Source organism: Pseudomonas sp., from assembly GCF_050739775.1.
Lineage (GTDB): Bacteria > Pseudomonadota > Gammaproteobacteria > Pseudomonadales > Pseudomonadaceae > Aquipseudomonas.
On record NZ_JBOICA010000008.1, the window covers coordinates 56,725 to 112,466 of the forward strand.

A 55,742-nucleotide genomic window follows, 5' to 3' on the forward strand; every position below is an offset into this window, starting at 1 on the left:
CTGGAAGTGCTGGCCGACCAGAAAACCCTGTTCCCCAACGTGATCGAAACCCTCAAGGCCGCCGAAGTGCTGGTCAAGGACGGTTTCGACGTGATGGTCTACACCAGTGATGACCCGATCATTGCCCGTCAGCTGGCCGAAGCCGGTTGTATCGCGGTGATGCCGCTGGCTGGCCTGATTGGTACGGGCTTGGGCATCTGCAACCCGTACAACCTGCAGATCATCCTTGAAGAATCGAAAGTGCCGGTGCTGGTCGATGCCGGTGTTGGCACCGCTTCGGACGCCACCATCGCCATGGAAATGGGCTGTGAGGCGGTGCTGATGAACTCGGCCATTGCCAATGCCCAGCAGCCGATCATGATGGCCGAAGCCATGAAACACGCCATCGTCGCCGGTCGTCTGGCCTACCTCGCCGGGCGTATGCCGAAAAAACTCTATGCCAGCGCCTCGTCGCCGCTGGATGGTCTGATCAAGTAAGAGCCCCTGATGACTGAATCGCAAGAAACGCCGATCTCCACCGAAGGCGAAGAGCGCCAACACCGCCGCATCAAGAGTTTCGTGATGCGTGCCGGGCGCATGACCGAAGGCCAGCAACGTGGTCTGGAGCAGGGTGGGCCACTGTTCATTCTGCCGCTGGCCGATAGCCCGGTGGACTACGACCAGGTCTTCGGCCGTTCGGCGCCGCGTACCCTGGAGATCGGTTTCGGCATGGGTCATTCCCTGCTGGAAATGGCCGCTGCTGCGCCGGAGCAGGACTTTATCGGTGTCGAAGTGCACCGTCCGGGTGTCGGTGCGCTGCTCAACGGCGTGCTGACCCAGGGCCTGAAGAACCTGCGGGTGTACGACTGTGATGCGATCGAAGTGCTGAACAAGTGCGTGGCTGATAACAGCCTCGATCGGCTGATGCTGTTCTTCCCTGATCCGTGGCACAAGAGCCGTCACCACAAGCGTCGTATCGTCCAGCCTGAGTTTGCTGAGCTGGTGCGCAGCAAGCTCAAGGTCGGCGGTGTATTCCATATGGCTACCGACTGGGAGCCCTATGCCGAATATATGCTGGAAGTGATGAATGTCGCCCCGGGTTACCGCAACTTGGCAACTGACGGCAAGTGCGTAGAGCGTCCGGCCGAACGCCCGATCACCAAGTTCGAACGCCGTGGCGAGCGACTTGGGCATGGGGTGTGGGATCTGAAGTTCGAAAAACTGGCGTAAATCTGCGACCGCTTTGCGGTCGATCGCCGGCAGGGCCGGCTCCTACAGTGTTGTGCTGAACCTTGTAGGAGCCGGCGATGCGATTTAGCGTCGGTCCGCGACTACGCCAATCAACACCAGCACAATCAGCAACACCGGCGCCAACGCATAGTTGTTGAACTGCGCCAGGCCTTTCACGACCCACGGCGTGGCATAGATCAACGCCGCACCACTGCCGATCATCACCAGCAAGGCCATGAAGGGCACGCGCAAGGCGCCTGCCAGGCCGCCCAGGCGTTGCTCTACCCAGCCTTTGATGTCGGTGCCGAACAGCACCAGCAAGCAGCCCACGAGCGCCAGTGCGATCTCCGACAGGTTGCTGCGACTCCAGCGGGAAACGGTCGAAAGCAGGTCGAGTACCAAGTCCATTCGCAATCCTTAGGTCAAGAAATACTGCAGCAGGTCGTTGAGGAACAACTGGCCTCGCGGGGTGGCGACCAGTCGCGTCGTTTCGACCTGCAAAAGGCCTTTTTGTTCGGATTCACGCCGCGCGGCAGTCAGTAGCTCCAGCGCCAACCCCGTGCGCTGGCTGAACAGCTCGGCGTCCACGCCCTGGGTCAGGCGCAGGGCGTTCATCAGGAACTCGAACGGCAGTTCATCCACTGGCAACAGCTTTTCGCCGGCCTTGAAGGCCTTGGCCGGGTTCAGGTAGTCCTTGGGCAGACGCGTCTTCCAGGTGCGCAGGATGCGGCCATCGGGGTGGCTGAGTTTGCCGTGGGCGCCAGCCCCGATGCCGATGAAGTCGCCAAAACTCCAGTAGTTGAGGTTGTGCCGTGCAACACGACCGGGCTGGGCGTAGGCTGAGACTTCGTACTGGGTATAGCCGTGGCTGGCCATCAGGGCTTGGCCGGCCTCCTGGATGTCCCAGAGGATGTCGTCTTCGGGCAGCAGCGGTGGCTGGTTCCAGAACACCGTGTTCGGTTCCAGGGTCAGTTGGTACCAGGACAGGTGCGTGGGATTCAGCGCGATGGCTTGGCGCAGGTCGCCCAGGGCATCATCCAGCGACTGATCGGGCAAGCCGTGCATCAGGTCCAGATTGAAATTATCGAACCCGGCGTTGCGCGCCATGTCGGCGGCGCGAATGGCTTCGTCACCGTTATGGATGCGGCCCAGCGCTTCGAGCTTGGCCTGTTGGAAGCTCTGAATGCCGATTGACAGGCGATTGATGCCCAGCTGTCGGTAAGCCTTGAACTTCTCTTGTTCGAAAGTCCCGGGGTTGGCTTCCAGGGTGATTTCGATATCGCTGGCAAACGGGATGCGTTGCTCCACACCCACCAACAGGCGGCCCAAAGCGCGGGCGCTGAACAGGCTGGGGGTTCCGCCGCCGAAGAAGATCGAGCTGATCGGCCGACCGTAGACCGCGCCCAATTCCTGGTCGAGGTCCGCGAGCAGGGCATCGACGTAGGCTTCTTCCGGCAACTCAGGCGTGGCGGCGTGGGAGTTGAAGTCGCAGTACGGGCATTTGCGCACGCACCAGGGGATATGGATGTACAGCGCCAGGGGCGGCAGCTGCGCCAAGGCCGCCCGTGGTGCTTGGGAAGTAAAGCCAGCCTCGCCCAGATGCAGTGGCTGTGCCGGCGAATGATCGGTCATGCCAGGCCCAGACGTTGACGCAGCAGGCTCATGGCACGGGCACGGTGGCTGATCTGGTTCTTGTCGCCAGGACTCAGTTCGGCGCTCGAGCAATTACGCTCCGGCACCCAGAACAGCGGGTCGTAGCCAAAGCCATGCGCACCGCTGGCCTCGGTCAGGATGCGGCCATGCCAGAGCCCTTCGCAGAGGATCGGCAGCGGATCGTCGGCATGCCGGACCAGCGCCAGGACGCAGACGAACTGAGCGCCACGTTGCTCCTGCGGGACGTCTTTGAGCACATCAAGCAGCTTGGCGTTGTTGGCCGCATCGCCCTTGCCGTCGGCGTAGCGTGCCGAGTAGATGCCTGGTGCGCCACCCAGGAAGTCCACGGCCAGGCCGGAGTCGTCGGCCAGCGCCGGCATGCCGGATATGCGTGCGGCATTGCGTGCCTTGAGGATGGCGTTCTCGACGAACGACAGGCCGGTTTCTTCCGGCTCGACGCTGCTGAATTCGCCAATGGAGCGCAGTTGCACGGTATCACCGAGCATAGCCTGCAGTTCCTTGAGTTTGCCGGCGTTGTGGCTGGCCAATACGATTTGCTGAAAAGTCATCATTCGCCTGGAAAAAGTTCTTGGTTGAAACGGATGGTTTCGGTTTTGCCGCCAGTATCAACGTTGATCGTGAAGGTACGCATTTCCTGTTGTTCCACAGGGAACTGGGCGATGTAGTAGACCGCGCCTTGTTCGTTGATCTGCTTGAACTTCAGCGGGATCGAATTGCTGGTGAGGTCTTTGATGCTGCCGCTGACCTGGGTGACCACCGGCTTGCCGGCCTTGATCACCGACACGTTGATCACGCCCTGGTTCTTGCTGCGAACCAGCTCGGCAGCTTTGGCGATATCCGGCTGCAGGAAGGTCGAGATGAAGGTGCTGTAGTGCACCGTGGTATCCCCGAAGACTTCCTGGCGCTCGCCCTTGATGGCATCGGCGGCAACTGCTGTCAGGCTCAGGCAGGCAGTCAGTAAAAAGCTCAACAAGCGACCCATGATCGTTCTCCTCCAGTGTGCGGGTTAAACCGCGACCTTGTGTTCGGTCAGGCCGGGGCTGTTGACACGGTAAATGCCGATCTCCCCTAGAAGATTAGGCCATAGCTTGCTCGCCCACCCGTGGCGGTGCAAATGGTCGACCGCCAGACGGTCGAGGACCTGGGCGCGACGTTCGCTGCACAGCGCCTCGAAGTCTTCAAAGGTGCAGAAGTGAATGTTCGGCGTGTTGTACCAGGTATACGGCATGAAGTCCGAGACCGGCATGCGGCCTTTGGTCGCCAGGTACCAGCGGCAACGCCAGTGGCCGAAGTTGGGGAAGGTGATGATGCACTGGCGACCGACGCGCAGCATTTCGTCGAGGATCCGGTCCGGGTATTCCACGGCTTGCAGGGCCTGGGTCATGACCACCACGTCGAAACTGTTGCTGGCGAAATTTCCCAGGCCCTTGTCCAGATCCTGCTCGATGACGTTGACGCCCTTGGCCACGCATTCGGCGATGTTGTCCGGGTCGATTTCCAGGCCATAGCCGCTGACCTGCTTGTGGTCGCGCAGCGACGCCAGCAGTTCGCCGGTACCGCAACCGAGGTCGAGTACCCGGCTGCCGGCGGGGATCCAGTCTTGGATGATTTCCAGGTCGGCTCTCATAGGTTCCTCAACAGACGATGCGGTTCATGTAGTTCGTGAAACCCGTTATGTAGCGCGGGGTCGGGATCAGGAAGGCATCGTGGCCATAGGGCGAGTCGATATCCAGGTAGCAGACGTTCTTGCGCGCGGCGATCAGGGCGTCGACGATCTCCCGCGAGCGCGCTGGCGAGAAGCGCCAGTCGGTGGTGAAGGACATCACACAGTAGTCCGCCGTGACATTGGCCAGGGTCGCCGCCAGATCGCCGCGGTGGGCAGCGGCTGGGTCGAAGTAGTCCAGCGCCTTGGTCATCAGCAGGTAGGTGTTGGCGTCGAAGCGGCCGGAGAACTCCTCGCCCTGATAGCGCAGGTAGCTTTCGACCTGGAACTCGACGCTGTGGAAGTCGTAGTTGAGCTTGTCGCTTTTCAGCTCGCGGCCGAATTTCTCGCCCATGGAGTCATCGGACAGGTAGGTAATGTGCCCGACCATGCGCGCCAGCATCAGGCCGCGCTTGGGGATCACGCCCTGGTTCTGGAATGAACCGCCGTGGAACTCCGGGTCGGTGAGGATGGCCTGACGGGCCACCTCGTTGAAGGCGATGTTCTGTGCCGAGAGCTTGGGTGCCGAAGCGATGTCCAGGCAGTGACGTACGCGATCAGGGTAGGTGATGGTCCACTGCAGCGCCTGCATACCGCCGAGGCTGCCACCGATGACGGCGGCCCACTGCGCGATACCCAGGTGGTCGGCCAGGCGGGCTTGGCTGTGCACCCAGTCTTCCACGGTCAACACCGGAAAGTCGGCGCCGTAGGGCTTGCCAGTCACCGGATTGACGCTGCTGGGGCCGGTGCTGCCGTTGCAACCGCCGAGGTTGTTCAAGCTGACCACGAAGAAGCGGTTGGTGTCGATTGGCTTGCCCGGGCCGATGCAACTGTCCCACCAGCCCGGCTTGCGGTCGTCGGGGCTGTGATAGCCCGCCGCATGGTGGTGGCCGGACAACGCATGGCAGATCAGCACGGCGTTGCTGGCCGCGCTGTTGAGGGTGCCGTAGGTTTCGTAGATCAGTTCATAGGTGGCCAGCGAGCGACCGCAGGCCAGGGCCAATGGTTCGTTGAACTGTGCCAGTTGCGGTGTTACCAGACCGACCGAATCTTCGGGAAAGACAGTGGACATCGACCCTGCTCACGCTTAAATGAGGCGTAAGTCTAAAGACCACGGGGGTGGGGGGCAAGGAGCGCATCGCGGTGCGACGACTCGGCTTGCCCCGCGATAGATCAAACCAGCAAACGCAGCATTTCCGGCATCCCGGTCATCGCCGCCAGGTTATTGATCACCAGCATGTCGATCAGCTTCAAGGCTATGAACGCCAGGATTGGCGAGATATCCAGGCCACCCAGATTTGGCAGGATACGGCGGAACGGCGCGAGGAACGGATCGCAGATCTGGTTGATCAGCTCGGCGCCGGGGTTGTGGCTGCCCGGGGCGACCCAGGAGAGGATCACACTGATGATCAGGGCGAAGAAGAAGATCTTCAGGAACAGCGCGGTAACGCCAATCATCGACCAGACCAGCAATTGCAGCGGATTACCGGTGGTGCCGTAGGCCAGCAGCAGGGTCAGAGCCATGATCAGCAACTGGACGAGGATCGCCAGCAGCAGCGAAGACATATCCAGGCCGAACAGGCTCGGAACGATCCGGCGCATTGGCTTGAGCAGCGGCTGGGTGGCACGCACGGCAAACTGGCTGAGCGGGTTGTAGAAGTCGGCCCGAACCAGCTGCAGGATGAAACGCAGCATGATGACCAGCAGGTAAAGGCTGCCCAGGGTTTGCAGGATGTAGATGGCAGCGGTGTTCAATCCGATCATGTTCGGCTCCTTAGTTGCCCAGTTGTTCGGCCATCTCGGCCGAGCGGTGCGCGGCAGCGCTCAGCGCTTTTTCCACCAGCGCTTCGAATCCATCGGCCTGGAACGACTTGATCGCCGCTTCAGTGGTGCCGGCAGGGGAAGTGACGCGGCGACGCAGTTCGGCGGCGTCGACGTCGCTGCTGACGGCCATGTGCGCAGCGCCCAGGGCGGTTTGCAGGGTCAGTTTGGCCGCGGTTTCCCGTGGCAGCCCAAGCTTTTCGCCTGCGGCGGTCATGGCTTCGATCAACAGGAAGAAGTACGCAGGCCCGCTGCCGGAGACGGCGGTGACCGCGTCGAGCTGTTGTTCGGTGTCCAGCCACAAGGCAATACCCACGGCCGACAGCAGTTGTTCGGCCTGCTGACGCTGTGCCGCGGTGACTCCGCTGGTGGCGTACAGGCCGCTCACACCTTGGCGCAGCAGCGCCGGGGTGTTGGGCATGCAGCGTACGATCGGTTGCGCACCGAGCCAGTTATTCATGCTGGCGCAGGTGATCCCGGCTGCAATAGAAACCACCAGTTGCCCGGGCTTGAGGCTGGGCTTGAGCGCTTCGCACACGGCTTTCATCGCCTGGGGCTTGACCGCCAGCACCACAACGTCGGCACCTTCGACGGCCTGGGCGTTGTCGGCGAACAGTTCAATACCGTGCTCGGCGTGGATTTTTGCCCGCTGCTCGGCACCTGGGTCACTGGCGCGGATCTGCGAGGCGTCCAGGCCCTGGGCGCGCAGGCCGCCGATCAGGCTGGCAGCCATGTTGCCGGCGCCGATAAAGGCAATACGAGTCTTGCTCATGTCAGGTCCTTTAGGGGGAAGTTGAAAAAGGCATGGGTCAGGGCTGGCCGTAGTCGCGGGCGCCGAACAGCGCGGTGCCGATACGGACCCAGGTCGCGCCCTGGGCAATCGCCGCTTCCAGGTCGTGGCTCATGCCCATGGAAAGGGTATCCAAGTCCAGGCCGAGGCTGGCTTGCAGTTCGCGAACCCGGGCAAAGGCGGCTTCCTGAGCGGCGCGATCGTCGCTCGGCTCGGGAATCGCCATCAGCCCGCGCAGCCGAAGGCGTGGTAGCGCGGCGATGGCAGTGGCCAGCGCCGGTAGCGCTTCGGGCGTGCAGCCGGACTTGCTGGCCTCGCCGCTGACATTCACCTGCAGGCAAATGTTCAGCGCTTCGAGGCCCTCGGGGCGTTGTTCGGACAGACGTTGGGCGATTTTCAGGCGGTCCACGGAATGTACCCAGTCGAAATGCTCGGCGATGGCGCGAGTCTTGTTCGACTGAATGGGGCCTATGAAGTGCCAGGTCAAGGGCAGGTCGGTCAATTCGCCTTGTTTGTTCAAGGCTTCCTGCAGGTAGTTTTCGCCGACATCGCGAACCCCGGCGGCAAAGGCTTCACGCACGGCAGCGGCGGGTTTGGTCTTGCTCACCGCCAGCAGGCGGATGTCGGACGGCGAGCGTCCAGCGGCCTCAGCGGCAGCACCGATGCGTGCGGCGAGCGTGGAAAGGTTGTCTGCTATGGTGGACATTGATCGATGCCAGCGGCTCTTTGGGTCTGCGGCATTCTACCTGCTTGGCAGCCTTTGGGGAGTCTCATGGATGTGACTGAACTGCTGGCCCTGGCGACAAGGGCCGGGGCCTCGGACCTGCACCTGGCGGCGGCAGAGGTGCCGGCCCTACGCGTGGATGGACGAATGTGCCGTCTGGATCTGCCGGCGCTGAGCACTGAACAGGTGCTTGAGTTGTTAGGGGCGCTGATGTCTGAGGCGCAGAAGAAGGATTTCGAAACACTTCTGGAAATCGATTTCTCCGTCGCCGTGCCTGAGATGGCACGTTTTCGGGTAAATGCATTCACCCAGCGCAGAGGGCCGGCGGCAGTGCTGCGGGTGATTCCGAGCCAGGTGAGCAGCCTTGCCGAGCTGGGCTTGGGCAGTGTGTTCCGGCAGATTGCCGAGTTGCCTGCGGGGTTGGTGCTGGTTGCCGGGCCCACCGGCTCCGGCAAGTCCACCACTCTGGCTGCCTTGCTTGATCATCTGAACCGTGAGCGGCAGCTGCACATCATCACCCTTGAGGACCCCATCGAATTTATCCACAGCCCTCAACGCAGCCTGATCAGCCAGCGTGAAATCGGCAGGCATAGCCGTGGCTTTGCCCAGGCTTTGCGCGGCGCCCTGCGGCAGGACCCGGATGTGATCATGCTCGGTGAGCTGCGCGATGCGCAGACCATCCGCCTGGCCCTGACCGCAGCTGAAACCGGGCACTTGGTGCTGGCAACGGTGCACGCAGGGTCGGCGGCAAAAACCATCGACCGTCTGGTGGATGTTTTTGCCGCTGAAGAAAAGCAGCTGGTGCGTGCCATGCTGGCCGAAGCCCTGCAAGCGGTGGTGTCGCAGGTGCTGGTCGAAAAGGTGGGCGGTGGCCGGGTGGCGGCGCATGAGATTCTGCTGGCCACGCCAGCGGTAAGAAACCTGGTGCGTGAGGGCAAGGTGGCGCAGCTGTATTCAACCATGCAAATGGGCGCTGCACTGGGCATGCAGACCCTGGACAGTTGCCTGCAGGGCCTGGCGATGCGCGGATTGATCAGCCCTGATGGCGCCCGTGTGCGGGCGCATGAGTGGCTTTAGCGCTGGGCCAGGGCCAGTTGCTGGCTTTTCGGCAGGACGCGCTTGGCAACCACATAGCGGCTGCGCCAGTAGGGTTTGTTCAGCGTGTCGATACTGACCCGCTTGCCCGTGCGTGGGGCATGGATGAAGCGATCGTTACCCAGGTAGATGGCAACATGGTTGACCCGACGGCTCTTGATGTTGAAGAAGATCAGGTCGCCTGGCTTGAGGTCGTTGCGATCGACTTTCACGCCGTGACCTTGGGCCATGGCATTGGAGGTGCGCGGCAGGTCAATTTCGTCGATGTCGTTGAAGGCGTACTTGACCAGGCCGCTGCAGTCGAAGCCTTTGCTCGGGCTGCTGCCACCCCAGCGATATGGCGTGCCCAGTACATTAACGGCACGGCTGAGCACATCGCTGCTCTGCTGGGGCGACATCGACGCGACCGGCAGGCTTGGCTTGCTGGAGCGGGTGCGGTGCTGGATCTTGGTGCTGACGTTCTTGCTGGAGCGAACGGCGGCTGTATTTGTGGTGTACCCGGAAAAACCGTTGGGTAGACGTTGCTCACGGTTGGTGGCGTGGGCGGCCAGTGGCAATAATAGGCAAAGGGTCAGCCATGTCTTGAAAAAAGGACGCATAGGCAAGGCTCTAGTTGGTTAGCGCGCAACTTTATAACAGCTTTTTGATCATTTTTTGATCCGTTGGTCGATTGGCACACTGCCATACGTCGACCGAACACAAAAAAGTCACATTTTTTCTTAGAAAATTTATCGATAACCCTCAGAGGCTATGAATGAACAGTTATCAACAGGATGGGCAGCTGCAGGACACTCACAGCAAGGTGATCGGCTATCTGCTGTGGATTTTCGGCTTCACCGGGGCGCACCGTTTCTATTACGGCAAGCCGGTCACCGGCACGATCTGGTTCTTTACCCTGGGCCTGCTGGGCATCGGCTGGCTGATCGACCTGTTCCTGATTCCGGCCATGGACCGCGAGGCTGACCTGCGTTTCCACGCCGGCCCCCTGGACTACAGCCTGAGCTGGATTCTGCTGACCTTCCTCGGCATATTCGGTGTGCACCGCATGTACCAGGGCAAATGGATCACCGGGATCCTCTATCTGTTCACGGGCGGGCTGTTTCTGGTGGGGGTCTTGTATGACTTCTGGACGTTGAACACCCAGGTGTCGCTGGCCAACGCCCAGCGGCGTTGAAAGCGGCGGCCTTGTCGTTGACGATAAGGCCGCCGGCAGGATCACTGGCGGGTCTGGCGCTGCTGCAGCAACAGGTTGCTGAAGCCGCTGCCGGCCAGCTGTTTCTGGGCCACGGTCAGTTGCTCGCGATTGCTGAACGGGCCGACCAGTACCCGGTACCAGGTTTCTTCTTTGACCGTGCCGGACTCCACCTTGACCGCCTGGCCGAGCAGGATGATCTGCGCCCGGACCTTGTCGGCATCAGCCTGTTTGCGGAACGACCCGGCCTGCAGGAAGAACTGGGTGGTCGCCGCCGGCTTGATCACCGGTGGTGCCGGTGGTGGTGTCTGCCCCAGCAGCGCGGCCTGTGCCCGTGCGGTATCGATCTTCGCCGCTTCCGCCGGGGTGACCGGTGGTTGCGCCGGTACCGGCGGGGTTTTCTCTGGTACCGCTTCAGGCGGCACGATCACTTCCGACTCGGGCAGCAAGGTATAGAAGTCGTACTTGGGCTTGACCGGTTGTTGCGGACTTGGCGCGGTCTTGTTGGCTTCGGCGGCCTTCTCGGCTTTCTGCTGTTCAGGCTTGCTGCGTTTGACCTCTTCGTTGCCCGGCTCAAGCTTCATCAGAAAAACGATGAAGGCGCCGACGGTCAGGCCGATCGCCAGCCACAGCCAGCCCGGAATCGGTTGTTTGGCTGGTGCCTGGTTGCGGCTGGCGCCGCGCTTGGGGGCAGGTTTTTTCTTGGCAGCCAACTTACATACGCTCCAGGGTTTCCAGGCCGAGCAGCTCCAGACCTTGCTTGAGGGTGCGGCCAGTCAGGGCAGCCAGGCGCAAGCGGCTCTGCTGTTGTTCAGGCGTATCCGCACCCAGGATCGGGCAGTTTTCGTAGAAGCTGGAGAACAGGCCGGCCACGTCGTACAGGTAAGCGCAAAGTACGTGCGGAGTACCTTTTTCGGCGACGTTGTTCAGGATTTCACCGAACTGGGCCAGGCGCGCGGCCAGGTCTTGCTCCTGGGCGGCTTGCAGGACGATTTGCCCGTCCACTTCATCAAAGCTTTTGCCCAGCTTGCGGAACACGCCGGCGACGCGGGTGTAGGCGTACAGCAGGTACGGCGCGGTGTTGCCTTCGAAGTTGAGCATCAGGTCGAAGTTGAAGCTGTAGTCGCTGGTGCGGTGCTTGGACAGATCGGCGTATTTAACCGCGTCAATGCCGACCACCTGAGCGATAGCGCGCAGTTCTTCCTCTGCCAGCTCAGGGTTCTTCTCCTTGACCAGGGCGTAGGCACGTTCCTTGGCTTCGGTGAGCAGGTCGATCAACTTCACCGTGCCGCCGTCGCGGGTCTTGAACGGGCGGCCATCGGCGCCGTTCATGGTGCCGAAGCCCATGTGTTCCATTTGCATCGGGTGGCCGACGAAGCCGGCAAGGCGGGCCACTTCGAACACCTGGTTGAAGTGCAGGGCCTGGCGTTGATCGACGAAGTACAGGGCGCGGTCGGCCTTGAGTTTGTTACTGCGGTAGCGCACGGCAGCCAGGTCGGTGGTGGCATACAGGTAGCCGCCGTCGGCCTTCCGCACGATCACAGGCAGTGGTTCACCTTCGGCATTCTTGAATTCGTCGAGGAACACGCACTGGGCGCCGTTGCTCTCGACCAGCAGGCCCTTGGCCTTGAGCTCGGAAACCACGTTGGCCAGATCGTCGTTATAGGCACTTTCACCCATTACGTCGGCCATGGTCAGTTTGACGTTGAGCAGTTCGTAGGTCTTCTGGCAATGCGACAGCGAAATGTCCTTGAAGCGGGTCCACAGCTTCAGGCAATCCTCGTCACCCGCTTGCAGCTTGACCACTAGGCCGCGGGCTCGGTCGGCGAACTCTTCCGACTCGTCAAAACGCTTTTTCGCGGCGCGGTAGAAGTTTTCCAGATCCGACAGCTCGTCGCTGGTGATCGGGTTTTCCTGCAGGTAGGCCATCAGCATGCCGAACTGGGTACCCCAGTCGCCGACGTGGTTCTGACGCACCACGGTGTCGCCGAGGAACTCCAGGACGCGCGACACGGCGTCGCCGATGATGGTCGAACGCAGGTGGCCGACGTGCATTTCTTTGGCAAGGTTAGGTGCCGACAGGTCGACCACCACCTTCTGCTGCGGGCCGGCCTTGCTGACGCCGAGCTTGGCGTCGGCCAGCGCGGCATCCAGGCGAGCGGCTAGGGCCTGGGTATTCTGGAAGAAGTTGAGGAAGCCGGGGCCGGCGATCTCGACCTTGCTGACCTGCTCATCGGCAGGCAGCGCGGCAATGATTTTTTCCGCCAGGTCGCGCGGCTTCATGCCGGCAGGCTTGGCCAGCATCATCGCGATGTTGCTGGCGAAGTCGCCGTGGGTTTTGTCCCGGGCGTTTTCCACCTGGATCGCCGGCGTCAGCCCTTCAGGCAACACACCGTCGGTGACGAGTTGGGTGAGGGCTTGCTGGATAAGCTGGCGAATGGTGTCTTTCATGGGCTTCTCTTTCGACCGCAAGCGCGGCGGCGCTTCGATGCGCAGGTGGAAAAACTGGACATTATCCGTTGCTGGGGCGAGGTTGCCAACCTTTGAAGGGCTATCGCGGGGCGATAGTCAATACAGATCCACCGGATCCACATCCAAAGACCAGCGCACCTGCCGCCCGGACGGCATCTGCTCCAACAGTAGCAACCAGGCACTGATCAGTCGATGCAAAGGCGCCCGCGCATTGGCCTGGAGCAATAGTTGTGCTCGAAAACGGCCAGCGCGTCGCTCCATGGGCGCCGGAACCGGGCCGAGCAGCTCGATGCCCTGCAGGTTTTGATCGGCCAGCAGCTGTTCTGCCGCGCTGCAGGCTTCGTCGAGGAAACTCTCGGCCTGCCCCGGCTTGTGCGCTTCGGCCCGCAGCAGGGCCAGGTGGGCAAACGGCGGCAGTCCCGCTGCGCGTCGCTCGCTCAGGGCCTGCTCGGCAAAGGCGAAGTAACCCTGTTCGGTCAATTGCACCAGCAGCGGGTGGTCGGCCAGATGGGTCTGGATGATCACCTTGCCAGGCTCCTCGGCGCGTCCAGCGCGACCGGCAACCTGAACGATAAGCTGGGCCATGCGCTCGCTGGCGCGGAAGTCGCCGGAGAACAAGCCACCGTCGGCATCGAGAATCGCCACCAGGGTCACCCGCGGGAAGTGATGCCCTTTGGCAAGCATCTGGGTGCCGACCAGGATGCACGGCTGACCGCGCTGGATGGTGGCGAACAGTTGATTCATGGCGTCTTTGCGCGAGGTGCTGTCGCGGTCTACGCGCAGTACCGGAAAGTCCGGGAACAGAATGCTCAGGCGCTCTTCTGCCCGCTCAGTGCCAGCGCCAACCGGGCGCAGGTCGACCTTGTTGCACTGCGGGCACTGGCGCGGCACGCGTTCGTCGTAGCCGCAGTGGTGGCAGCGCAGTTCGTTGGAGCGCTGGTGTACGGTCATGCGCGCATCGCAGCGCGGGCACTCGGACATCCAGCCGCAATCGTGGCACAGCAGGGTCGGGGCAAAGCCGCGGCGATTGAGGAATACCAGCACTTGCTGACCGGCTGCCAGGGTCTGGCCGATGGCCTGTTGCATCGGCCCGCTGATGCCGCTGTCCAGGGGCCGGCTCTTGACGTCCAGGCGCAAGAAGCGTGGCTGCTGGGCGCCGCCTGCGCGCTGGTTGAGGCGCAGCAGGCCATAGCGGCCACTGTGGGCGTTGTGCAGGCTTTCCAGTGACGGCGTCGCCGAACCGAGCAGGATCGGGATGTTTTCCTGGCGCGCGCGCACCAGGGCCAGGTCGCGGGCGTGATAGCGCAGGCCTTCCTGCTGTTTGTAGGAGCCGTCGTGCTCCTCGTCGATGATGATCAGGCCGGGGTGCTTCATCGGGGTGAACAGTGCCGAACGAGTACCGATGATGATGTCGGCCTCGCCGTCGCGGGCCGCCAGCCAGGCGTCCAGGCGTTCACGGTCATTGACTGCCGAGTGCAGCAGGGCGATACGGGCGTTGAAGCGCTGTTCAAAGCGCGTCAGGGTCTGCGGCCCGAGGTTGATTTCCGGAATCAGGATCAGCGCCTGCTTACCGGATTCAAGGGTTTCGCGGATCAGCTGCAGATAGACCTCGGTCTTGCCGCTGCCGGTAACGCCGGCCAGCAGGAAGGCATGAAAACTGTCGAAACCCGAGCGCACGGCAGTGAAGGCGGCGCGTTGCTCGTCGTTCAGCGGCAGCTCGGGCTGTGCCAGCCAGTGTTCATGACGCTCCTGGGGCAGGTGGCGGCGCACTTCGACCCGGACCAGCTCCTTGGCCAGTAGCAGGTCAAGGCTGTCCTTGCTCAACATCAGTTTGCTCAGCAGTGTATGCGCGACCCCATGGGGGTGTTGCGCCAGGGTCGCCAAGGCTTCGCGCTGTCGAGGCGCGCGGGCAATACGTGGGTCATCCAGGCGTGCGCCCGGCGCGACTTGCCAGAAGCGCTCCTGGCGCGCCTCTGCCGGTTCGCCTTGGCGCAACAGCACTGGCAGGGCCCAGCTCAGGGTGTCGCCAAGGCTGTGCTGGTAGTATTGGGCGGTCCACAGGCACAGCTTGAATAGCGCCGGGGGCAGTGGCGAGACCGGGTCGAGCAGGGCGATTGCCGGCTTGAGCTTGTCCGACGGGACCTCGCTCTTGTCGGTTATTTCGATCAGGATGCCGATCATTTCCCGCCGCCCGAAGGGCACGCGAATACGCATGCCCGGGGTCAGCGCCTGGCGCGCCATGCTCGCCGGGGCCCTGTAGTCGAACAATCGCCGCAGGGGCGAGGGCAGGGCGAGGCGCAGAATGACGTCGGACACGCGATGAGTTCTCTGAAGGGGGTTTCCAAGACCCGGCGAGCCTAGCAGACGACAGTCGGTGCAAGCGACAACTTGCGTTGACAGCATGCTCTGGTATTATTCGCCGCCTAATTACGTGCGGTATTCAACAATGGTGTTGGGTGGCGGCACGCAGTCGAGGAAGTGACCATGAAGCCAGAAATTCACCCGAATTATGAAGTAGTCGCAGTCACCTGCAGCTGCGGTAACAAGTTCGAAACTCGTTCGACCCTGTGCGCCCCACTGGGTACCGACGTATGCAACGAGTGCCACCCGTTCTACACCGGTAAGCAGAAGACTCTGGATACCGGCGGCCGCGTCAAGCGCTTCGAAGATCGCTTCGCTGCGTTCGGCAAGAAGTAAGATTGCGCGTAGCTGGCCCGATGGGCTTGGCAATGCTGCTGAAGAAGGCGTCCCTCGTGGGCGCCTTTTTTGTGGGTGCAACTTGGCAACTGCCGGCGCTGGCTTTCTGCCCTGCACCCGTCGATCCACAGGTCGTCAGCGTACGTCAGGTGGTCGACGGCGATACCTTGCGTCTGAATGATGGCCGCAGTGTTCGCCTGATCGGTATCAATGCCCCGGAAATCGGCCGCAAGGGCCGCCGCAGCGAAGCCTTCGCCGAGGTTGCGCGCCAGCGTCTACAGGCCCTGGTCAAGAGCAGCGGCGGTCAGGTGAGCCTGGTGCCGGGCGCCGAATCGCGCGACAAATACGGGCGTACGCTGGCGCACGTCTACGGCCGCTCTGGCGACAATTTCGAAGCACAACTGCTCAGCGAAGGCCTGGGCTACCGGGTGGCAGTGGCGCCGAACGTCTCGCTGAGCAGCTGTCAGCAGCAGGCTGAGAACGCTGCTCGTCAGGCTGGCAAAGGCCTGTGGCGGCAATCGCCACTGACGCCGGCGAACCAGCTCCGGCAGTCGGGCTTTGCGCTGATCAGCGGCAAGGTGCGGAGTATCGAACGCAATCGCGGTGGTATCTGGATCGAAATCGATGATTCGCTGGTGCTTCAGGTGCCCGCTCGATTGCAACGTAACTTCCCCGCCGCCTTCCTCACGGATTTGAAAGGTCGATCCATCGAGGCTCGCGGTTGGGTGCTGGATCGTTCCCGCAAAGGTGGGCTGAAACCTGGACAGCAGCGTTGGATGCTGCCGTTGACCGATCCTTCGATGCTGGAGCGGGTCGAAAAATAAGAATTGTCTACATTTTTTATTTTGATTGTACACATAGAAACCCTTGCGGGCTGCGGCTCTTGGCGGAAAGTCGTAGGTTAAAGGCCTTGACACAAGTGACCGGCCAGTCTTGTCGACCCTTTGCTCTTTGCGTATCCTCGGCGGTCCGTCAGAATAGTAAATAGCGGAATGCCCACCATGTCAGATTTGAAAACCGCCGCTCTCGAATACCATGCTCAGCCTCGCCCGGGGAAACTGAGCGTCGAGCTCACCAAACCTACTGCGACTGCTCGCGACCTGGCGCTGGCCTACAGCCCTGGCGTGGCCGAGCCGGTGCGTGAAATTGCTCGCGACGCAGAGCTGGCGTACAAGTACACCGGCAAGGGCAATCTGGTAGCAGTCATTTCCGACGGCACCGCCATTCTTGGCCTGGGTAACCTCGGCCCGCTGGCGTCCAAGCCTGTCATGGAAGGCAAGGGTGTTCTGTTCAAGCGTTTCGCTGGTATCGACGTCTTCGACATCGAAGTCGACTCCGAAAGCCCGCAAGCCTTCATCGACACCGTCAAGCGTATCTCCATCACCTTCGGTGGCATCAACCTGGAAGATATCAAGGCACCTGAGTGCTTCGAGATCGAGCGCGCGCTGATTGAACAGTGCGACATCCCGGTATTCCACGATGACCAGCACGGCACCGCGATCGTGACCGCCGCCGGCATGATCAACGCCCTGGAAATCGCAGGCAAAACCCTGGCCGACGCCAAGATCGTCTGCCTGGGCGCCGGCGCTGCCGCCATCTCCTGCATGAAGCTGCTGGTGAGCATGGGTGCACAGATCGAGAACATCTTCATGGTTGACCGTACTGGCGTGATCCACGCTGGCCGTGACGACCTGAACCAGTACAAGGCGGTCTTCGCCCACGCGACCGACAAGCGCACCCTGGCTGACGCCCTGGAAGGCGCTGACGTGTTCGTCGGCCTGTCCGGTCCGAACCTGCTGAGCCCTGAAGGCCTGAAGTCGATGGCAGCAAACCCAATCGTCTTCGCCTGCTCCAACCCTGATCCGGAAATCTCGCCGGAACTGGCGCACGCTACCCGCAGCGATGTGATCATGGCCACCGGTCGTTCCGACTACCCGAACCAGGTCAACAACGTGCTGGGCTTCCCGTTCATCTTCCGCGGTGCCCTGGACGTTCGCGCCAGGCGCATCAACGAAGAAATGAAGATCGCCGCCGCCAACGCCCTGAAAGACCTGGCCAAGCTGCCGGTGCCGAAGGAAGTTTGTGCAGCCTACGGCGTCGACGCGCTGGAGTTCGGCCGTGAGTACATCATTCCGAAGCCAATGGATGCCCGCCTGATCACCGTCGTATCTGATGCTGTGGCCAAGGCCGCAATCGAAACCGGCGTGGCGACCCTGCCGTATCCGAAGAACTACCCGCTGAAAAGCGTGGATGACGTGTTCAACGGCTAAGCCGTTGTAGCGTTGTAACAAAAAGCCCCGGCTCGTGAGAGTCGGGGCTTTTTTGTGGGTGCTTGGCCATGGATCTGTTTTATCTTCATCGCTGGCAACGCCAGCTCCCACAGGGGGGAGAGTTGGCGTTGCCAGCGATGGGCCGTAAAGCGGTCCGGGATAATCAGAACAGATCGATTGGCGCTGCTTCATCCGCAGGCAGCGGGCTGCCCGGTGCATTGCCGTCGCCCAGCTCGTTGACCGATGGCGGTGTGTCCTCTGCCTTGAACAGCTCGAAGTAGGCATTCGGCGTGCTCGGCGTTGCTGCCCGGCCACTGACCGGGTCAACCCGCAGGCTGAGGATACCTTCCGGTTCGGCCGGGGCGTGGTTGGGCGTGTCCTTGAGGGCCGGGCCCATGAAGTTCATCCAGATCGGCAGCGCCACGGTGCCGCCGTATTCACGGCGCCCCAGGGTTTCAGGCTGGTCGAAGCCACTCCAGACGGTAGTCACCAGGTCGGCGTTGTAGCCGGAAAACCAGGCATCCTTGGACTCGTTGGTGGTGCCGGTCTTGCCCGCAAGGTCAGTGCGGCCCAGGGATAGGGCGCGCCGCCCGGTGCCACGCTTGATCACGTCCTGGAGCATGCTGGTGAGGATGTAGGTGGTACGGCTGTCGACGATGCGTTCGGCCACCGCGGGAGGCTGGGCGACGGCGGGCGCGTTGCTGGTCGGCGCGGCAGCCGCTTCGCCAGGCAGTTGGCTGCTGATCGGGGCTTCTGGCGCGGCAATTCCAGCTTCGACCTGTTCGGCTTGCGGCACCCGTGGCGGGTTGGCAGTAAACAGGGTTTCACCGTTGCGGCTCTCGACGCGTTCGATCAAGTATGGGGTGATCTTGAAGCCGCCGTTGGCAAAGGTGCTCCAGCCCGTGGCAATTTCAATTGGCGTCAGGGTGGCGGTACCCAGGGCCAGGGACAGGTTGGGCGGCAGGTCCTGCTTGTTGAAGCCGAACTTGCTGATGTACTCGATGGTCCGACCGACACCCATGGCTTGCAGCAAACGGATCGACACCAGGTTGCGCGACTTGTACAGCGCTTCACGCATGCGGATCGGGCCAAGGAAGGTGTTGGTGTCGTTCTTCGGGCGCCAGACCTTGTCCAGGTACTCGTCGACGAACACGATCGGGGCGTCGTTGACCAGGCTGGCGGCGGTGTAGCCGCTGTCCAGCGCCGCACTGTAGACGAACGGCTTGAAGCTCGAGCCCGGCTGACGCTTGGCCTGCATGGCACGGTTGTAATTGCTCTGCTCGAAGGAGAAGCCGCCAACCAGGGCGCGGATGGCGCCGTTATTGGGGTCCAGCGAAACCAGTGCACTCTGCGCGCCCGGGACTTGGCTGAACTTCAGGCTGCCGTCGTCCAGGCGCTGGACGCGGATCAGGTCTCCCACCTGAGCGACATCAGAAGGCTGCTGCGGTGCACGCCCCTGGCTGTTGGTGTTGAGGAAAGGGCGGGCCCATTTCATGGTGTTCCAGGTCACGGTTTCCAGTGTGTCGGCGCGGGTAAGCACCTGCAGGCCGGTCTTGTCGACTTGGGTGACAATCACCGGCTCCAGGCCGCCCAGCGGGCGCTGTTTACTGAGTTCCTGCAGCCAGGCGGCGTGGGGCTTGCCCGGGAAGCGCGCCTCAGGGCCGCGATAGCCGTGGCGCTCATCGTAGGCGCTGAGGCCGTCGAGTACGGCTTTGTTGGCGATTTCCTGCAGGTCGCTCGGCACCGTGGTGGTGACCCGGAACCCTTCGGTGTAGGCATCGCTGCCATAACGGCCAACCATCTCGGCACGGGCCATCTCGGCAATGTACGGGGCGCGGACTTCAGGCGTCGGCACGTGGTAGCTGGCGTTGATCGGCTCGGCCAGTGCGGCCTGGTAACTGGCTTCGTCGATTTTGCCCAGTTTGTACATGCGCCCCAGGATCCAGTCACGGCGCTCCTTGGCGCGCACCGGGTTGGCCAGCGGGTTGAAGCGCGACGGCGCCTTGGGCAGGCCGGCGATCATGGCCATCTGGGCCAGGCTGATGTCACGGATCGACTTGCCGTAGTACACCTGGGCCGCGGCTTCGATGCCGTAGGCGCGGTTGCCCAGGTAGATCTTGTTGACGTACAGCTCGAGGATCTCGTCCTTGGTCAGCTCGCGTTCGATCTGCAAGGCCAGGAGGATTTCATTGGTTTTGCGCGAAAAACTGCGCTCACTGCTGAGGAAGAAGTTTTTCGCCACCTGCATGGTGATGGTGCTGCCGCCGGTTTGAATGTGCCCGGACTTGAGCAATTGTGTTGCAGCGCGCATCAGGCTACTAGGGTCAACCCCGTAGTGATTGGCGAAATTGTCGTCTTCGGCCGAGAGCAAAGCCTGAATGAAATGGGGCGGAATGTCGGCGAAACGGATGGGAGAACGGCGCATTTCGCCAAACTCGGCAATGAGTTTTCCGTCACTGCTGTAGACCCGCAAAGGGATCTGCAACTGGATGCTTCTGAGGGCCTCTACCGAGGGCAAGCTGGGGCTAAGATACAGAAACGCGCCGCTCAGACCGAGCACGATTGCGCAAATGACTGCGACGAAAGACCACCAGAAGAACTTCAGCAGGCGTATCAAGGCTTTTGGGCGTCCAGGTAAAAGAGTGGGTTGCGCGCAGGGCCAGCGGACAAGGGAAAACGCTGGGCATTATAAGCATTTTTCGCACGGTCGCGTTATTGGCGCAGCCGTCAGGGAATCAGCCAGGTTTGATGGGGCCAAGCCCCCTGTTGACCTGCGGCGATCAAGGAAAAACCGATGCTTGGACGCTTGGGCAAGGATGCCGGTTCACTTCTGGGGGTGGAAATTACCCCTCCGTTCATCAGGCTGGTGCAGTTGCAACGGTATCGTGGTCGTTGCAGCGTGAAGGCCTGGGCACTTGAACCTTTGCCTGCGACAGCCATGCACAATGGCTGGATCGGTGATCCTGAGCAGGTCGGCGCGGCCTTGCTCCGGGCTGTTCGGCGTAGTGTCGGCCAGGTGCGCAAAGCAGCCATTGCGCTGCCAGGCGGGCTGGTGATCGAGAAGCTGGTGTCGATGCCGGTTGACTTGGACGACGAAGCCATTGCCGAGCACCTACCAGCCGATGCCGGCCAGTTTATTCCTTTTGCCCTTGAGGATGCTGCAATCGACTTTCAGGTCATGGGTCTTGATCCTGACGATTGTCAGCGCCAACGGGTTGTCGTTGCCGCTTGTCATCTGGCTTTGCTGGAAGTGCTCCAAGCCAGTCTTGAATCCGCTGGCATGCGGGCCTGTGTGGTTGAGCCCGACAGCCACGCCTTGCAGCGTGCGGTACAAGCAGACGGCGCGCACGAGGGCTTGTTGCTGCAAATCGAAGCCGATGCCTTGGTCTTTCACGAGCGGGGTGACGGGCGTGTGTCGCTGCGTCGCGAAGTCCGCATGCCTATCCAGGGGGATTTCGTGCAATCGTTGGCGATGGCTGTGGATAACTATTTGTTATCCAGCCCAGGGAGGGCGCTGCCAGAACAGTTGCTGCTCTCGGGGGCTGGTGCGGTGGATCTGCACTTGCCCGGGCAACTGCAGCAGCGTCTGGGCATGGATGTGCGCCATGCCGACCCTTTCAAGCATCTGGCTCTGGCGCCAGGTCTGGAGTCCCGCTCCTTGATGGCACAGGCCCCGTGCCTTGCGGTTGCCTGTGGCTTGGCAATGCGGGAGGGCGATCGATGCCTGGGTTGAATCTGCTGCCTTGGCGTGAGCAACAGCGTCAGGCCGGTATCCGACGCTTGCAGGGGCTGTTGTTGGGCGTAGGACTGATGGCTGCGCTGATTACCTGGCTGACGGATTATCTGGGGCGGCAGGTGCAACACCGCCAGATGCTCGAAAGCGCCTCGACCCGGCAGGCTATCGAGCGCTTCGATGCTCAGCTGACGCAGCTATCGCAGCATACGGTTGAGCAGGAGCAGATCCAGCACAGGCTGCAAGCGCTGGAGTATCTGCAGGGCAAGCGATTATTCCTGGTTGATCTGCTCGTACAGCTCGAACGCGCCGTGCCACAAGGGGTGTACCTCACGGCGGTCACTCGAGAAGGCACGCGCCTGCATATCCATGGGCTGGCGCGCTCGGGGTCGTTGGTCGCACAACTGTTGCGCAACCTGTCCTCTGCGCTCGGGGAGGCTGATATGCAACAGATGAAGGCAGTGGATGAGGGGGAGGCGTTCGAATTGAGCGTGGCCTTGAGGGGTGAGCCTTGAATTTGTTGTCCATGGTTCGATGGCAGCAGATGGCGGCTGGCTCCCGAATCAGGCAGGCGATACTCCTGGGTAGCGGTCTGACGCTGATGCTGGGGCTTGCGTACTTCGTGCATCTGCGCGCGCTTTTCATCGAGATCGAGAAAGGTGCCGAACAGTCGCAGCACTTGCGGTTCGAGCAGGCAGACAAGGCAGTACGTGCACAGGCGCTTGCGACCCACGAGGCGCAATTGGCCGCGGCATATCAGCGCCTTGATGAGTCCCGCTGGAGGTTGGCCGCGGGTGGTGAGCTGGCCGATTTACTGGAAGACATTGCGCATCAGGGGCAGTCGGAGGGGGTGTTTGTCGAGCAGGTGGAACTGTTACCGGAGATCCTTCATGACCACCACGTTGAAATGCCAATGCAATTTCAGTTGCGCGGCACTTACGTGGCATTGGCCACTTTTGCCCAGGGTCTGGCCCAGTTACCTCGACTTATCACCTTGCAGGATTTCTCTTTGTTACCGGTACAGGTGCAGAACCCGGCGGGGTTGCGTATGCAGGTCCGCGTCAGTGCCTACCGTAGCCGGGTGAAAAGTACGGCTTCTGCTCTGACTCGTCTTGAACCTGAGCCGGTACGGCCTTTGCCGAGCGTTTCGCGCAGCCCGTTCGAGCCTTCGCCGCTGATGCAGCACCGTCAGTACCTGGAAACGGTGCCACTCGACCAGTTCGAGATGATTGGCAGCCTGGCCCGGCGTCAGGTCCGTTTTGCATTGCTGCGTGTCGCAGGCGTCGTCCACCGCCTGCAGGTGGGAGACCGCCTGGGGCGTGACAAGGGACAGGTTGTGGGCATCGAGGAGCGGCAGGTCGAAATAGCCGAGGAAGTGTTCGTGGTGGGCAAGGGGTGGGTCGAGCGACGTCGAACGCTGAGCCTGAAGCTGCCTGCTGGCACGGAATAAAGGTGCGAACCAGGGAGGTCGCAGATGAGGGCAGGATGGAACATGGCGGTATTCGCTGCGTTGTTTACGCTGCAGGCTGCTGGCGTGGTGTCGGCCAGTCGCGCGCCACAGGGCGAGCCTTTGTCGTTGAACTTCCAGGACATCGAGGTACGTTCGGTGTTGCAGGTACTGGCCGATTTCTCCGGGGTCAACCTGGTCGCCAGCGATGCGGTGCAGGGCAGGGTCACCCTGCGCCTGCAGGATGTGCCCTGGGAGCAGGCGCTGGACCTGGTACTGCGCAGCAAGGGCTTGGAGAAGCGTAGCGAAGGCAATGTCCTGTTGGTGGCGCCTATCGGCGAGTTGGCCGGGCAGGAAAGGCAGCTGCTGGAGGATCGTCAACAGGTGGCCGGCTTAGTGCCGACGCGACGTGAGCTGCTACCGATTCACTATGCCCAGGCTGCAGATATAGCGGCAGTGTTTCAGACGCTGATGGACAATGACCCATTCGAGCCCACTCCGGGGGCGCTGAGTGTCGATCAGAGAACCAACACCCTGATCGCTCGCCAGACCCCGGAGCGTCTGGAGGCGCTGCGTCAGTTGATCGCCCGCCTGGATGTACCGGTGCGTCAGGTCATGATCGAGGCGAGGATCGTCGAGGCGAATGTCGATTACGAAAGGAGCCTGGGCGTGCGCTGGGGCGGGGAGCTGAACCTGGGCAGTGGTCTGGTGCTGGGCGGCGCTGACACCTTTGTCGACCTGGGCGCAGAACGGGCCACCTCGGCCCTCGGCCTGGGGCTGGTGCGTGATAACGTCCTGCTGGACCTTGAGCTCAGTGCCATGGAGAAGTCCGGTAATGGTGAAATCATCTCCCAGCCCAAGGTGGTCACTGCTGACAAGGAGACTGCGCGGATACTCAAGGGCACCGAGGTGCCTTATCAGGAAACCAGCGGCAGCGGTGCTACCTCCGTGACCTTCCGCGAAGCTTCGCTGTCTCTGGAGGTGACGCCGCAGATCACCCCGGACAACCGGGTGATCATGGCCGTGAAGGTGACCAAGGACGAACCGGATTACCTCAACGCCCTGGCCCAGGTGCCGCCAATCCGCAAGAACGAGGTCAACGCCAAGGTTCGTGTCAGGGACGGCGAGACCATCGTGATTGGCGGCGTGTACTCCACGGTGCAAAGTAAAGTTGTCGACAAGGTGCCATTTTTCGGCGATGTGCCGTATGTTGGGCGGCTGTTTCGTCGCGATGTTCTACAAGAGAAAAAATCCGAGCTGTTGGTCTTCCTGACTCCGCGTATCATGAGTGACCAGGCGATTGCTGTGAGTCGTTGATTCTGTGCGAAATTTGATACTTGTGGGGCCCATGGGTGCGGGTAAAAGCACCATCGGCCGCCTGCTGGCCAAAGAGCTGCGCCTGCCGTTCAAGGATTCCGACAAGGAAATTGAACTGCGTACGGGCGCCAATATCCCGTGGATTTTCGACAAGGAAGGCGAACCGGGCTTTCGTGACCGTGAGCAGGCGATGATCGCCGAGCTGTGCGCTTGCGACGGCGTGGTCCTGGCCACCGGCGGAGGTGCGGTGATGCGCGATGCCAATCGCCAGGCTCTGCACGCCGGAGGACGCGTGGTGTATCTGCACGCCTCGGTCGAGCAGCAGGTCGGGCGTACCTCGCGTGACCGCAACCGTCCGTTGCTGCGCACGGCCAATCCGGAGGCGACGTTGCGTGCCCTGCTGGAGATCCGTGATCCGCTATACCGCGAGATCGCTGACCTGGTAGTGGAAACCGACGAACGGCCGCCGCGAATGGTCGTGCAGGATATTCTCGAGCGCTTGCAGAAGTTGCCGCCCCGTTAAGCCAGGACTATCCTCGGCGACCAGTCATGCCGTGACAGGGCACACCGTTATTGCGTGGGTCGAGCCATCGATGCCGCGCCTTGTTCATTGTGGGGACACATGCAGACACTAAAGGTCGAATTGGGCGAACGTAGCTATCCGATCTACATTGGCGAAGGCCTGTTGGATCAACCTGAACTGCTGGCGCCGCATATTGCCGGTCGGCAGGTCGCCATCATCTCCAATGAGACTGTCGCACCCCTCTATCTCGAGCGTCTGAGCAAGACCCTGGGTGCCTATTCGGTACTGCCGGTGGTGTTGCCTGATGGCGAGGCGTTCAAGAACTGGGAAACCCTGCAGCTGATTTTCGATGCCTTGCTCACTGCCCGCCATGATCGCCGCACCACGGTGGTCGCCTTGGGCGGTGGGGTGATCGGCGACATGGCCGGGTTTGCTGCCGCCTGCTACCAGCGTGGTGTGGACTTCATCCAGGTGCCGACTACCTTGCTGTCCCAGGTCGACTCTTCGGTGGGTGGCAAGACCGGCATCAACCATCCGCTCGGCAAGAACATGGTCGGCGCCTTCTATCAGCCCAATGCGGTGCTGATCGATACCCGTAGCCTCAACACCTTGCCACCACGCGAGCTGTCGGCCGGCCTTGCCGAAGTGATCAAGTACGGCCTGATTTGTGACGAACCGTTCCTGGGCTGGCTCGAAGCGAATATGGATGCGTTGCGCAACCTGGATCAGGTTGCGCTGACCGAGGCGATTCGTCGCTCCTGCGCAGCCAAGGCTGCTGTTGTCGGCGCCGATGAGCGCGAGTCTGGCGTGCGTGCCACCCTTAACCTCGGGCATACCTTCGGCCACGCCATCGAAACCCATATGGGTTATGGTGTCTGGTTGCATGGCGAGGCCGTGGCAGCGGGCACGGTGATGGCCTTGGAGATGTCCATGCGTCTGGGCTGGATCAGCCAGCAGGGGCGTGATCGCGGTATCCGTCTGTTCCAGAACGCGGGCTTGCCGGTGGTGCCTCCTGAGGAAATGACCCCGGAGCAGTTCATGGAACACATGGCAGTAGATAAAAAGGTACTCGACGGTCGTCTGCGTCTGGTCCTGCTGCGCCGAATGGGCGAAGCGGTGGTCACCGACGACTATCCGAAAGAGATTCTTCAGGCCACGCTGGCCGCGGATTACCGCGCAATCGTGGCCCAGCTTTGAGGTTGATGAGCGTCCGATGACTAGTTTGCATGCCGACGAGGCCTTTCTCGGCCATTACCAGTTGAACCATGACCCCTTCGCAGCAAGGGTGCCTGGTTTCAAATTCTTCCCAGCCCAACGCAAGCCGGTGCTTGGCCAACTGCATCATCTGGCCCGCTATAGCCAGCTGCTGCTGGTGGTGACCGGTCCCCAGGGTAGTGGCAAGACCCTCCTGCGTCAGGCCCTGGTTGCCAGCACCAACAAGCAATCGGTGCAGAGTGTGGTGGTTTCCGCCCGCGGCGCCAGCGATGCCGCCAGCGTGCTCGGTCAGGTCGCCCAGGCCCTGGGGGTTGCCCAGCCCGAAGTCCCCGAGCTGCTGGCCCAGGTGGTGCAGCTGGCGTTGACCGGACAAGAAGTCTACCTGTTGGTGGACGATGCGGAACAACTCGACGAGTCGGCACTCCAAGCCTTGCTGGAACTGGCGGCGGGCACTCCGGAGGGGCGTCCGCATGTGTTCCTGTTCGGCGAACCGTCACTGATCGCCGGGCTGGAAGAGTTCAATGCTGACCTGGAGCGTTTCCATGTCATCGAGCTTGCGCCCTACAGCGAAGAAGAAACCCGGGAATACCTCGAGCAGCGCCTGGAGGGTGCCGGACGAGGGATCGAGGTGTTCACCAGTGAGCAGATTGTCGATATTCACCAAAACTCGGATGGCTGGCCTGGGGCTATCAACCAGGTTGCCCGCGATACCTTGATCGAAGCCATGATCGCCAGCCGGACCACGGCCAAGCGACCATCAATGGGGTTCAATATGCCTAAAAAACACGTGCTGGCGCTGTCTGCTGTCGTAGTAGTCGCCGTTGCCGCGGCCGTGCTGATGCCGAAGAAAGGCGATCAGACGCCCACTGCCCCGGCCGAACAGGCGCAACTGCCGCTGGGCCAAGGCCAGCCGGGCAATGCCCAGTCGAACAACGGCGCCCCTGCGATCGAATTCGCCGGAAATTCACAGCCAATGCCACTGCCGTTGGTAGGTCAGTCGCAACCGGTCATGCGTGGTCCGTTGGCCGAGTCCACTGGTATGGGTGACGGCGAAGAAGGCGGTCCGGCCGGTGATACCGCGCTGCAGCCGCCTACTGTCACCACCATTGCCCCGCCTGCTGGCGTTGCCGCCGGCCCTGCGCCTGCTCCGGCACAACCGGTCGCCCAGGCGCAACCGGTTGCTCCGGTAGCGCAGCCGGTTGCACCTGCTGCCAGCAAGTCGGTTGTACCTGTGGCCAAGCCTGCACCTACCCAGGTGGCGACGGTCAAGCCTGTGCCAAAACCTGCCGAGAAGCCTGCCGCCAAGCCCGCCGCAGGCGGCAGTTGGTATGCCGGGCAAAAACCGGGCAACTATGTCGTGCAAATCCTTGGGACCAGCACCGAGGCTTCTGCCCAGGCCTACGTGAAAGCCCAAGGTGGCGACTATCGCTACTTCAAGAAAACCTTGCAGGGCAAGCCGCTGTACGTGATCACTTACGGTAACTTCGCCAGCCGTGATGCCGCCCTGGCTGCAATCAAAGCCTTGCCAGCCAAGGTCCAGGCTGGTAAACCTTGGCCACGTACCGTCGCCAGCGTCCAACAAGAACTGGCCGCGACCCGCTGATCTAGCCTGGTGGCACTACCCCCGCCACCTGCTGAGCGACTCCTGATTTACGGTCAAGCCTGCTGCGTACTACGCGGCAGGCTTTTCTGTCCCAGACTGCCGGCCACAAGCCCATCTTGCAGTCCAGGCTGAAACGCTTCAGACTCAAGCAATGCCGTACCACGGCGCACGCTTAAAAACATTCAAAAATGCGACATGGATTTACGATCATTCGTCGTAAATTTGTGGGCTTCCCTGTCGCTGTGCAACAATGGCTCCCCTATTGCCCCCGCAAAGCTGGCATTCGTTCGGCGTGGATGGTAAGTGGTTGTACTAAAAAGAGATTTGCCTTGGTGAGAGGCGAACCTGGTGAGAAAGTGTCTATGAAAACAGGTCTGTACCATCCCGAAGAATTCAAGGATAACTGTGGTTTCGGCCTGATCGCCCATATGACGGGCGAACCCAGCCACCACCTTCTGCAAACAGCCATGCAGGCGCTGACTTGCATGACCCACCGCGGTGGTATCAACGCTGACGGCAAGACCGGTGACGGTTGCGGTCTGTTGATGCAAAAGCCTGATCAGTTCCTGCGGGCCGTGGCCCTGGAGCAGTTCGGCAGTGAGCTGCCCAAGCAATACGCGGTCGGCATGGTGTTCTTCAATCAGGACAACAGCAAAGCTGAAGCCGCACGGGAAAACATGAATCGCGAGATTCTCGCGGCCGGCCTGCAACTGGTGGGCTGGCGCAAGGTGCCGATCGACACCAGCGTCCTCGGCCGCCTGGCCCTGGAGCGTTTGCCGCAGATCGAGCAGGTGTTCGTCGGCGGTGCAGGCCTGAGCGATCAGGAATTCGCCATCAAGCTGTTCAGCGCCCGTCGTCGTTCGTCCGTGGCCAACGCCGCCGACACCGACCACTACATCTGCAGCTTCTCGCACAAGACCATTATCTATAAAGGCCTGATGATGCCGGCGGACCTCGCCGCCTTCTATCCGGACCTCGGTGACGAGCGCCTGCAGACTGCTATTTGCGTGTTCCACCAGCGCTTCTCCACCAACACCCTGCCGAAATGGCCGCTGGCGCAGCCGTTCCGCTTCCTCGCCCACAACGGCGAGATCAACACCATTACCGGTAACCGCAACTGGGCCCAGGCGCGGCGGACCAAGTTCGCCAACGACCTGATCCCGGACCTGGAAGAGCTCGGCCCGCTGGTCAACCGCGTCGGTTCCGACTCCTCGAGCATGGACAACATGCTCGAGCTGATGGTCACCGGCGGCATCGACCTGTTCCGTGGCGTGCGGATGATCATTCCGCCAGCGTGGCAGAACGTCGAGACCATGGACGCCGATCTGCGTGCCTTCTACGAATACAACTCCATGCACATGGAGGCGTGGGACGGCCCGGCCGGCGTGGTACTGACCGAAGGTCGCCACGCGGTCTGCCTGCTCGACCGCAATGGCCTGCGCCCGGCGCGCTGGGTCACCACCAAGAACGGCTACATCACCCTGGCGTCGGAAATCGGCGTCTGGGACTACAAGCCCGAAGACGTTATCGCCAAGGGTCGCGTGGGCCCGGGCCAGATCTTCGCCGTGGATACCGAGACCGGCCAGATCCTCGACACCGACGCCATCGACAACCGCCTGAAGTCGCGCCACCCGTACAAGCGCTGGCTGCGCCAGAATGCCCTGCGCATCCAGGCCGACCTCAGCGACGACCAGGGCGTGGCCAGCTATGACGCTGACCAGCTCAAGCAGTACATGAAGATGTTCCAGGTCACCTTCGAGGAGCGTGACCAGGTGCTGCGTCCGCTTGGCGAACAAGGCCAGGAAGCGGTCGGTTCGATGGGCGACGATACGCCGATGGCGATCCTGTCCCAGCGCGTGCGCTCGACCTACGACTACTTCCGCCAGCAGTTCGCCCAGGTCACCAACCCGCCAATTGACCCGCTGCGTGAAGCGATCGTCATGTCGCTGGAGATCTGCCTGGGTGCCGAGCGCAACATCTTCCAGGAATCCCCCGAGCACGCCTCGCGGGTGATCCTCAGCTCGCCGGTGATTTCGCCGGCCAAGTGGCGCTCGCTGATGAACCTCGACCGCCCAGGCTTCGAGCGTCAGCTGATCGATCTCAACTACGCAGAAGGCCTTGGCCTGGAAGCTGCGGTGCGCAACATCGCCGACCAGGCGGAAGAAGCCGTGCGTAGCGGCAAGACCCAGCTGGTGCTCAGTGACCGCCATATCGCTCCAGGCAAACTGCCGGTGCATGCGTCGCTGGCCGTGGGTGCCGTGCACCACCGCTTGACCGAACTGGGCCTGCGTTGCGACAGCAACATCCTGGTCGAGACCGCCACCGCTCGCGACCCGCATCACTTCGCGGTGCTGATCGGCTTCGGCGCCTCGGCGGTCTATCCGTACCTGGCCTATGAAGTGCTGGCCGACCTGATCCGTACCGGTGAAGTGCTCGGTGACCTGGACGAAGTGTTCAAGTACTACCGCAAGGGCATTTCCAAGGGCCTGCTGAAAATCCTTTCGAAGATGGGTATTTCGACCATTGGTTCCTACCGTGGTGCGCAGCTGTTCGAGGCCGTCGGTCTGTCCGAGGAAGTCGTCGAGCTGAGCTTCCGTGGCGTTGCCAGCCGCCTGAAAGGCGCACGCTTTGTTGATATCGAGAACGAGCAGAAGCTGCTCGCCGCCGAAGCCTGGAGCGCGCGCAAGCCGATCCAGCAGGGCGGTTTGCTGAAGTTCGTCCACGGTGGCGAGTACCACGCGTACAACCCGGATGTGGTCAACACCCTGCAGGCCGCTGTGCAGCAGGGCGACTACGCCAAGTTCAAGGAATACACCACGCTGGTCGACCAGCGTCCGGTATCGATGATCCGCGACCTGCTCAAGGTCAAGGTCGCCGAGCAGCCGCTGGTGCTGGAAGAAGTCGAACCGCTGGACGCCATCCTCAAGCGCTTTGACTCCGCCGGTATCTCCCTCGGTGCGCTGTCGCCGGAGGCGCATGAAGCCCTGGCCGAGGCGATGAACCGCCTGGGTGCACGCTCCAACTCCGGTGAGGGCGGTGAAGATCCGGCCCGCTACGGCACCATCCGTAGCTCCAAAATCAAACAAGTGGCCACCGGCCGTTTCGGCGTGACGCCTGAGTACCTGGTCAACGCCGAAGTGCTGCAGATCAAGGTTGCCCAGGGCGCCAAGCCCGGTGAAGGCGGGCAACTGCCTGGCGGCAAGGTCAACGGCCTGATCGCCAAGCTGCGCTATGCAGTGCCTGGCGTGACCCTGATCTCGCCACCGCCGCACCATGACATCTACTCGATCGAAGACCTGTCGCAGCTGATTTTCGACCTCAAGCAGGTCAACCCGCAGGCGCTGGTCTCGGTCAAGCTGGTGGCGGAAGCGGGCGTCGGCACCATCGCTGCCGGTGTGGCCAAGGCTTACGCTGACCTGATCACCATCTCCGGTTACGACGGTGGCACCGGCGCCTCGCCGCTGACCTCGATCAAGTACGCCGGTGCGCCATGGGAACTGGGCCTGGCCGAAACCCACCAGACCCTGCGCGGCAACGACCTGCGCGGCAAGGTCCGGGTTCAGACCGACGGCGGCCTGAAAACTGGCCTCGACGTGATCAAGGCAGCGATCCTCGGTGCCGAAAGCTTCGGCTTTGGCACTGCGCCAATGATCGCCCTGGGCTGCAAATACCTGCGCATCTGTCACCTGAACAACTGCGCCACCGGCGTTGCCACCCAGAACGACAAGCTGCGCAAGGACCACTACATCGGTACCGTCGACATGGTGGTGAACTTCTTCACCTACGTGGCCGAAGAGACCCGTGAGTGGCTGGCCAAGCTGGGCGTGCGCAGCCTCGGCGAGCTGATCGGGCGTACCGACCTGCTGGAAATGCTCCCCGGCGAAACCGAGAAACAGAAGCACCTCGACCTCAGCCCGCTGCTGGGCAGCCCGCACGTGCCGGCCGACAAGCCGCAGTTCTGTGAAGTCGATCGCAACCCGCCGTTCGACAAGGGCGTACTGGCCGAGAAGATGGTCGACATGGCCCTGCCGGCCATACGCGACCTGTCCGGCGCCGAGTTCAACCTGGATATCTGCAACTGCGACCGTTCCATCGGCGCGCGGATTTCCGGCGAGATCGCGCGTCTGCATGGCAACCAGGGCATGGCCAAGGCACCGATCACTTTCCGCTTCAAGGGCACTGCCGGGCAGAGCTTCGGGGTGTGGAACGCCGGTGGCCTGAACCTGTACCTCGAAGGTGATGCCAACGACTACGTCGGTAAAGGCATGACCGGCGGCAAGCTGGTGATCGTGCCGCCTGCGGGCAGCCCGTTCGCCACCCAGCACAGCGCCATTGTTGGCAACACCTGCCTGTACGGCGCCACCGGCGGCAAGCTGTTCGCCGCCGGCACCGCGGGCGAGCGCTTTGCCGTGCGTAACTCCGGTGCCCACGCGATTGTCGAGGGCACAGGCGATCACTGCTGTGAGTACATGACCGGTGGTTTTGTCTGCGTACTGGGCAAGACCGGCTACAACTTCGGCTCTGGCATGACCGGCGGTTTCGCCTACGTGCTCGACATGGACAACAGCTTCGTCGACAAGCTCAACCATGAACTGGTGGAAATCCAGCGCATCAGCGGCGAGGCGATGGAGGCTTACCGTAGCCACCTGTCGCGCGTCCTCGGTGAATACGTCGAAGAAACCGGCAGCGAATGGGGGCGTGAGCTCTGGGAGAACCTGGACGACTACGTGCGGCGCTTCTGGCTGGTCAAGCCAAAGGCGGCAAACCTGAAGAACCTGCTGTCCAGCACCCGTGCCAACCCGCAGTGATATGCGCCTGAAGAGTTTGATGAGGTTTTGAACATGGCTGAACGTCTGAGTAATGACTTCCAGTTCATCGAGGTCGGGCGCAAGGATCCGAAGAAGAAACTGTTGCGTCAACGCAAGAAAGAGTTCGTGGAAATCTACGAGCCCTTCAAACCCCAGCAGTCGGCCGAGCAGGCCCACCGCTGCCTGGGCTGTGGCAACCCGTACTGCGAGTGGAAGTGCCCGGTACACAACTTCATCCCCAACTGGTTGAAGCTGGTTTCCGAAGGCAACATCCTCGCCGCTGCGGAGCTGTCGCACCAGACCAATACCTTGCCGGAAGTCTGCGGCCGGGTGTGCCCGCAGGATCGTCTGTGCGAGGGTGCCTGCACCCTCAACGACGGCTTCGGCGCGGTGACCATCGGTTCGGTGGAGAAGTACATCACCGACACCGCCTTCGCCATGGGCTGGCGCCCGGACATGTCCAAGGTCAAGCCGACCGGCAAACGTGTCGCCATCATCGGCGCCGGCCCGGCCGGCCTGGGCTGCGCCGACGTGCTGGTGCGCGGTGGGGTGGCCCCGGTGGTGTTTGATCGCAACCCGGAAATTGGTGGCCTGCTGACCTTCGGTATTCCTGAGTTCAAGCTGGAAAAGACCGTGTTGAGCAACCGCCGCGAAGTCTTCACCGGCATGGGCATCGAGTTCCGTCTCAACACCGAGGTGGGCAAGGACATCAGCATGGAACAACTGCTCGAAGAGTTCGATGCAGTGTTCATGGGCATGGGCACTTACACCTACATGAAGGGCGGCTTCCCCGGTGAAGACCTGCCCGGCGTGCACGATGCCCTGGATTTCCTGGTGGCCAACGTCAACCGCAACCTGGGCTTTGAAAAGTCGCCGGAAGATTTCGTCGACATGAAGGGCAAGAAGGTCGTGGTGCTCGGGGGTGGCGACACGGCGATGGACTGCAACCGCACCTCGATCCGCCAGGGCGCCAAGGCGGTGACCTGTGCCTACCGTCGTGACGAGGCAAACATGCCTGGCTCGCGCAAAGAGGTGAAGAACGCCAAGGAAGAAGGCGTGAAGTTCCTCTACAACCGCCAGCCGATCGCGATTGTCGGTGAAGACAAGGTTGAAGGGGTGAAGGTGGTCGAGACCCGTCTCGGCGAGCCGGATGCCCGTGGCCGTCGCAGCCCCGAGCCGATCCCGGGCTCCGAAGAGATCATCCCGGCCGACGCCGTGGTTATCGCCTTCGGTTTCCGTCCGAGCCCGGCGCCGTGGTTCGAGCAGTTCAGCATCCAGACCGACAGCCAGGGCCGCGTCGTGGCACCGGAGAAGAACACCTTCAAGCACCAGACCAGCAACCCGAAGATCTTCGCCGGTGGCGATATGGTTCGCGGTTCTGACCTGGTGGTGACGGCGATTTTTGAAGGGCGCAATGCGGCTGAGGGGATTCTGGATTACCTCGAGGTCTGATAGGCCTTATCGCGGGGCAAGCCCGCTCCCACAGGAATTGTAAAAACCGGTGGGAGCGGGCTTGCCCCGCGATGATTTCAACAAAATCTATTGACCTGTCACAAGTCGATAGACAAAAGGCACGGTACTTACCGTGCCTTTTCCGTTGGTGTCTGAGAAAATGCCCGCACTTTTTTTCCGGATGCCGACATGACTGCCTTGAAGAACGATCGTTTTCTGCGCGCCCTGCTCAAGCAACCCGTAGACGTCACCCCGGTGTGGATGATGCGCCAGGCCGGCCGCTACCTGCCGGAATACCGCGCTAGCCGCGCCAAGGCCGGTGACTTCATGAGCCTGTGCATGAACCCGCAGTTCGCCTGCGAGGTCACCCTGCAGCCGCTGGACCGCTACCCGCTGGACGCCGCGATCCTGTTCTCCGATATCCTCACCATCCCCGACGCCATGGGCCAGGGCCTGTACTTCGAAACCGGCGAAGGCCCGCGTTTCAAGAAGGTCATCAGCACCCTGGCCGATATCGAAGCGCTGCCGATCCCTGATCCGCAGAAGGACCTGGGCTATGTGATGGACGCGGTCAGCACCATCCGCCGCGAGCTCAATGGTCGCGTGCCGCTGATCGGCTTCTCCGGCAGCCCCTGGACCCTGGCCACCTACATGGTCGAAGGCGGCTCGTCGAAAGACTTTCGCAAGACCAAGGCTATGCTCTACGACAATCCGCAGGCCATGCACCTGCTGCTCGACAAGCTGGCGCAGTCGGTCATCAGCTACCTCAACGGCCAGATCCTCGCTGGTGCGCAAGCCGTGCAGATCTTCGACACCTGGGGCGGTAACCTGTCGGCGGCGGCCTATCAGGAGTTCTCCCTGGCCTACATGCGCAAGATCGTCAGCGGTCTGATTCGCGAGCACGAAGGCCGCAAGGTACCGGTCATTCTGTTCACCAAGAATGGTGGCCTGTGGCTGGAAAGCATTGCCGACGCAGGTGCCGACGCCCTGGGCCTGGACTGGACCTGCGACATCGGCGAAGCCCGCCAGCGTGTCGGCAACAAGGTCGCCCTGCAGGGCAACATGGACCCGACCGTGCTTTATGCCAAGCCAGAAGCCATCCGTGCTGAAGTCGGACGCATTCTGGCCAGCTACGGTCATGGCACAGGTCATGTGTTCAACCTCGGCCACGGCATTACCCCGGAAGTCGATCCGGAGCATGCGGGTGCGTTCATCAACGCCGTGCACGAGCTGTCGGCGCAGTACCACCAGTAAGCGCTGCTGTACCCTAAAACGCCCGGCCGATGCCGGGCGTTTTGCTATTAAGCTTCAGTTCAGCCTGCCCGGGTAATCTGGCGCCATCGAAACCCAGACAGGATCTTCATCATGAAAACTCGCTACCTCGCTCTGCTGCTTGCTCCGCTGTTCAGTACCGCTGCCCTGGCGGCCGGTTATACCGGTCCGGGCGCTCAGCCGGTGACCACCGTCGCTGCGGCCAACGATGCTGCCGATGACACCCCTGTGGTGCTGCAAGGCTTAGTGGTGAAGAAGTTGAACAACGACGACAAGTTCGAGTTCAAGGACAGCACTGGCACCATCACTGTCGAAATCGACAAAGAAGACATGCCGCCGGTGGCCTTCAACGACAAGACCAAGGTCAAGCTGACCGGTGAAGTCGAGAAGCACTTGATGAGCCGTGAAGTCGATGTTGATCTGGTTGAAGTGATCAACTGAGTGGGGGGCCGCACAGCGGCCCCGTTGTTCAGGCTTTAGCCGGCAACCTGCTCAGGTGCAACGCCACCAGCAACGCCACCACCAACAGGCTGCCAATGAACAGGCCGATTCCATCCCACCCCGCCTGATGCCAGAACACCCCACCGGCCGTCCCGGCCACACTCGACCCCGCGTAATAACTGAACAGGTACAACGACGACGCCTGGCCCTTGGCCTTGGTCGCCCGTCGTCCGATCCAGCTACTGGCCACCGAGTGCGCGCCGAAGAAGCCGAAGGTGAACACCAGCATGCCGACGATCACCAGCAGCAAGGGGCTGAGCAGCGTCATCAGCAAACCACTGAACATCAGCAGGATTGTTGCCCAGAACACCTTGCGCCGGCCCAGCTTATCGGCCAGGGCTCCAATCTGCGCCGAGCTGTAGATCCCCGACAGATACACCACCGAAAGCAGACCGACCAATGCCTGGCTCATGTGGTACGGCTCGGCCAGCAGGCGATAGCCGATGTAGTTGAACAAGGTGACGAAGGCGCCCATCAGCAGGAAGGCCTCGAGGAACAACCACGGCAATCCGGCGTCGCGAAAATGTACGCTGAAACCCTCGAGCAAGCTGCGCGGGTGCAGCGAGCGCGGACGAAAGTTGCGTGATTCGGGAAGAATCCGCCAGAACACTGCCGCCGCGATCAGGGCCAGGCTGCCAATCACCAGCAGCGCCGTGTGCCAACTGACGAAATCGATCAGTACCCCAGTGATCAGGCGACCGCTCATGCCGCCAATGGCGTTGCCACCGATGTACAGGCCCATGGCCAGGCCAATGTGCTGCGGGTGGATCTCTTCGCTCAGATAGGTCATCGCCACTGCCGCCAAGCCGCTCAGCGACAGCCCCAGCAGCGCGCGGGTCAGCAGTACGCCCTGCCAACTGGGCATCAGGGCACTGACGATGGTGCACAGGGCCGCGCAGAACAACGCAAACACCATTACCGGCTTGCGCCCGACGCGGTCAGAGATGGGCCCGGTGATCAGCAGACCGAACGCCAGCATGCCCGTCGACACCGAGAGGATCAGGCTGCTTTGCGCCGCGCTGATGGAGAACTCCTGGGACAGCAGCGGCATCATCGGCTGCACGCAGTAGAGCAGGGCGAAGGTGGCAAAACCGCCGCAGAACAGTGCCAGTACGGTGCGCAAAAAGGCCGGGGTGCCTTTTTCGATCCAGCTTTCGTTCAGGGTTGCGACGATCTCGTCGAGTGGAGCAGGGGAGAGTTCGTGGGCGTGTGGGGCAACAGCAGTTTTCACGGGTGACCTCGGGGCGCCATGGCCTGTCAGGCAGTGAAAAAAGCATATAGCTGGCTAATGATCATTTCCAATATATTGTTCGACCTGTTTAAGAGGTTTTTCGACCTATTGGAGGCTCCATGGAATTGCGTCACCTGCGCTACTTCATTGCCGTCGCCCAAGAGCTGCATTTCGGCCGGGCGGCGCAGCACCTGGGGATCTCCCAGCCGCCCTTGAGCCAGCAGATTCAGGCCCTGGAGCAGGAACTCGGGGCACGTCTGTTCGAACGTACCAACCGTCGGGTCGAGCTCAGTGAAGCGGGGCGCCTGTTTCTTGAAGAGGCACGGCTGGTGCTGGCCCAGGTCGACAAGGCCGCCGATGTCGCGCGCCGTGCGCAACTGGGGGAGCTGGGCGAAATGAAGATCGGTTTCACCTCATCGGCGCCGTTCAATTCCACTATCCCCAAGGCCATCTACGCGTTTCGCCAGCGGTTTCCGGCCGTGCACCTGAATCTCAACGAGATGAGCAGCCAGGCGGTAGCCGATGCGTTGCTCGACGAGAGCATTGAAGTCGGCCTGATGCGGCCCTTGGCGTTGCCCGATAGCCTGGTCGCCACCGAGTTGTTCCGCGAGCCGCTGGTCGCGGTGATAAACGCCACGCATACACTGGCCGAGGGCAGCGAAGGCGGGCTGCACATGGCAGCGCTGGCCGACGAGCCGTTCGTGTTCTTTCCCCGCAGTTTTGGCAGTGGCCTGTATGCGCAGTTGCTGAGCCTGGCCCGGCAGGCGGGCTTCAGCCCGCACTTTGCCCAGGAGGCAAGCGAGGCGATGACCATCATCGGCCTGGTGTCGGCGGGGTTGGGGGTGTCGGTGTTGCCGGCCTCGTTCCAGCGTATGCGCATCGACGGGGTGGTCTACCGGACTTTGCTTGATGATGACGCGGTCACCGCGGTCTGGCTGGTGCAGCGCCGCGATGCGTCGTCGGCGATGGCCAGGGCCTTTGCCGAGTTGTTGACCCGGCAGGCTCTGCAGCGCAGCTGAGTTATTGGACAGTACTGCGGGTTTCCAGGTGGTTCAGCTCGCGCATGATGTTCTTGTCGAGGTTGTTCACCCAACGGTTGTAGTTGCGGTGAATCTTGCCGTCCTTGTAGCCCAGCTCGCGGCTGTCGCGGTAGTTGATGCGGAAGTTACTGACGCTGTAGCGGATGTCCACGGCGGCGTAGAAGGTATTGCGCACCAGGATGTCGGCCTGGATCAGGTCCGGGGTGACCTTGCGTGCTGTCCAGCCGCGGTCGGCTACGGCCTTGAGGATCGCCTGCTGCACTTGCGCGTGGCTGTAGTCATGGCCGACCACCAGTTGTTCCTGCGGGGTCAGGACCGGTTTCGAGGTACAGCCGGCCAGGCCGGCCAGTGCCAGGCCGAGGACGGCTGCGCGAATCAATGAAGACATTCCTTTCTCTCCAGGAAGTTGTGGTTCAGGTCCAGCGCCGGAAAACCAGCGAGGTGTTGACTCCGCCAAAGGCGAAGTTGTTGTTCATCACGTACTCGTGGCTCATGTTGCGGAACTCGCCGCACAGGTAGTCCAGCTCGCCGCAACGCGGGTCGATGTGCGCCAGGTTGAGGGTGTGCACATAGCGGTCACTGTTCATCATCTCGATGCTGAACCAGGACTCCAGCGCCCCGCAAGCACCCAGTGTGTGGCCGAGAAAACTTTTTTGCGAGCTGATCGGCATGCGCGGGCCGAACAGGCTGCTGGTGGCCAGGGTTTCGGCGATATCGCCCTGCTCGGTGGCCGTCCCGTGACCGTTCACATAACCGATGGCGCCGGGGGCCAGGTGGGCGTCCTCCAGCGCAAGCTCCATGGCCCGGCGCATGGTGAGCTGTTCCGGACGGGTGGTGTGCTGGCCATCGGCGTTGCTGCCGAAGCCGACAATCTCGGCATGGATGTGTGCACCGCGCGCCAGGGCGTGCTCAAGCTCCTCCAGCACCAGCATGCCGCCGCCTTCGCCGATCACCAGGCCATCACGGCCGCTGTCGTAGGGGCTCGGGCTGCTGTGCGGGGCGTCATTCTTCAGGCTGGTGGCATAGAGCGCATCGAAGACCATGGCCTCGGTCGGGCACAGCTCTTCGGCACCGCCGGCGAGCATCAGTGGCAGGCGGCCGAACTTGATTGCCTCATAGGCATAGCCGATGCCCTGGCTGCCACTGGTGCAGGCGCTGGACGTCGGAATCAGGCGCCCGGTCAAGCCGAAGAAGATGCTGATATTGGCCGCGGTGGTATGCGGCATCATGCGCACATAAGAATTGGCATTGAGGCCCTCAGCCACCGAGTTGAGCAGCATGTTGCCAAAGGCCTTGATCTCGTCGGTGCTGCCGGTGGACGAGCCGCAGGCCACGCCCATGCGTCCGTCACGGATCGACGGATCGTCGAGCAGGCCGGCATCGCGCAGGGCATTCTGCGCTGCGGCAACGGCCAGGCGCGACACTCGGCCCATGCTGCGCAGCTGTTTGCGGGTCCAGCCGGCCGGGACCTTGAAGTCATCGATGGGACCGGCCAGGCGCGTGTTCAGTTCTTCGAAACGGTCCCATTCGGCCATGCGCCGGATACCGCTACGGTTGCTGGCGAAGCTGCCGGCGATGGTCTGCCAGTCGCTGCCCAGCGAGGTGATGCCGGCCATGCCGGTGACAACCACACGTTTCATCAGCACAAGCCTCCGTTGACCGCCAGGACCTGGCGGGTGATGTAGGCGGCTTCGGCCGACATCAGGAAGTTCACCGCGCCAGCGACTTCTTCCGGGGTGCCCATGCGCTGGGCCGGGATCATCTTCAGCAGTTCTTCGACCGGCACGTGCTCATTGAGCATGGCCGTGTCAATCAGCCCGGGGGCGACGCAGTTGACGGTGATCTTGCGCTTGCCCAGTTCGATGGCCAAGGCCTTGGCGGCGCCGATCACGCCGGCCTTGGAGGCGCTGTAGTTGACCTGGCCGCGGTTGCCGATCATTCCCGAAACCGACGTGATGCAGACGATCCGGCCCGGTGCGCGACGGCGGATCATCGGCATCATCAGCGGGTGCAGGACGTTGTAGAAGCCATCGAGGTTGGTGCGCAGCACCTGGTCCCAGTCGTCCTCGCTCAGCGCCGGGAAGGCGCCGTCGCGGGTCAGGCCGGCATTGCAGACCACACCGTAGTAGGCGCCATGGCTCTCGACATCGTCGGTGAGGACGGCCGCGCAAGCTGCGCGATCGGCAACGTCGAATTGCAGCACACGGGCTTGCTGGCCGAGGCTCCGGACTTCGTTTGCAACAGCGTCGGCCTCGGTGCGGCCGCTACGGCAGTGCAGGACCAGGTCGAAACCGGCCTGCGCCAGGCGCAGGGCGATGGCCCGGCCAATGCCTCGGCTGGAACCGGTGACCAGGATGGTATCAGTCATGGAGGGACTCCTCTGGGCCCGCTTCGGCCAGGTAACTGGCAGCCTGCGGCGGGCGAAAAACATTCAAACGGGCCATGGCATGAATGCCCGGGCCATGCAGGTGACACTCGAACACACCCATGCCGTTGTCGTCTTCCAGCGAGCGTTGGGCATGGATGCGCAGGTGGGCGCCGGCGGGAAAGTGCTCGACATTGCATTCGAACTTGCGTGTGCCGAGCAGAAAGCCCAGCGCCACCGGCTGGCCCTGCTCGCGGGCGCGGCAACCGGCATAGGCGGCGACGCTCTGGGCCATCAGCTCGATGCCGACCCAGGCCGGCAGGCTGCCATCGGCGCGATTGAACAGGCCGCCGGGGCGCACGGTCAAGTGGGTGTGGATCTGCTCCTGGTCAAACGATTCGACCTGATCGATGAGGATCATGTCGCCGGCATGCGGCAGCAGCTCGGCCAGTGGCCAGGTGATCATGGGCTGTCTCCGAGAATCAGGCTGACGTTGTTGCCACCGAAGGCGAACGAATTGCTCATCAGGCGCCGCGGGCCTGAAGCCGGCAGGCGCTGGCGGTCATCGATCAGGTTCAGGGTCGGCAGCTCAGGGTCGGCTGCGCCGTCCCAGACGTGAGGTGGCAGGCGCCCTTGCGGGTTATCTGCGGCCAGGCTCAGCCAGCAGAAAGCTGCCTCCAGGGCACCCGCTGCGCCCAGAGTGTGGCCGGTCATGGGCTTGCTCGACGAGCAGGCCAGCTGGCTGCCGAACAACTGGTGCACGGCCAGGCTTTCCATGGCGTCGTTGTGGCGGGTGGCAGTGCCGTGCAGGTTCAGATAGTCGATTTGTCCAGGTTGCAGGCGTGCATTGTCCAGTGCCTTGCGCATGGCTTGCAAGGCACCTTTGCCAGCGGGTTCGGGGGCCGAGATGTGGTGCGCGTCGGAACTGGCGCCGGCGCCGAGCAGGGCAATGCTCGCGCCCTCGATGTTGGCCTCGCGGGTCATCAGGAACAGCACTGCGGCTTCGCCAATGTTGATGCCGTTGCGGTTGGCCGAGAATGGATTGCAGCGCTGTGCGCTGACCGCTTCAAGGGCGCTGAAGCCGTTGATGGTCAGCTTGCACAGGCTGTCGACGCCACCGCAGACCACCGCATCGCACAGGCCCAGGTCGAGCAGTCGGCGGGCGCTCATCAGGGCGCGGGCACTGGAGGTGCAGGCGGTGGAAATGACATAGGCCGGGCCGCTCAGTTGCAGCCAGCCGGCGAGGAAATTGGCCGGGGCGCTGAGCTCCTGTTGGGCATAGTCGTAGCTCGGCGGGAACTGTTGCGTGCGCAGGTAATGGGCGATGCCCTCGCTGGCCTCCCTGATACCCGAGGTGCTGGTGCCCAGGACGATGCCGATGCGGCTGCGGCCATGCTCGGCAATGGCCTGTTCAATCTGTGGCGCGATTTGCAGGCAGGCTTCGTACAGCAGTTGGTTGTTGCGGCTGTGCTGCGCGTGCAATGCGCCTGGCAGGTCGATCAGCTTGCCCGGTACCGCGGCCACCGGCAGGCGTCGATCCGCTACCCAGCCGTCTTCCTCGCGGATGCCGGAGCAATCCCCGGCAAACAGGTGGCGGGTGACTTCGGCCTGATCGCGTCCCAGGGCGCAAACCAGGCCCAGGGCATTGAGAAAAGCGGTCATGGCGTGCTCTCGCTGGGCAGTGGGCTGACTAGATAACGCAGGCCCTGCCCCAGGTTCAAGGTGAAGTCGTCGGTTTGTCGGTAGTCGACCCGCCAGCGCTTGGCCAGCCAGCGCTGCTGACCCTGCTGGCGGGCGCCGGGATAGAGCTGTTGCAGCTGCTCGCCGGGGGTCAGGGCGAACAACAGGGCCGCGAATAGTTCCCGTGCTGCCGGATTGGGTGGCAACAGGCCATCAGCCTGCCACTGACCTTGGTCGAGCAGTTGCCGGGCCTGGGGAATACCCAGCAGGTCGAGCAGCGACCAGCGCAGGCGGGCGTCCTCACGCTGGATCACCAGCAACCAGTCCTGGCGCTGATCCGCCTGAACACGCTGGATGTGCAGCTGCATCGGCAGGGGCAGCGGCGGCAGCTGTTCGGGCAGCGGCGCACGGCTGGCGCAGGCGCTCAGCAGGGCGAAGGCAAGGATCAGCAACAGGCGTTTCATGCACTCGGCTCAACTGGGTTCAGGGGTTTGCGGGCAACCACGTTGACCAGGGTTTCTTCGCGCTGACCGACCGGCGGCGGCTTACGCAGGCCGAAACGTTCGAGCAGGCCGAAGTCGCTGGAACGGCTCCACCACAGGTAGGGGTAGGAGACATTCTGCGTGCCGAACTCGAAACCCTGGTCGTGGAGCATCTGCAGGTACTCTGCGGCACTCTTCTGCACATGCATGGGGTGACGGAACAACCAGCGGATCACCCAGGTGTCGATGTAGGCTTCGGTGGACTCGGCGAACAGCAGGTAACCCCCGGGCCTGAGCACCCGAAAGAACTCGGCCAGGGCCTTTTCCTGCTCGACCAGATGATGAAACGTCTGGTGGCAGAAAAGGATGTCGACGCTGTTGTCGGCAAACTGCAACGCCGCGCAGTCACTGCCGCGCAGCTCCACGCTGAGGCCTTGCTGGCGAGCTTCGGCCTGGCTCAGTTCGAGGCTGTGCGGGTCGGCATCGGTGCCCAGCAATTGGCTGGGGCCGAACACCTGCTGCAGATACTGGAACGACTTGCCCTGGCCACAGCCGGCATCGAGCAGCACCGGCGCGCGTGGCGGCTCGTTGTCGAACAGGCGGCGCAGGTCGTTGATCGCCACCCGCAACACATGGTGCTGCCAGGTGTGGCTGCGCAGGAACCAGAAGCCGAATCGGGTTTCCTCGACGTAGCTGTCGCTCAGGAAGGGTTGCTGGCTCATGCTGCCGTCCTTGCGCAGACTTCAGCGAGCATGCGCAGGCGCCGCTGGGGTTCGCTGACGAAGGGGTTGCGCTGGTCCCAGGCATAGCCGGCGAGGATCGAGCTGATCATGGCGCGGATTTCCGGTGAGCTACCGGGGTGGTAGATCACGTCCTGGAAACTGCCGTTGTACCAACCCTCGACATAGGCGCGGAAGGTGTCCACGCCGCGCTTGAGCGGTTCGGCGAATTCGCTTTGCCAGTCCACCGTTTCGCCCTGAAGCTGACGGTGCAGCACGCCGGCGGCCATGCTCGCCGAGCGCATGGCAATGGTCACCCCGGAAGAGAACACCGGGTCGAGGAATTCGGCGGCGTTGCCCAGCAGGGCAAAACCAGGGCCGTGCAGGGTCTTGACGTTGGCCGAGTAGCCGCCAATGGCCCGCGCCGGGGTGTCCCACACGGCGTTGGCTAGCACCTTGGACAGGCTCGGGGTCTGCTCGACGAAGTGCTTCAGACAGACATCCAGATCCTGTGGCGCGCGGGCAAAGTGCTCGGCGCCAGCCACTACGCCCAGGGAGCAACGCCCGTCACTGAACGGGATGGTCCAGAACCAGATGTCGCGGTGTTCGGGGTGGGTGGTGATGAGGATCTTGTCACGGTCGAAGCCCGGGTGGTCGATGCGGTCTTCGATATGGGTGAATACCGCCTGGCGCACCGGGAAGTTCGATGGTGCCTCCAGGTCCAGCAGGCATGGCAGCACACGGCCGTAACCACTGGCATCGAGGAGGAACTCGACTTCCACGCTGTACTCGCTGCCGTCCAGGCAGCGTACCCGCACCTGCGGGCGCGGGCGTTCAACGTCAACGGCGATGATTTCTTCTTCGTAGCGAACCTCGACGCCCTGGGCGGCAGCCTGGTCGGCCAGCAACTGGTCGAACCGGGCGCGCTGCACCTGGAATGTCGTCGGTTTGCCTTTGCTGAAGGTGTCACCGAAGTCGAAGGCGCTGTATTCCTCGCCCCAGGCGAAGGCCGCACCGTTCTTGCACTGGAAGCCCGCGGCTTCGAGCGCCGGGAGCATGCCGGCCTCTTCGACGAAGTCGATGCAGTGCGACAGCAGGCTTTCACCAATGGAGAAACGCGGGAAGCGCTGGCGCTCGATGATCAGCACATCGTGGCCCTGGCGCTTGAGCAGCGCGCCGGCGATGGCGCCGGACGGGCCGGCGCCGATAATCAATACCTGCCGTTGTTGCAGTTCAGTGTTCGGCATAAGGCCTCCTTGCCGTCTGGGTAGTCTTCAATGGAATCCGGTGCAGGCCGGCCAACGCTGGCATCAGCGTGGCGACCAGGCTCATCAGCATCAGGGCGAAGTACAGCGCCGGGCTGATCAGCTGTTGTTGCAAAAGCAGGTTGAGGAAGACGATTTCACTCAAGCCGCGAATGTTCAGCAGCAGGCTTTCTCGCCATTTGCTTGCGCCGACGAACGACGGCGTGGCCCAGTTCAGGCCCAGCCAGTTGCCCAGCAACTTGCTGAGGATTGGCAACAGCAGCAAGGCGGCGAGCTGCAGGGCGTCGAAGCCGCGCAGGACGTTGTGGATATCGATCTGGATGATGCCGAAGGTCAGAATCAGCGGAATCGCCACGCCGTTCTGCAGGCGTTTTATCCACAGCGCTGATAACGGCAGTTGCAGCGGTAACTTGAGCCAGGCCAGGCAGCACAGGTAACCGATGCCGAAGATCAGCGCATTGAGCCGGTAGTGCTCGGCGACGAACAACAGACCGAAGAAACCCAGGCAGTACACCCAGGGCCGGCGGATCCCCAGGGCATAGAGTGGCAGCGGCAGGCAGGCGCCGAGCAGCGGCAGTACCAGGCTCAGCGGCTGCAGGCTGCCCTGGCCAAGGCCGAACAGCAGCCAGCAGGCCAGGTCGATGAGGATCGCCGACTGCATCAATCGGCGGGTTGCGGCGGGTGGGTAGTCGATGTTGCGCAGGTACAGGTAGAGCACCGGGATCGCGGTGATGGCAAATACCAGGCCCAGTGCCAGCGAGGTCAGCCAGGGCTGCTCGGGCAGCAACAGCACGCCGCAGGCCAGGCCACAGGCGAAGGGCACGAGAAAGCTCGGCAAGGCAATTTTCAGGCTTTGCCGGTCGAACTTCAGCGCCACCACATCGGACAGGATGTGCCCTAGCAGCAGAGCGAAACTGAGGCCATAGAGGGTTTTTAGCCAGGACGGAGCGACCAGCGCCGCGCCACTGAGCTGCCAGTGCGGTTCGACCCAGAACAGCATCAACAACGGCAGGCCGAGGGTGGCCAGCAATAATTGGCTGACGATCGGGATTAGCCCCAGGCGCCGGCCCAGTTCACTGGCGATCAGGAACAGCAGCAGAGCCAGGGCCCAGAACAAAACGATACTCATGCCGACTGTTCCTTGTGGCGAGTGGCGGCCCAGGGCGCCAGGACAAAACTGAACGCCAGGCCGAGGCTGACGGCCAGACCGAAATTGCTCACAGCCGGCGTGCTGGACACCGCCAGCAAGCCGAACGACAGCCAGGTGGTGGTGGCCGCCAGCAGGGTGCCGAGCAGGCTGACGGCGGCGCCGCCGATCTGCTCGTGCATGAGGATCGCGTAGTCGACGCTGATGGCGGTGACCAGCAGCAGGCCGAACAGGCTGAACAGGGTCAGCGGCTGGCCCAGCCAACCGAGGCAGGCCAGGCTGCACAAGGCCGCCAGCAGAGGCAGGGCGACGATGCGCAGGGCCCCGCCGAGACCGAACGGCAGCACCAGCAGTACCACGATCAGCACACAGGACAGCAGCTTCAGTTCGGCGGCACTGATCTGCGTGGCGGCGAACACCCGGTTCAGGTCGCCGAGGCGATCCACCAGTTGCACGCCTTCCAGGTCATCGGCCTGCAAGCGCAGCAAGGCCGGATCATTCAAGCCTTGCAGGCTGACGATAGCAGCCACGCCTTGAGCGTCGGCGCCCAGCCACAACGTGCGCCAGGGCTCGCTCAGCGGGCCGCGGAGGGCGTGATCGATGTCCAGGGCCGGTAGCGCCTGCAGTTGCGTCAATTCCGCCTGCAGTGCGCTGTGCGGCACGCCCAGGGCCAACAGCGGTTGCCAGTGCTCAGGCAGTTTGCCCAGCGCCTCGCGCAGCTGTTGCTGCTCGCCCGGGCTGGCGACGAGCTGGTTGAGTGCCATGTAACCCTTGAGCTTGTCGGTTTCGACCAGTTCGTCCAGGCGTGAGCTTAGCGCTTGCAGGCGCTCCAGCAGTTGCGGCTGGTCGGCCCCGCGCACCAGGTAGAACTGGCTGGTGGGTTGGTAACCGGTAATGCGTGCTACGGCCCGGGCCTCTTCGAGCAGCTGCGGCGGGCTGCCAACCCACTGGCGGATATCGTTGCGGCTGTCCAGCTGCCACAAGCCAACGGCGCAGAACAGGATCAGCAGGCCGAGCAACACCGGGCTGGAAACCTTGCTCAGCAGTTTCTGGCGCAGGTCGATCAACCATTGGGCAACCTGCAGCGGCCATTGCGCCGGTTGCAGGTCAATGTCCTTGAGCAGCGCCGGCAGCAGGCACACGGCACTGAGGTAGGCGCCAATCAGCCCGGCGGCGGAGAAGGCGGCAATCTGGGTCAGCGCCGGGAAGGGCGTAAAGGCCAGGGCCAGATAGCCGATGCAACTGGTAGCCAGGCTCAGGCTCAGGCCCGGCAGGGTCAACCGCACAGCCGGCCAGCTGTGCCAGGGACGCAGGCTCCAGCTCTTTGACAGGTAGTGCAGCGGGTAGTCCACGGCCACGCCGATCAGGCTTGAACCCAGCACCAGGGTCATGACATGCATCTGGCCGAACAGCGCCACGCAGGCCACCGCGCCGAACAGCATGCCGACCAGCACCGGGACGAAAGCCAGGAGCACGCGCAGGCGCCGGAACGCCAACAGCAACAACAACAGGATGCCGACCGTGGCACCGCCGCCGACCCAGGTGATTTCCTGGCTGGCCTGGCGCTGGCCATTGGCGGCGTACAGCAGGCCGCTGGCGGCCAGCAAGCGGGCGCCACTCTGTCCGGCTTCGACCTGGCTGCTGGCGAGCAGGTCGGCGACCTGCAGAGGTAGCTGCATATCGAAGGCGTTGCCCAGGGTGCGGGTGCGCAGCAGCACCCAGTTCTGCCCATCAGCTTCAGCTACCAGCGCGCCGCTGGCGGTGTCCAACTGCACCGCGGCGGGGCGTGGCTGGCTGTTCTGGATGCGCCCGGTCAGGCCTAGCCAGTCGTCCTGGCTGGGTACCAGGCTGAAGCCGGAAAAGGGGTCGTAGAGGCTTTGCACGCGTTGTTCGATAAAGCCTTGCGGGTTGTCGACCAGGCTGTTGCGATCAGCGCGCGAGAGCATCGCCAGGCGACCCCGCAGCAACTGCTCGCGCAGGGCCTGCAGATCGGTCTGCAGGCTCCATTGGACCTTTTCGAACAAACCGCTGGCCTGCCATTGTTCACCCAGGCGCTGGGCCAGGGCGATGGCCTGATCGCGCTGTGGGTGGCCGACCAGCACCAGCATTTCGCGGTTCAGCGGCTCCTGCATGCGCTGCTCGGCGCGCTGCACCAGCGGATCCTGGGTGGCCCCGGGAACCAGGACCATCAGGTCGGCAGACAAGGGCGCGGCCCGATACCACTGCCAACCGGCCAAGGCCAGGACGCCGGTCAGGAGCAGCAGGAACAGCCGGGGCAACAGACGCTCACTCGGCAAAATCGCGGCGCTCCGTGTCGTTCAGGTTGCTAGCGCCGGTGCTTGATGACATGCGCAACACCGTGCTGTCGCCCTGGGTTTCCAGCAACTGGATGCGTTCGACAAAGCGTCCACCGTCGATATCGATCTGTTTGAACACCTGTTTGAGCAGCAGCGAACGTGGGGTCAGGCGCAATTGCCAGTGCTGGGCGTCGCCTTGCAGGCTCAGCTCGAAATCACGCTCAAGGCCACTGCTGTCACCTTGCAGCACGGCGAAGAACAGGCGGTTCTGCTCAGCCCCGGCGCTTTTGCCCGGCAGCATCTGCCAGCCTGCAGGATCGCGGCGGGCGATGCCCTGGGCGTTGAGGCGGTAGTCCTGCTTCAGTGGCGTTTGCAGCAGCCAGAGCAAGCCATGGTCGCGGGCCAGGACGAACTGGCCTTTGCTCACCAAGGGTTGCGGCAAGGCGCGCAGGTGTTTCTCCTGAATGAACGGGCCCTTGATCACTGCCGGCTCGCCCAGTTGCTTGCGCAGGTCATTCAGGCCAAATGCCTGGGCCAGGTTACAGCCGAGCAACAGGCCGATGCACAGCAGGTCACGCAACAGCGTCTTCATTTGAGCACCTTGTTCACGGCATCGAGCATCACCTGCGGCGAAGCCAGTTGCATCTCGCCGCTGGTGATGTGCACGGCGACCTGCACGGAACTGGCGCGGGTCATGCGTTCGCCGGTGGCGGCATCGCTGATCAGATAATTGATCTTCAGGCGGTTCTCCCACTCCACCAGGCTGGCGCGCACATTCAGACGCTGGCCGAAGGTGGCGCCGCGCATATAGCGCAGTTGCAGGTCGATCACCGGCCAGGCATAGCCTGAGGCTTGCATTTGCAGGTAGTTGTGTTCGAGCCGGTCGAGCAGCGCACAACGCGCCACTTCCAGGTACTTGACGTAATGGCCGTGCCAGACCACCAGCATGCTGTCGACATCGAAGAAGGGCACCTGTACTTCGGTGTCGAGGTGCAGAACGCCCTGACTACGCATGCAGCCTCCAATGTTGTTCGGCGATACGGCTCAGGCACAGGCGCAGGTCGCTTTCCAGTGCGCGGTCTTCGGTGACCGGGGCGAAGTCTTCCAGCAATTCGCGGTGCATGGTCGCCAGTGCCGGTGGCAGGTCGCGGGCATGCGCTTCACGATTGCGCAGCCAGACCCCCTGGTTGGCGGCCAGCAGCGTGGCGGCAGCGACTTGTTCGGTCAGCTCCAGCACCCGCAGGGCATCGCGGGCGGCGATGGTGCCCATGCTGACCTTGTCCTGGTTGTGGCATTCGGTGGAGCGCGAGAACACGCTGGCGGGCATGGTGTTCTTCAGGGCTTCGGCGGTCCAGGCACTGGCGCCGATCTGCACCGCCTTGAACCCGTGGTTGAGCATTGCCCGCTCGGCGCTGGCGCCCGACAGGTTGCTTGGCAGGCCGTGGTTGTAACGCACGTCGACCAGCAGCGCGAGCTGGCGGTCGAGCAGGTCGGCGACGTTGGCCACCAGGTTCTTCAGGCTGTCCATGGCGAAGGCGATGTGCCCACCATAGAAGTGCCCGCCATGCAGTACACGCTCGGCTTCGGCATCGATGATCGGGTTGTCGTTGGCGCTGTTCAGTTCGGTCTCGATGAAGCCGCGCAGCCAGCCCAGGCTGTCGGCCAGTACCCCCAGCACATGGGGGGCGCAGCGCAGCGAGTAGCGATCCTGCAAGCGGTGCAGCGGCGCGGTCGGTGCATCGATGGCCAGGTCCTGGCGCAGCCAGGCGGCGACCTGCATCTGCCCCGGATGCGGCTTGGCGGCAAACAGGCGCTCGTCGAAGTGTTCCGGATTGCCTTGCAGGGCGACCACGTTGAGGGCGGTAATGCGTGTGGCCAGCTTGAGCAAATAGTCGGCGCGGGCAAAAGCCAGGCACGCCAGACCGGTCATCACCGCAGTGCCGTTCATCAGCGCCAGGGCTTCCTTGGGCCGCAGCACCAGCGGATGCCAGCCCAGTTCGCGGTGTACATCGGCAGACTGGCGGCGCTCGCCGCGGTATATCACTTCACGTTCACCCGAGAGCGTTGCGGCAACATAGGACAGCGGTGTCAGGTCACCACTGGCGCCGACCGAACCCTCCTGGGGAATCAGTGGCAGGATGTCGTGGGCGAGGAACGCCTGCAGGCGCTCCAGCAGTTCGACACGTACGCCGGAGACGCCGTGGCACAGCGACTGCAAGCGCGCGGCCAATACCGCGCGGGTCGCCGGTGCATCGAGCAACTGGCCCAGCCCGCAGCCGTGGAAGGTGTACAGGTGCCTGGGCAGGGCTTCGACATGTTCCAGTGGCACTGCTACGACGCAGGAGTCGCCGTAGCCGGTGGTCACGCCGTAGATCACCCCTTCCTTGTCCAGCAACGAGTCGAGGAACTGCGCGCCACGGGCAATGCGCGCACGGTACTGTTCATCGTCTTGCAGACGGGTTTCGGCCTGGTGGTTGGCCAGGGCGAGGACGTCTTCGATAGAAAGCGGCGACTCGCCGAAGGTTACTGGCTTATGCGGATGCATCGTCATCGGTCTTCCAGAAAGGGTAGAAATTGAACCATTGCTGCGGCGCTTGCAGGCAATAGTGGCCCAGGCGTTCGGCGTAGCGTCCGGCCCAGTCGGCGATCACCTGGTCGCGCTGGCCGCGGCGCCATTCGATGGCCGCGGCGAACGGTTCGAGGATCACCTGGTAGCGGCCCTGCTGCTTGAGGCAGAAGAACAGGTTGAGCGGGCACTTGAGCAGGCCGGCCAGTAGCCAGGGACCTTGCGGGAAAGCGGCCCGGTGGCCAAGGAAATCCACCTCGACCGTGCGTGCGCCATGCAGCGGCACACGGTCGCCGGCGATTGCCAGCCACTCGCCGCGGTCCAGGCGCTGGCTCAGTTGCAGCATGATCGCCGGGTCCAGTTCGCTGACCTGGATCAACCGCAGGTTGCTCGCCCCGGACTCACCGAGCAGGCGATTGAAGCGCTCGGCGTGCTTGGTGTGTACCAGCACGTTCATGGTCACCTGTTCGCCCAGCTCGGCCAGGGCGCGGCAGACTTCGAGGTTGCCCAGGTGTGCACCGACCAGCATCTGCCCGCGCTCGGCGCGCAGCTGGGTGTGCAAGTGCCCTGGATCGACGATCTCGATCTGCTCCAGGCGCAGCTTGCCGTTCCACACGTCAAGTTTGTCCAGCAGGGCATCGGCAAAGGCCATGAACTGGCCGAACACCTTCCAGTGGCTGGGGCGCAAGGTCGCCTGGCCACTCCAGTCGGCCAGGCGTTGCTGGTACTCCCAGGCACTGTGCCGGGCCTTGCGGCCAAACAGGAAGAAGTACAGGACGATGCCGTAGAGCAGGGGGCTGAGCAGGCGTCGGCCGAGCAGTTTGACGCCAGACGCGGTCAGTTTCATCAGCCAGAAACTGCCGCGCTCCTCATGGCTTGCCCAGTGTTGTTCGCGGCTGTTCATGCTTGCCACCGCCGCCAGAGGATCGCCGGGGCGCGCAGCAACATGCCGAAGAACAGCTTGGTGTGCATCTTCGAGATCAGGGCGTTGTCGTGGATCAGGCGAAAGTGCGACAGGCCGTCCTGGGGGTAATGCACTCGGGTCGCCAGCCAGCGCATCGGCTGGTTGCGCCAGGCCAGGCGCACGAGGATTTCGGGGTCGAAGTCCATGCGCTTGCCCAGCTTGACCGCGTCGATCAGGGCCAGGGTCGGCGGCAGCGGGTAGACCCGGAAACCGCACATGGAGTCGGGAATCTGCAACGACAGGCTGTTGATCCACACCCAGACGTGCGTCAGGTAGCGGGCATACAGACGGCCCTTGGGCACACTGGCGTCGTATTGTGGATAACCACAGATCAGCGCCTGGGGATAGGCGCGAGACTGTTCCAGAAAACGGCTGACATCGGCCAGGTCATGCTGGCCATCGGCGTCCACCTGCAGGGCATGGCTGAAACCCAGGCGTGCGGCTTCGCGCAGGCCGGCCATGACCGCGCCGCCTTTGCCCTGGTTGAGTGCCAGCTGGACCAGAAACACCTGTTCCTGCTCGGCCAGTTGCCGCAACACGGCAGCGCAGGCCGGGCTGCTGGCATCGTCCACCAGCACACAGGGCAGGCCGGCCTTGAGCAGGTCGGCGACCACTGCCGGCACGGCCAGCTCATGGTTGTAGACCGGGATTACTGCACAAGGCTTATGCACCGATAGTCTCCAGCACAATGCGGCCGCTGGAGCAGGGCGCCCCGGCATTGCTGTAGGTGAAGTAGAGTTTGCCGCGTTCGGCATCGAAACGCAGGCTCAGTTGCAGCGGGTCACCGGGGCGTACCAGTTGCTGGAATTTCAGCACTTCCATGCCGGCGAAACGCCGCGGCTGATCGAGCAGGGCCTGGCCCAGTTCGATGGCCCAGTCGACTTGGACAACACCCGGCAGTACCGGGGTCTGTGGAAAGTGACCATTGAAGTAGGCCAGGTCCGCCGAGACGGCCAGGTGCAGATGCAGTTCGGCGTCTTTTCGCGCCTGGCTGATGACCTCCGGGCCTGTCGGGCGCGGTGCGAGCAACAAGGCTTCGACGTCGGCCTGGGGCAATTTGCCTTGAGCGTTGAACGGCAACTGACGCAGCAAGCGCCAGCGTCGCGGCAGGGCCAGGGCTTCGCAATGCTGGCCCAGGTGAGTGCGCAAGCCTTCGGTGATGGCGCGCCGGCCCTGGTTGCGCAAGGCATGCATGCCGCTGGCGCTGAGCACCAGCAGGGCACCGAGGGAGGCGCGGTTTTCCTGGACCACCGCCAGGCGCGCGTCCTCGACCCAGGGATGATCGAGCAGGGCCTTTTCCAGCATTGGTAGGGAGATACGTTTTTCTTCTAGCTTGACGATACGGTCCAGGCGTCCGAGCAGGCGGAAACGACCGTCGTCGGCAAATTCCACCGCATCGGCACTTTGCTCGACATGGCCCACCGGCAGGTACGGCGACGCGATGCGCAGTGCGCCTGCGGCATTCTGGCTCAGTTGCACCTGGGCGAAGGGTTGCCACAGGTTGTCGCCCTGGCGCCAGGCGATACCACCGGTTTCCGAGCTGCCGAGGATTTCCGTCGGCCATTGCTGCAGGCGCTGGTGCAAGGCCTGGGCTGCATTTGCGGGCAACTCGCCACCCGAGGAAAACACCCGTCGCACCCGGCTCAGCGCCGGCCAGTCGAGGTTATCGCCCATGCGCTTGAGCAAGGCCGGGCTGGCGACCCAGGCAAAGGCCGGGTGTTCACGGCTGGCCCGTTGCAGGTCCTCGGGGAACGGCAACTGCTGGCGCAGGAACGGACGTCCGGCGCACAAGGGCCAGAGCACGCGGAACAGCAGGCCGTAGATATGCTGGGTGGCGACACTGCCGATGATGCAGGCGTTGTCCAGTTCAGCGCCCCACAGTTGCTCCAGCGCCTGCACTTCGTTGGCCAGCTGGCGCAGCTGTTTGTCGATGCGCTTGGGTTCGCCGCTGGAGCCGGAGGTGCACAGGCTCAGGCGGCAATTGTCGAGGTCGAGGTCGGCGGCGGCCAGCGCGGTGTCGAACAACGCCTCGAGTGGCTGGTCCTGCTCGCTGATCCACAGGTCGACCTCGCCTTGCCAACGTTGGCGGGTTTGCGCTTGCAGGTCCGCGGGCAGCAGCACCTGTACGCCGGCGCGCCAGGCGCCGAGCAGGGCGATGGCCAGCAACGCGGCATCGTTCAGGTGCACGGCCAGGCGCTGTACACCGCGACGCTGCAGGCCGGCGGCCAGTTGCAGGGCCTGCTGGCAGAGCTCGCCGTGGTCCAGTGCCGGGGCCAGGGTTACCGGGCGTGGAGCGCTGTCGGGGTGCAGTAGCTGCTCAAGGTTTATCCATTTCATGAGCGTCCTCGTACGTGTTGTCTTATCAGCCATTCAATGGCAAACAGCAGGCCCATCAAGCCGTAGGCGATCAGGCCGTTGTACAGGGTCCACCAGCGCAGTGGCGCCCACAGGGTCAGCGCGGCGGCGACCAGGCCGTTGGCCAGGAAAAACAGGCTCCAGGCCTTGGTCACCTGGCGCGTGTAATGGACCGCCATCTCCGGCAGCTCCGGCTCGCGCAGCCGCGCCAGACGCTCTGCCATCGGCGGGCCGAACTTCAGGCTCAGACCGAACAGGCCCAGCATGAAGGCACTGATCAGCACCGGGTACCAACGCAGCAGCTGCGGGTTGTTGAACAGCGCCAGCAGCGCGCAGAAGGCGATCGCTGCCACGGCCATCCAGTGGCCGCCGGGCCGCCGCGGCTCACTCAGCGCGCGCGCCAGCCACAGCGCACCGAGCAGCAGGCCGAACTGCCAGGGGGCAAAATGGGCCATGCCGAAATACACCGCAAAGGGGTACAGCAGACCGGCCACGACCAGGCCCAGGCCAATCAGGCGTTTCATGCCGCGCTGTTGACCAGGCGATACACGGCCTCGACCACGTCATTGACGGTGCGCACCGCCTTGAACTCGTCGGCGGCGATTTTTTTGCCGGTCTGGCGTTTGATGTGATCGATCAGGTCGACAGCGTCGATGCTGTCGATCTCCAGGTCCTGGTACAGGTTCGACTCCAGGCTGATGTTGGCCGGGTCCAGTTCGAACAGTTCGACCAGCGCGTCGCGCAGGGTGTTGAAGATGTCTTCGCGGGTTTGCATGGTGCTGTCTCAGGCTGCCTGTTTAGCGGTGACGAAAGCCGCAAGGCTGGCCACGCTGGTGAAATGGTTGCGGGTGTCCTTGGCGTCGGCGTCGATCTTGATGCCGTACTTCTTCTGAATCGCCAAGCCGAGTTCGAGGGCGTCCACCGAATCCAGGCCAAGGCCCTCGCCGAACAGGGTCTGCTCGTCGCCGATGTCCTCGGCGCTGATGTCTTCCAGGCCCAGGGCCTCGATGATCAACAGTTTGATGTCGCGGTTAAGGTCTTGCTGTGGAACGCTCATCTGTGGCGAGCTCCTTGGTGAAGTACTGGTGCAGGTAATCGTTGAGTTTGCGCGAGGCCTGGGGCGCGGGGCCCTGGGTGGCGAAGGCCTGGGGGTCGATATCGTCGCCGACCTGCAAGCTGAAGTGCACCCGGCGCCGGGGGATGCGGTACCAGGGTTCGGCCTTGGTCAGGGTGGTGGGGCTGACCCTGATGGTCACCGGCGTGATGATCTTCGCACCGCGCAGGGCAATTGCGGCGGCGCCGCGATGAAAGGCCGGCACCTGGTCGGGTGGCGTGCGGGTACCTTCGGGGAAGATGATCAGGGTCTGGCCGCTGCGCAGGGCGTCCACCGCAGTGTCGAGCATGTCCAGGCTGCCGTCGTTGCTGATGTACTGCGCCGAACTCACCGGGCCGCGGGTAAAGGGGTTGTGGAACAGGCTCTGCTTGACCACGCAGTTGGCCTGGCGCACCAGGCCGATGAGAAACACCACGTCAATCAGCGACGGGTGGTTGGCAATGATCATCTGCCCGGGACGACCGAGCTTTTCCGCGCCACGCACCTCATAGGTCAGCACACCGCTGCAGTACATGAAGCGAATGAAGCGCCAGAACAGCCAACTGATAGTGTGCCGGGCCCGTTGCCGGTGACGGGCGCTGTCGCCGGGCAGGCAGGCCAGCAGCGGGAACACCAGCAACTGCAGGCACAGGCCGCCGACGCCGAACAGGAAGAAACTGGCGGCGGTGGCCAACAGGCGCCAGTGATAGGCGTCCTTTGCTCGGCTCAAGGCTTGTGTTGCCAGGTCCATGTACGGCTCTTCCAGGTGTGGGTACAGGTGGTGTGCTCAGTGAGCAGGCTGCGCAACCAGCTCAGGGCGTGCGGTTCGCCAGCGGTTGCCGGGCCAGGACCCTCGCCCAGGCTCAACGTCCACTGGTCGCCGGGGGTCAGCAACAACCCCAGGGCGTAGGCAAAAGGCACGTCTTCAACCCAGTCGCGATAGGCGGCGGGCGGTTGTTCCTCGGCGATGATCAACAGGACCGCCGGGGCGCCATCGTGCAGCAGGCCGGCAGCCTCCAGC

General features: G+C 62.8%; 54 protein-coding genes and 2 pseudogenes (2 of these 56 only partly in view). 19 read left to right on the forward strand and 37 right to left on the reverse strand.

The features are described from left to right. Positions 1–477 carry the 3' portion of a thiazole synthase gene (locus ACRESH_RS06340; protein ID WP_038615579.1) on the forward strand. 318 nt of this gene lie to the left of the window's left edge, so 477 of the gene's 795 nt are visible here — the last part of the coding sequence; its start codon lies off the left edge, out of view; its stop codon occupies positions 475–477. Positions 478–486: 9 nt separating this feature from the next. Beyond that, complete coding sequence (gene trmB, locus ACRESH_RS06345; protein WP_431741163.1) at positions 487–1,209, forward strand: tRNA (guanosine(46)-N7)-methyltransferase TrmB; 723 nt, start codon at positions 487–489, stop codon at positions 1,207–1,209. Between the two features lie 84 nt (positions 1,210–1,293). Here the strand turns inward: trmB and ACRESH_RS06350 are convergent, their stop codons facing one another. From ACRESH_RS06350 to ACRESH_RS06390, 9 genes are all read right to left on the reverse strand, one after another. After that, the gene (locus ACRESH_RS06350; protein WP_045181683.1) at positions 1,294–1,617 is read right to left on the reverse strand and encodes a DUF3392 domain-containing protein; all 324 of its coding nucleotides are present in this window, start codon (positions 1,615–1,617) and stop codon (positions 1,294–1,296) included. 9 nt (positions 1,618–1,626) lie between these two features. Further along, entirely contained in the window at positions 1,627–2,841 is a 1,215-nt protein-coding gene (gene hemW, locus ACRESH_RS06355) for a radical SAM family heme chaperone HemW (RefSeq protein ID WP_431741164.1), read from the reverse strand. Continuing rightward, on the reverse strand, positions 2,838–3,434 hold the full coding sequence (gene rdgB / locus ACRESH_RS06360) for an RdgB/HAM1 family non-canonical purine NTP pyrophosphatase (protein ID WP_431741165.1): 597 nt from the start codon (positions 3,432–3,434) through the stop codon (positions 2,838–2,840). Before rdgB ends, hemW begins: the two co-directional genes overlap by 4 nt. Further along, complete coding sequence (locus tag ACRESH_RS06365) at positions 3,431–3,865, reverse strand: DUF4426 domain-containing protein (RefSeq protein WP_431741166.1); 435 nt, start codon at positions 3,863–3,865, stop codon at positions 3,431–3,433. The genes rdgB and ACRESH_RS06365 overlap by 4 nt, the downstream gene beginning before the upstream one ends. 24 nt (positions 3,866–3,889) lie before the next feature. Then, complete coding sequence (gene metW / locus ACRESH_RS06370) at positions 3,890–4,510, reverse strand: methionine biosynthesis protein MetW (protein WP_431741167.1); 621 nt, start codon at positions 4,508–4,510, stop codon at positions 3,890–3,892. Positions 4,511–4,517: 7 nt separating this feature from the next. Next, positions 4,518–5,657 (reverse strand): homoserine O-succinyltransferase MetX, encoded by a 1,140-nt coding sequence (gene metX / locus ACRESH_RS06375; RefSeq protein ID WP_431741168.1) that lies wholly within the window; start codon positions 5,655–5,657, stop codon positions 4,518–4,520. 101 nt (positions 5,658–5,758) lie between these two features. Continuing rightward, the gene (locus tag ACRESH_RS06380; protein ID WP_431741169.1) at positions 5,759–6,349 is read right to left on the reverse strand and encodes a YggT family protein; all 591 of its coding nucleotides are present in this window, start codon (positions 6,347–6,349) and stop codon (positions 5,759–5,761) included. Between the two features lie 10 nt (positions 6,350–6,359). Beyond that, complete coding sequence (gene proC, locus ACRESH_RS06385) at positions 6,360–7,178, reverse strand: pyrroline-5-carboxylate reductase (RefSeq protein WP_431741170.1); 819 nt, start codon at positions 7,176–7,178, stop codon at positions 6,360–6,362. Between the two features lie 37 nt (positions 7,179–7,215). Continuing rightward, positions 7,216–7,902, reverse strand: coding sequence for a YggS family pyridoxal phosphate-dependent enzyme (locus ACRESH_RS06390; protein WP_431741171.1), 687 nt, complete (start codon positions 7,900–7,902; stop codon positions 7,216–7,218). 66 nt (positions 7,903–7,968) lie between these two features. Between ACRESH_RS06390 and ACRESH_RS06395 the strand changes: the two genes are divergently transcribed. Next, a complete protein-coding gene (locus ACRESH_RS06395; protein WP_431741172.1) occupies positions 7,969–8,997 on the forward strand; it encodes a type IV pilus twitching motility protein PilT in 1,029 nt (342 codons plus the stop codon). Here ACRESH_RS06395 and ACRESH_RS06400 read toward each other — a convergent pair. Both ACRESH_RS06400 and ACRESH_RS06405 read right to left on the reverse strand, forming a co-directional pair. Further along, positions 8,994–9,422: pseudogene (locus tag ACRESH_RS06400) on the reverse strand (C40 family peptidase); the annotation flags it as partial. The gene ACRESH_RS06395 and the pseudogene ACRESH_RS06400 sit on opposite strands and share 4 nt — an antisense overlap. Positions 9,423–9,496: 74 nt before the next feature. Further along, positions 9,497–9,614: pseudogene (locus ACRESH_RS06405) on the reverse strand (peptidase P60); the annotation flags it as partial. A 155-nt stretch (positions 9,615–9,769) separates the two neighbouring features. Here ACRESH_RS06405 and ACRESH_RS06410 point away from each other — a divergent pair. Further along, on the forward strand, positions 9,770–10,189 hold the full coding sequence (locus tag ACRESH_RS06410) for a TM2 domain-containing protein (protein WP_431741173.1): 420 nt from the start codon (positions 9,770–9,772) through the stop codon (positions 10,187–10,189). A 41-nt stretch (positions 10,190–10,230) separates the two neighbouring features. Here the strand turns inward: ACRESH_RS06410 and ACRESH_RS06415 are convergent, their stop codons facing one another. From ACRESH_RS06415 to ACRESH_RS06425, 3 genes are all read right to left on the reverse strand, one after another. Further along, the gene (locus ACRESH_RS06415; RefSeq protein WP_431741174.1) at positions 10,231–10,920 is read right to left on the reverse strand and encodes an SPOR domain-containing protein; all 690 of its coding nucleotides are present in this window, start codon (positions 10,918–10,920) and stop codon (positions 10,231–10,233) included. 1 nt (position 10,921) lies between these two features. Continuing rightward, positions 10,922–12,658: an arginine--tRNA ligase gene (argS, locus tag ACRESH_RS06420; protein ID WP_431741175.1), complete on the reverse strand. Its 1,737-nt coding sequence runs from the start codon at positions 12,656–12,658 to the stop codon at positions 10,922–10,924. A gap of 117 nt (positions 12,659–12,775) precedes the next feature. Further along, on the reverse strand, positions 12,776–14,995 hold the full coding sequence (locus ACRESH_RS06425; protein WP_431741176.1) for a primosomal protein N': 2,220 nt from the start codon (positions 14,993–14,995) through the stop codon (positions 12,776–12,778). Positions 14,996–15,163: 168 nt separating this feature from the next. On the opposite strand from ACRESH_RS06425, the gene rpmE reads away from it, so the two are divergent. The 3 genes from rpmE (at position 15,164) to ACRESH_RS06440 (ending at position 17,646) form a co-directional block, all read left to right on the forward strand. Continuing rightward, positions 15,164–15,376: a 50S ribosomal protein L31 gene (gene rpmE, locus ACRESH_RS06430; protein WP_107024884.1), complete on the forward strand. Its 213-nt coding sequence runs from the start codon at positions 15,164–15,166 to the stop codon at positions 15,374–15,376. Positions 15,377–15,378: 2 nt separating this feature from the next. Then, positions 15,379–16,200, forward strand: a complete 822-nt coding sequence (locus ACRESH_RS06435; RefSeq protein WP_431741177.1) for a thermonuclease family protein — start codon at positions 15,379–15,381, stop codon at positions 16,198–16,200. Positions 16,201–16,377: 177 nt separating this feature from the next. Next, positions 16,378–17,646 carry a malic enzyme-like NAD(P)-binding protein gene (locus ACRESH_RS06440; protein WP_431741178.1) on the forward strand — a complete coding sequence of 423 codons (1,269 nt, stop codon included), beginning with the start codon at positions 16,378–16,380 and terminating at the stop codon, positions 17,644–17,646. Between the two features lie 163 nt (positions 17,647–17,809). Here ACRESH_RS06440 and ACRESH_RS06445 read toward each other — a convergent pair whose 3' ends face one another. Then, positions 17,810–20,260, reverse strand: coding sequence for a penicillin-binding protein 1A (locus ACRESH_RS06445; protein ID WP_431741228.1), 2,451 nt, complete (start codon positions 20,258–20,260; stop codon positions 17,810–17,812). A gap of 180 nt (positions 20,261–20,440) precedes the next feature. Here ACRESH_RS06445 and pilM point away from each other — a divergent pair, with 180 nt between their 5' ends. The 11 genes from pilM to ACRESH_RS06500 all read left to right on the forward strand — a co-directional run bounded on the left by pilM (position 20,441) and on the right by ACRESH_RS06500 (position 35,457). Further along, positions 20,441–21,379 (forward strand): type IV pilus biogenesis protein PilM, encoded by a 939-nt coding sequence (pilM, locus tag ACRESH_RS06450; RefSeq protein WP_431741179.1) that lies wholly within the window; start codon positions 20,441–20,443, stop codon positions 21,377–21,379. Further along, positions 21,367–21,894 carry a PilN domain-containing protein gene (locus ACRESH_RS06455; protein ID WP_431741180.1) on the forward strand — a complete coding sequence of 176 codons (528 nt, stop codon included), beginning with the start codon at positions 21,367–21,369 and terminating at the stop codon, positions 21,892–21,894. The genes pilM and ACRESH_RS06455 overlap by 13 nt, the downstream gene beginning before the upstream one ends. An 11-nt stretch (positions 21,895–21,905) precedes the next feature. After that, complete coding sequence (locus ACRESH_RS06460) at positions 21,906–22,829, forward strand: pilus assembly protein PilP (protein WP_431741181.1); 924 nt, start codon at positions 21,906–21,908, stop codon at positions 22,827–22,829. A 42-nt stretch (positions 22,830–22,871) separates the two neighbouring features. Beyond that, positions 22,872–24,143 carry a type IV pilus secretin PilQ gene (locus tag ACRESH_RS06465; protein WP_431741182.1) on the forward strand — a complete coding sequence of 424 codons (1,272 nt, stop codon included), beginning with the start codon at positions 22,872–22,874 and terminating at the stop codon, positions 24,141–24,143. Positions 24,144–24,147: 4 nt separating this feature from the next. Beyond that, positions 24,148–24,666 (forward strand): shikimate kinase AroK, encoded by a 519-nt coding sequence (gene aroK, locus ACRESH_RS06470; RefSeq protein ID WP_431741183.1) that lies wholly within the window; start codon positions 24,148–24,150, stop codon positions 24,664–24,666. Positions 24,667–24,765: 99 nt separating this feature from the next. Further along, positions 24,766–25,863: a 3-dehydroquinate synthase gene (gene aroB / locus ACRESH_RS06475; protein ID WP_431741184.1), complete on the forward strand. Its 1,098-nt coding sequence runs from the start codon at positions 24,766–24,768 to the stop codon at positions 25,861–25,863. A gap of 16 nt (positions 25,864–25,879) precedes the next feature. Continuing rightward, positions 25,880–27,484: an SPOR domain-containing protein gene (locus tag ACRESH_RS06480; RefSeq protein WP_431741185.1), complete on the forward strand. Its 1,605-nt coding sequence runs from the start codon at positions 25,880–25,882 to the stop codon at positions 27,482–27,484. 362 nt (positions 27,485–27,846) lie between these two features. Next, positions 27,847–32,292, forward strand: a complete 4,446-nt coding sequence (gltB, locus tag ACRESH_RS06485) for a glutamate synthase large subunit (RefSeq protein WP_431741186.1) — start codon at positions 27,847–27,849, stop codon at positions 32,290–32,292. Positions 32,293–32,325: 33 nt separating this feature from the next. Further along, positions 32,326–33,744, forward strand: a complete 1,419-nt coding sequence (locus tag ACRESH_RS06490; RefSeq protein WP_431741187.1) for an FAD-dependent oxidoreductase — start codon at positions 32,326–32,328, stop codon at positions 33,742–33,744. A 189-nt stretch (positions 33,745–33,933) separates the two neighbouring features. Then, positions 33,934–34,998, forward strand: a complete 1,065-nt coding sequence (gene hemE / locus ACRESH_RS06495; protein ID WP_428653399.1) for a uroporphyrinogen decarboxylase — start codon at positions 33,934–33,936, stop codon at positions 34,996–34,998. 111 nt (positions 34,999–35,109) lie between these two features. Continuing rightward, positions 35,110–35,457: a YgiW/YdeI family stress tolerance OB fold protein gene (locus ACRESH_RS06500; protein WP_431741188.1), complete on the forward strand. Its 348-nt coding sequence runs from the start codon at positions 35,110–35,112 to the stop codon at positions 35,455–35,457. Positions 35,458–35,485: 28 nt separating this feature from the next. Here ACRESH_RS06500 and ACRESH_RS06505 read toward each other — a convergent pair whose 3' ends face one another. Continuing rightward, positions 35,486–36,691, reverse strand: coding sequence for an MFS transporter (locus tag ACRESH_RS06505; RefSeq protein ID WP_431741229.1), 1,206 nt, complete (start codon positions 36,689–36,691; stop codon positions 35,486–35,488). Positions 36,692–36,867: 176 nt separating this feature from the next. Between ACRESH_RS06505 and ACRESH_RS06510 the strand changes: the two genes are divergently transcribed. Further along, positions 36,868–37,767 (forward strand): LysR substrate-binding domain-containing protein, encoded by a 900-nt coding sequence (locus tag ACRESH_RS06510; RefSeq protein WP_431741189.1) that lies wholly within the window; start codon positions 36,868–36,870, stop codon positions 37,765–37,767. Position 37,768: 1 nt separating this feature from the next. Here ACRESH_RS06510 and ACRESH_RS06515 read toward each other — a convergent pair whose 3' ends face one another. The 21 genes in view from ACRESH_RS06515 to ACRESH_RS06615 are tightly spaced (at most 25 nt apart) and all read right to left on the reverse strand, a layout consistent with a single transcriptional unit that may run on beyond the window. Next, the gene (locus tag ACRESH_RS06515; RefSeq protein WP_431741190.1) at positions 37,769–38,176 is read right to left on the reverse strand and encodes a hypothetical protein; all 408 of its coding nucleotides are present in this window, start codon (positions 38,174–38,176) and stop codon (positions 37,769–37,771) included. Positions 38,177–38,201: 25 nt separating this feature from the next. Continuing rightward, positions 38,202–39,428 (reverse strand): beta-ketoacyl-ACP synthase, encoded by a 1,227-nt coding sequence (locus ACRESH_RS06520; RefSeq protein WP_431741191.1) that lies wholly within the window; start codon positions 39,426–39,428, stop codon positions 38,202–38,204. Beyond that, positions 39,428–40,156, reverse strand: a complete 729-nt coding sequence (fabG, locus tag ACRESH_RS06525) for a 3-oxoacyl-ACP reductase FabG (RefSeq protein ID WP_431741192.1) — start codon at positions 40,154–40,156, stop codon at positions 39,428–39,430. Before fabG ends, ACRESH_RS06520 begins: the two co-directional genes overlap by 1 nt. Beyond that, positions 40,149–40,619 (reverse strand): 3-hydroxylacyl-ACP dehydratase, encoded by a 471-nt coding sequence (locus ACRESH_RS06530; RefSeq protein ID WP_431741193.1) that lies wholly within the window; start codon positions 40,617–40,619, stop codon positions 40,149–40,151. Before ACRESH_RS06530 ends, fabG begins: the two co-directional genes overlap by 8 nt. Further along, positions 40,616–41,815 (reverse strand): beta-ketoacyl-[acyl-carrier-protein] synthase family protein, encoded by a 1,200-nt coding sequence (locus tag ACRESH_RS06535; RefSeq protein WP_431741194.1) that lies wholly within the window; start codon positions 41,813–41,815, stop codon positions 40,616–40,618. Before ACRESH_RS06535 ends, ACRESH_RS06530 begins: the two co-directional genes overlap by 4 nt. Continuing rightward, positions 41,812–42,297, reverse strand: a complete 486-nt coding sequence (locus tag ACRESH_RS06540) for a hypothetical protein (protein ID WP_431741195.1) — start codon at positions 42,295–42,297, stop codon at positions 41,812–41,814. Before ACRESH_RS06540 ends, ACRESH_RS06535 begins: the two co-directional genes overlap by 4 nt. Continuing rightward, complete coding sequence (locus ACRESH_RS06545) at positions 42,294–43,037, reverse strand: class I SAM-dependent methyltransferase (RefSeq protein ID WP_431741196.1); 744 nt, start codon at positions 43,035–43,037, stop codon at positions 42,294–42,296. Before ACRESH_RS06545 ends, ACRESH_RS06540 begins: the two co-directional genes overlap by 4 nt. Next, positions 43,034–44,281, reverse strand: a complete 1,248-nt coding sequence (locus ACRESH_RS06550) for an NAD(P)/FAD-dependent oxidoreductase (RefSeq protein WP_431741197.1) — start codon at positions 44,279–44,281, stop codon at positions 43,034–43,036. The genes ACRESH_RS06545 and ACRESH_RS06550 overlap by 4 nt, the downstream gene beginning before the upstream one ends. After that, entirely contained in the window at positions 44,268–45,428 is a 1,161-nt protein-coding gene (locus tag ACRESH_RS06555) for a sodium:proton antiporter (RefSeq protein ID WP_431741198.1), read from the reverse strand. Before ACRESH_RS06555 ends, ACRESH_RS06550 begins: the two co-directional genes overlap by 14 nt. After that, positions 45,425–47,743 carry an MMPL family transporter gene (locus tag ACRESH_RS06560; protein ID WP_431741199.1) on the reverse strand — a complete coding sequence of 773 codons (2,319 nt, stop codon included), beginning with the start codon at positions 47,741–47,743 and terminating at the stop codon, positions 45,425–45,427. The genes ACRESH_RS06555 and ACRESH_RS06560 overlap by 4 nt, the downstream gene beginning before the upstream one ends. Further along, the gene (locus tag ACRESH_RS06565; RefSeq protein ID WP_431741200.1) at positions 47,733–48,335 is read right to left on the reverse strand and encodes an outer membrane lipoprotein carrier protein LolA; all 603 of its coding nucleotides are present in this window, start codon (positions 48,333–48,335) and stop codon (positions 47,733–47,735) included. Before ACRESH_RS06565 ends, ACRESH_RS06560 begins: the two co-directional genes overlap by 11 nt. Continuing rightward, entirely contained in the window at positions 48,332–48,757 is a 426-nt protein-coding gene (locus ACRESH_RS06570; RefSeq protein WP_431741201.1) for an acyl-CoA thioesterase, read from the reverse strand. Before ACRESH_RS06570 ends, ACRESH_RS06565 begins: the two co-directional genes overlap by 4 nt. Beyond that, positions 48,750–50,294 (reverse strand): HAL/PAL/TAL family ammonia-lyase, encoded by a 1,545-nt coding sequence (locus tag ACRESH_RS06575; RefSeq protein WP_431741202.1) that lies wholly within the window; start codon positions 50,292–50,294, stop codon positions 48,750–48,752. The genes ACRESH_RS06570 and ACRESH_RS06575 overlap by 8 nt, the downstream gene beginning before the upstream one ends. Beyond that, positions 50,275–51,213 (reverse strand): glycosyl transferase, encoded by a 939-nt coding sequence (locus ACRESH_RS06580; RefSeq protein WP_431741203.1) that lies wholly within the window; start codon positions 51,211–51,213, stop codon positions 50,275–50,277. Before ACRESH_RS06580 ends, ACRESH_RS06575 begins: the two co-directional genes overlap by 20 nt. Continuing rightward, positions 51,210–51,944: a glycosyltransferase family 2 protein gene (locus ACRESH_RS06585; RefSeq protein WP_431741204.1), complete on the reverse strand. Its 735-nt coding sequence runs from the start codon at positions 51,942–51,944 to the stop codon at positions 51,210–51,212. The genes ACRESH_RS06580 and ACRESH_RS06585 overlap by 4 nt, the downstream gene beginning before the upstream one ends. Further along, positions 51,937–53,610: an AMP-binding protein gene (locus tag ACRESH_RS06590; RefSeq protein WP_431741205.1), complete on the reverse strand. Its 1,674-nt coding sequence runs from the start codon at positions 53,608–53,610 to the stop codon at positions 51,937–51,939. Before ACRESH_RS06590 ends, ACRESH_RS06585 begins: the two co-directional genes overlap by 8 nt. Then, positions 53,607–54,152 carry a hypothetical protein gene (locus ACRESH_RS06595; RefSeq protein WP_431741206.1) on the reverse strand — a complete coding sequence of 182 codons (546 nt, stop codon included), beginning with the start codon at positions 54,150–54,152 and terminating at the stop codon, positions 53,607–53,609. Before ACRESH_RS06595 ends, ACRESH_RS06590 begins: the two co-directional genes overlap by 4 nt. Continuing rightward, positions 54,149–54,403: an acyl carrier protein gene (locus tag ACRESH_RS06600; RefSeq protein ID WP_431741207.1), complete on the reverse strand. Its 255-nt coding sequence runs from the start codon at positions 54,401–54,403 to the stop codon at positions 54,149–54,151. Before ACRESH_RS06600 ends, ACRESH_RS06595 begins: the two co-directional genes overlap by 4 nt. A gap of 9 nt (positions 54,404–54,412) precedes the next feature. Next, positions 54,413–54,685 carry a phosphopantetheine-binding protein gene (locus tag ACRESH_RS06605; RefSeq protein ID WP_431741208.1) on the reverse strand — a complete coding sequence of 91 codons (273 nt, stop codon included), beginning with the start codon at positions 54,683–54,685 and terminating at the stop codon, positions 54,413–54,415. After that, positions 54,660–55,472, reverse strand: a complete 813-nt coding sequence (locus ACRESH_RS06610) for a lysophospholipid acyltransferase family protein (RefSeq protein ID WP_431741209.1) — start codon at positions 55,470–55,472, stop codon at positions 54,660–54,662. Before ACRESH_RS06610 ends, ACRESH_RS06605 begins: the two co-directional genes overlap by 26 nt. Then, positions 55,448–55,742 carry the 3' portion of a beta-ketoacyl synthase chain length factor gene (locus ACRESH_RS06615; protein WP_431741210.1) on the reverse strand. 422 nt of this gene lie beyond the right edge of the window, so 295 of the gene's 717 nt are visible here — the last part of the coding sequence; its start codon lies beyond the right edge, outside the window; it ends in the stop codon at positions 55,448–55,450. The genes ACRESH_RS06610 and ACRESH_RS06615 overlap by 25 nt, the downstream gene beginning before the upstream one ends.

Bases quoted from the DNA above. Each gene is read 5' to 3' on its own strand.
- metW (WP_431741167.1), bottom strand. From the start codon at position 4,510: ATGAGAGCCGACCTGGAAATCATCCAAGACTGGATCCCCGCCGGCAGC.
- ACRESH_RS06595 (WP_431741206.1), bottom strand. From the start codon at position 54,152: ATGAAACGCCTGATTGGCCTGGGCCTGGTCGTGGCCGGTCTGCTGTAC.
- ACRESH_RS06440 (WP_431741178.1), top strand. From the start codon at position 16,378: ATGTCAGATTTGAAAACCGCCGCTCTCGAATACCATGCTCAGCCTCGC.
- ACRESH_RS06365 (WP_431741166.1), bottom strand. From the start codon at position 3,865: ATGGGTCGCTTGTTGAGCTTTTTACTGACTGCCTGCCTGAGCCTGACA.
- ACRESH_RS06575 (WP_431741202.1), bottom strand. From the start codon at position 50,294: ATGACGATGCATCCGCATAAGCCAGTAACCTTCGGCGAGTCGCCGCTT.
- pilM (WP_431741179.1), top strand. From the start codon at position 20,441: ATGCTTGGACGCTTGGGCAAGGATGCCGGTTCACTTCTGGGGGTGGAA.
- ACRESH_RS06535 (WP_431741194.1), bottom strand. From the start codon at position 41,815: ATGACCGCTTTTCTCAATGCCCTGGGCCTGGTTTGCGCCCTGGGACGC.
- rpmE (WP_107024884.1), top strand. From the start codon at position 15,164: ATGAAGCCAGAAATTCACCCGAATTATGAAGTAGTCGCAGTCACCTGC.
- ACRESH_RS06580 (WP_431741203.1), bottom strand. From the start codon at position 51,213: ATGAACAGCCGCGAACAACACTGGGCAAGCCATGAGGAGCGCGGCAGT.
- ACRESH_RS06350 (WP_045181683.1), bottom strand. From the start codon at position 1,617: ATGGACTTGGTACTCGACCTGCTTTCGACCGTTTCCCGCTGGAGTCGC.
- ACRESH_RS06520 (WP_431741191.1), bottom strand. From the start codon at position 39,428: ATGAAACGTGTGGTTGTCACCGGCATGGCCGGCATCACCTCGCTGGGC.
- hemE (WP_428653399.1), top strand. From the start codon at position 33,934: ATGACTGCCTTGAAGAACGATCGTTTTCTGCGCGCCCTGCTCAAGCAA.
- argS (WP_431741175.1), bottom strand. From the start codon at position 12,658: ATGAAAGACACCATTCGCCAGCTTATCCAGCAAGCCCTCACCCAACTC.
- ACRESH_RS06550 (WP_431741197.1), bottom strand. From the start codon at position 44,281: ATGCCGAACACTGAACTGCAACAACGGCAGGTATTGATTATCGGCGCC.
- ACRESH_RS06530 (WP_431741193.1), bottom strand. From the start codon at position 40,619: ATGATCACCTGGCCACTGGCCGAGCTGCTGCCGCATGCCGGCGACATG.
- ACRESH_RS06410 (WP_431741173.1), top strand. From the start codon at position 9,770: ATGAACAGTTATCAACAGGATGGGCAGCTGCAGGACACTCACAGCAAG.
- ACRESH_RS06515 (WP_431741190.1), bottom strand. From the start codon at position 38,176: ATGTCTTCATTGATTCGCGCAGCCGTCCTCGGCCTGGCACTGGCCGGC.
- ACRESH_RS06545 (WP_431741196.1), bottom strand. From the start codon at position 43,037: ATGAGCCAGCAACCCTTCCTGAGCGACAGCTACGTCGAGGAAACCCGA.
- rdgB (WP_431741165.1), bottom strand. From the start codon at position 3,434: ATGATGACTTTTCAGCAAATCGTATTGGCCAGCCACAACGCCGGCAAA.
- ACRESH_RS06455 (WP_431741180.1), top strand. From the start codon at position 21,367: ATGCCTGGGTTGAATCTGCTGCCTTGGCGTGAGCAACAGCGTCAGGCC.
- ACRESH_RS06605 (WP_431741208.1), bottom strand. From the start codon at position 54,685: ATGAGCGTTCCACAGCAAGACCTTAACCGCGACATCAAACTGTTGATC.
- aroB (WP_431741184.1), top strand. From the start codon at position 24,766: ATGCAGACACTAAAGGTCGAATTGGGCGAACGTAGCTATCCGATCTAC.
- ACRESH_RS06555 (WP_431741198.1), bottom strand. From the start codon at position 45,428: ATGAGTATCGTTTTGTTCTGGGCCCTGGCTCTGCTGCTGTTCCTGATC.
- metX (WP_431741168.1), bottom strand. From the start codon at position 5,657: ATGTCCACTGTCTTTCCCGAAGATTCGGTCGGTCTGGTAACACCGCAA.
- gltB (WP_431741186.1), top strand. From the start codon at position 27,847: ATGAAAACAGGTCTGTACCATCCCGAAGAATTCAAGGATAACTGTGGT.
- ACRESH_RS06460 (WP_431741181.1), top strand. From the start codon at position 21,906: ATGGTTCGATGGCAGCAGATGGCGGCTGGCTCCCGAATCAGGCAGGCG.
- ACRESH_RS06465 (WP_431741182.1), top strand. From the start codon at position 22,872: ATGGCGGTATTCGCTGCGTTGTTTACGCTGCAGGCTGCTGGCGTGGTG.
- ACRESH_RS06510 (WP_431741189.1), top strand. From the start codon at position 36,868: ATGGAATTGCGTCACCTGCGCTACTTCATTGCCGTCGCCCAAGAGCTG.
- ACRESH_RS06490 (WP_431741187.1), top strand. From the start codon at position 32,326: ATGGCTGAACGTCTGAGTAATGACTTCCAGTTCATCGAGGTCGGGCGC.
- hemW (WP_431741164.1), bottom strand. From the start codon at position 2,841: ATGACCGATCATTCGCCGGCACAGCCACTGCATCTGGGCGAGGCTGGC.
- ACRESH_RS06480 (WP_431741185.1), top strand. From the start codon at position 25,880: ATGACTAGTTTGCATGCCGACGAGGCCTTTCTCGGCCATTACCAGTTG.
- proC (WP_431741170.1), bottom strand. From the start codon at position 7,178: ATGAGCAAGACTCGTATTGCCTTTATCGGCGCCGGCAACATGGCTGCC.
- ACRESH_RS06395 (WP_431741172.1), top strand. From the start codon at position 7,969: ATGGATGTGACTGAACTGCTGGCCCTGGCGACAAGGGCCGGGGCCTCG.
- ACRESH_RS06570 (WP_431741201.1), bottom strand. From the start codon at position 48,757: ATGCGTAGTCAGGGCGTTCTGCACCTCGACACCGAAGTACAGGTGCCC.
- trmB (WP_431741163.1), top strand. From the start codon at position 487: ATGACTGAATCGCAAGAAACGCCGATCTCCACCGAAGGCGAAGAGCGC.
- ACRESH_RS06380 (WP_431741169.1), bottom strand. From the start codon at position 6,349: ATGATCGGATTGAACACCGCTGCCATCTACATCCTGCAAACCCTGGGC.
- ACRESH_RS06500 (WP_431741188.1), top strand. From the start codon at position 35,110: ATGAAAACTCGCTACCTCGCTCTGCTGCTTGCTCCGCTGTTCAGTACC.
- ACRESH_RS06540 (WP_431741195.1), bottom strand. From the start codon at position 42,297: ATGAAACGCCTGTTGCTGATCCTTGCCTTCGCCCTGCTGAGCGCCTGC.
- ACRESH_RS06590 (WP_431741205.1), bottom strand. From the start codon at position 53,610: ATGAAATGGATAAACCTTGAGCAGCTACTGCACCCCGACAGCGCTCCA.
- fabG (WP_431741192.1), bottom strand. From the start codon at position 40,156: ATGACTGATACCATCCTGGTCACCGGTTCCAGCCGAGGCATTGGCCGG.
- ACRESH_RS06610 (WP_431741209.1), bottom strand. From the start codon at position 55,472: ATGGACCTGGCAACACAAGCCTTGAGCCGAGCAAAGGACGCCTATCAC.
- ACRESH_RS06390 (WP_431741171.1), bottom strand. From the start codon at position 7,902: ATGTCCACCATAGCAGACAACCTTTCCACGCTCGCCGCACGCATCGGT.
- ACRESH_RS06565 (WP_431741200.1), bottom strand. From the start codon at position 48,335: ATGAAGACGCTGTTGCGTGACCTGCTGTGCATCGGCCTGTTGCTCGGC.
- ACRESH_RS06600 (WP_431741207.1), bottom strand. From the start codon at position 54,403: ATGCAAACCCGCGAAGACATCTTCAACACCCTGCGCGACGCGCTGGTC.